Raw genomic sequence first — 55,878 nt, 5'->3', positions numbered from 1 at the left:
TTCAACGACGGCCTTGACCGCTATGTCGCGGTGCCCGTCGCGAAGGGCTATCAGAAGGTGACGCCGCAGCCGCTGCGCACGGCCGTGAGCAACTTCTTCTCGAATCTCGGCGACCTCACGAACGCCGCGAACGAACTGCTGCAGCTGAAGATCACCGACGCGACGCAGGACATCGTCCGCTTCGCGTTCAATTCGACGTTCGGTCTGGGCGGCCTGCTCGATTGGGCGACGCCGGCGGGCTTGCCCAAGCATCATCAGGATTTCGGCCTGACGCTCGGACGCTGGGGCATTCCGTCCGGACCGTATCTCGTGCTGCCGCTTTTCGGTCCCAGCACCGTGCGCGACAGCATGGGTCTCGTGGTGGACGTGAAGTTCAATCCGCTGAACTACATGGAACCCGCGGTGCGCAATCCGCTGTACGTGCTGCAGTTCGTGAGCGTGCGCTCGGATCTGCTGGGCGCGACGGATCTGCTGCAACAGGCGGCGTTGGACAAGTACTCGTTCGTGCGCGATGCGTACACGCAGCAACGGCGCGCGCGTCTGCGCGGCACGAGCGACAACGCGGCGCCGCTTCCGGAATACGACGATCAGGGCGACTCGGGCGCCGCCACTGTGCCGGCCAAGGGCGCCGCCGCAGGTGCGCCGGCCGCGCTGCCGAACTACGCGGATCCGGGCGATACGGCTGCTTCGCCGGATGGCGCGTCGGGGGCGGCTACGGGGGCGCCGGCGAGTGGGCTGCCCAATTACACCGATCCCGGCGATACGCCGGCGAGCGGTGCGGCTGGCTCGGTCGGAGCCGCGCCGGGTGGCTCCAATGAAGGGGCGAATGAGGGGTCCAATGAGGGGGCGACTGTCAGGCCGGCTGGGCCGGCCGCGCCGGCTGCGGCCTCGACGGCAGGCGCAGCGCCCACGGCTCCGCGCTCTGCGTCTCCTGATACGGAAAAGCCGGCTTCCGCGCCGGCTGCTCAGTAAGGTTTATTGGGGAAGAGCACGCCTCAGTGCGTGCGCCGATGACTGACATGGCCGTTCGAACAGCGAAGCGACGGGCCGGCGGCAAATAGGCCCGCAGCAAATACGCGGCCCACAAACGGGCGGGCCACAACCGAGCGGACTTCAAACGAGCGCCCGGCAAACCAACGACGCGCCAGCGCGTCAGGCGGCGCGCATCTCCAGCGCCCGCGCCGCGCCGAGCGCCTCGCGCGCCCGCACCAGGGAAAGACGCGCCGCGCGGGCATCGACGGCCACCTGAATCAGCGCGCCGATCTGCGACGGCTCGCGCAGCAGTTCCCGCAGGATCGGTGCGAGCGCGGTACTGCCGTCGTCGCGCAAACCGGCTGTCGCCGCGGACGGCAGCGTGCGCCACGCCGGGTCGACGACCGCGCGGCACACGGCGAACGGCACACCGCGCGCGGCGGCCATGGCGCCGGCCAGATGCGACTCCATGTCCACCGCCAATGCGCCCGTCGAGCGATGCAGCGCGCGTTTGTCGTCGGCGGATATGAGCGGCGCGGCGACCGCCGCCATGGGACCGCGGTTCAGGCGCGACGCGAGCGGGCCCGTGGCCAGCGCGGCGGCGAGCCGGTCGGCCCACGCGGAATCGGTCGGAACCCGGCCGAACGGGCCCACCACCGCGTCGGCCACGACCAGCGCGCCCGGCTTCAGGTCCGGCGCGAGGCCGCCCGCCGTGCCGAAGCTGACAATGCCCGAGCAACCGCGCGCCACCGCCGCGCTCAGCGCGCGCTCGAGCAGGTCGGCGCGCGCCGCATACACCACCTCGACGCCCTCGCCGCGCGCAATACGCGCCTCGAAGGCCATGCCCGTCACGACAATCACCGGCAGACCGGCGGAAGCGGAACCCGAGCCGGCATCCGCGGATGCCGCTGTCGAACGCAACATCCGTTACATCCCGACGGCGACGCGCGTGAGCCCATTGCGCTTCAGGTGACGGTAACGCGCCAGCGCCCACAGCGGGAAGAACTTGCGATAGCCGTGGTAGCGCAGATAGAACACGCGCGGGAAACCGGTCGCCGTGAAGCGCGTCTCGTCCCACAGACCGTGCTCGCGCTGTTCGCGCCGCAAATAGCCGATGCCGCGCGCGACCGCCTCGTGATCGACCTCGCCCGCCGCCATCAGGCCCATCAGCGCCCACGCCGTTTGCGACGCCGTGCTCGGGGCGCGCTCGTAGCCGCGATAGTCCAGCTTGTAGCTCTCGCCGCCCTCGCCCCAGCCGCCGTCTTCGTTCTGGATCGACAGCAGCCATTGGGCAGCGCGTTTGATGCGCGGGTCGTCGTGCGGCATGCCGGCCGCGTTCAGCGAACAGAGCGCCGTCCACGTGCCGTAGATGTAGTTCAGCCCCCAGCGGCCGTACCAGCTGCCGTCGGCTTCCTGCTCCTTCAGCATGTAGTCGAGCGCGCGTTGCGCCGGTTCGCTGTTCTGCGGCAGTTCGCCGAGCTGCGCGAGCATCGACAGGCAACGGCCGGACACGTCCGCGGTAGGCGGATCGAGTAGCGCGCCGTGGTCCGAGAACGGAATGTTGTTCAGGTAATACTGCGTGTTCTCGGGCTCGAACGCGCCCCAGCCGCCGTCGCTGCTCTGCATGCCGACCACCCACTCGCGCGCGCGGGCAATCGCCTCGCGGTCCACGTCCGTCTGCGTCAGCGCCGCCGAGCGATGCATGGCCATCGCGACCACCGCCGTATCGTCGACATCCGGGTAATAGGCGTTGTTGTACTGGAACGCCCAGCCGCCCGGCCGCACGTTCGGCCGGCGCGAGATCCAGTCGCCGTGCACGTCGAGAATCTGCAGCGGACGCAGCCAGGCGAGGCCGCGTTCGGCCGCCTGCTCGGCGCGCGCCTCGCCGGTTTCCAGCAGCGCGTGCGCCGCGAGCGACGTGTCCCACACCGGCGACAGGCAGGGCTGGCAATACGCTTCGTCGTCCTTGATGACGAGCAGCTTTTCGATGGACTGACGCGCAATCGCCCGATTCGGATGATCGGCCGGATAGCCGAGCACGTCGTACATCATGACCGAGTTGGCCATGGCCGGGAAAATCGCGCCGAGGCCGTCTTCACCGTTCAGCCGCTGATCGACGAAGGCCACCGCCTCGCGCACCGCGCGCTCGCGCGTGGCTTTCGGAAAGAGGCCGTCCACTGCGCGCAGCACCGTGTCCACGACACGGAAAAAGCGGAACCAGCCCACGTGCTGATGCGGTGCGCGTTCCGGCATGCCGGTGTTCACGGGCGCCCCGCGGAACAATTCGTCGATGCGCACGCGGCGCGGATTGCGCGCCACCGGCCGCCTGGCGTTGAGCACGAGAAGCGGCACGATCACCGTGCGCGCCCAGTACGACACCTTTGACAGATGGAACGGGAACCACGTCGGCAGCAACGTGATTTCGACGGGCATCATCGGCACCGCGCGCCACGACACCACGCCGAAGAGCGCGAGCAGAATGCGCGTGAACACGTTCACGGCTTCCGCGCCGCCGTGCGCGAGAATCGCCTCACGCGCCCGGACCATGTGTTCGGCGTCCGCGGCGTCGCCGATCATCTTGAGCGCGAAGTACGCCTTCACGCTGGCGCTGATGTCGAGCGCGCCGTCCGTGAAGAGCGGCCAGCCGCCGTTGGGCAACTGGATGCGCCGAAGGTAGCGCGCAATTTTCTGCTCCAGCTCGATGTTCGGCGTCTCGCCGAGGTAATGGACGAGCAGTACGTACTCCGCGGGAATCGTTGCGTCGGCCTCGAGTTCGTAGACCCAGTGGCCGTCCGGATTCTGCGCGGCGAGAATCGCGTCGGTCGCGCGCGTGATGGCGGCGTCGAGCGCCGGGTCAAACGCCTGCGCCGCAGCGGGCGCGCTGCGCGCGTCGCCGGCGGGTTCGGACAGGGCGGCGCCCAGCAGGTGGGCTTGAGATAAGTCGTTCATCAGCGTTCCATCGGTTGATTCAGCAGCGTATCCGCGGCCTTCTGGCCGGAGCGGATCGCGCCTTCAATCGTCGCGGGCAGGCCGGTAGCCGTCCAGTCGCCCGCGAGCATCAGATTGTTCCAGCGAGTGCGCGTGCCGGGACGCAGCGTTTCCTGATCCGGCAGCGCGGCAAACGTCGCATGTCTATCGACCACCACCTGCCAGGCCGGCCGGGGCGCGGCGGGCAGATTGGCCGCCTGGGCGACCTCGGCCCACACGCGTGCTGCCAGCTCTTCGGCCGGCGTGTCGATCACGTGTTCCGCGCCATAGACCGTCGCCGACAGGCGTCCGTCGAACGCGAAGAGCCACTGCGCGGTGCCGTTGACGAGGCCGGTGACGGGCGGCAAGCCGAACGGCGGCTCGGCCGCGAAATACACGCTGACGGTCGCCGTGAAGCGGGTCGGCGCGCGCAGCCCCGGCACCAGCGTCTGCGCCACTTCCGGCGGCACGGCGAGCAGCACCGCGTGGTTCGCGTCGAGCGCGACAGTTCGTTCGGCGAAATGCAGCGCCTGCACGCGGGCCGCGCTTACGCCGGGTTTCACGGTGGCCTTGGCGCCGGCTATGGCGTCCGCGGCGAACACCAGTTTGTCGAGCCGCGAGCCGAGTTCGATCGTCGCGCCGCCATGCTGCAGCAGCCGCAACGCCGGGTCGACGAAAGCACGGCTCAAGCCATTGCGCGCAACCAGCGGCCGACAGGCCAGGCCGCCCGCGATCAGCGTCTCGCGCACCATCGCCGCAGCCAGTTCCGCCGACGCGTCCCGCGGCTCGACGTTGAGCATCGCGCGAAACAATGGCGCGAGCAGGCGGTCCCACAGCGGGCCGTTACTGCCCATGGTCTGCGCGACGCTGCGGCCGGGCTTCGCAAAAAAGAGCGGCAGCATGCTCAGATAATCACCCGGGCCGGTGTTCGGCACGCGTGCATGCGGGTCGAAGATCCACCATGGCAGCCGCCCGGCCGACAGGCGCACCGTCCAGCGCGCGCGCGTGGCCAGGTCGACAAACGGGAATTCCGGCAGCGCCGGCCCCGTCAGTTCATCCGCCGAGCCGATTGCCCGCAGGTAATTGAGCGTGGCGCTGTTGCCCGACATCATCAGGTGATTGCCGCTGTCGATCGTCGCGCCGAGCGTGGCGTCGTAATACGAACGGCAACGGCCGCCGGCCTGCGCGGCCGCCTCGTGCAACACGACCCGCGCGCCGCGCCGCTGCAACTGCACGGCGGCGGCGAGGCCGGCGAGGCCCGCGCCGACCACATGTACGAGCCTCGGCATCAGCTCAGAAAAGCGCGTAACGCGCGACGATCCACAGCAAGTGCAGCTTCGGCTTGCTGACTTTCGTGCGCGGAATGTCGAAGCCGCGCTCCAGCGTGCGCTCGAGCAGCACGCGGTACACGCCGGACATGATGCGCGGCGCGCGCACGTGGCCGCGCGGCTCGCGGTCCATGATTGCGTCGGAGGCGGCGAAGTGCTCCTGCGCGCGCGCGGCGAGCGTCGCGCACACGCGCGGCAGCGACGGGTCGTCGGCGATCTGCTGCGGGCTCTTGATCGCGATGCCTTCGCGCGCGAGCAACTCGCGCGGCAGATAGCAACGGTTGATGCCGGCGTCTTCGTCGATGTCGCGAAGAATGTTCGTGAGCTGCAGCGCACGGCCCAGATGGTGCGCGAGCAAACGGCCCGGCTCCTCCTGCATCCCGAATATTCTCACCGACAGACGGCCCGCCGCACTCGCGACGCGGTCGCAATACAGGTCGAGCGTGGCTTCGTCGGGCGCGCAGATGTCGGCGGCGGCGTCCATTGCCATGCCGTCGATCATCGCGTGGAAATCCTCGCGCTGCAGATGAAACGTGTGAATGTGCCGCGTGAGCGCGCGCAACGAGGCGCGCGGCGCGCCGGCATAGCACGCGTCGATGTCGGCGCGCCAGCGCTCGAGCGCGGCGGCACGCTCGGCGCGCGGCATGTCGCTGTCGGCGATGTCGTCGACAGCGCGGCAGAAGGCGTAGACCTGATACATCGCGTCGCGCTGCGCGGCCGGCAGGATGCGCATGGCGAGATAGAACGAGCTGCCGGACGTGGCGGCAGCGGCGTCGATTTCAGTATCGTCCACGACGAGATTGGAAACAGCCAAGACGATCTCCGCAGGAGGGCGCCCGCTGAAAGGCGTACAGGAATTGTGATGCCTCGCCGCAGGGGCGGGCGCCCGCGCGCGCGGACACGCGCGAAACAGACGGCTGGGAGGCCGGAAACGGCGAAAAGTATATCAACGTTTGTGAGACGGCGCAGTTTCGCCTGCGGAATATGGGGCGCGAGCGTTAGTGAGAGCCGCGGCAGGCGTTCACGTCAGCGCGACCGAGCGGTTGCGTCCCTGGCGCTTCGCGCTGTAGAGCGCCGCGTCGGCCTCGTTGATCAGCACCTCGTAGGCGGGCAAACCGGGGCGCGCCGCCGCGCCGCCGACGCTTGCCGTCACCGGCACGCTCGTGCCCTGCACCTCGACCGGCGTGTCCGCAATCGTGCAGCGGATTTTTTCGGCAACGCGCATTGCATCCTCGAGCGGCGTGCACGGCAGCAGCAAGGCGAACTCCTCGCCGCCGAAACGCCCAAACGTGTCCTGCGCTCGCACCACGCCGGCGACGCGCTGCGCCATCACGCGCAGCACGGTATCGCCGACGCCGTGGCCGAACTGGTCGTTGATCTTCTTGAAGTGGTCGAGATCGAACAGCAGCACCGACATGTCGCCGCCGTAGCGCTGCCAGCGTGTGTATTCGTCCTGCAGACGCGCCTCGAAGTAGCGGCGGTTGGCAATGCCCGTGAGCCCGTCGCGGTCCGCGTATTCCTGGAGCTTGGCGACGGCCTCCTCGCGCTCGCGCTGCACGATGCTCACGTGCGTCACATCGGAGATCGTCACGCACACGGCCACCACTTCGCGCTCGCGCGTGAGCGGCATGAAGGTGCAGTCCTGTTGCATGTAGTCGACGCCGCCGGTGATCGGCCGGTCGTGATCGAACTTGAACAGATAGGGCCGCTGCTCCCACGAACTGAACGCAAAGCTGCCCAACTGAAAGACGCTTTCGATCTTGCGCGACAACCAGACGCGCGGCAGTTCCGGAAAATGCGTGAACAACGACTTGCCGACCACCTGCTTCGCCGACAAGCCGCTGTGGTCCTGCATGAACCGGTTCCACATCAGCACGTTCATGTCGCGATCGAGCACGAAGATGCCGAAGCCGACCCGCTCGACCACCAGATCGCTCAACGACGGCGCGGGCGAATTCATAGGCTGGAGAGGAGCGCGTCGAGCGCGTCGTTCATGTGGCGAATGGACTCTTCCGCCATCAGCATCACGAGATGCGCGCGGAAGCTCTGGTCTTCGAGCGTGAAATTGACCTCGACGAGCAGCGCGACTTCCCATTGCAGCACGCCGGGCTGGAACACTTCGTCGAGCGTCAGTGCGTCGCCGAGCAGGCCGGGCGCGGAGAACACCGGCGTGCGGCCGAGCTGGTCCAGAATGCACGACACGCACGCGCCGGTGAGCACATTGGCGACGTCGAACATCAGTTCTTTCTGGCTCACCGATTCGTAGGCCGAGCGCGAGTAAGGGTCGCTCACGAGCGCGCACAGATCCTCGACGCTGTCGCTGCGACAGATCACGAGCGCTTCGCCCTTGATGTCCGAGCGAAAGCCCTGACGCACGGCGCTCACCGGATCCTGGATCCCGGTCATTTCCCTCAGCGCCTGCGCCGCCTCGCTGACCGCCACCACCCTCACGCGCGGCACCGACAGCTCGATGAACGAATCGAGCAGCCGTGCGAGGCGCGTCGCGGCTTGACCCATCGCCAGATTGGCGACCTCTTGCAGCGCGTCGCGCTGATCTTCGGTGAGGACTGGCTCAGACATACAACCCGTACTCCTTGAGGATGGGCAGTACCGCCTCCGGCGTCACGGGCTTGGCGACGAACGCCGCGGCGCCGAGCGCGCGCACGCGCGACTGGGCCATCGGCTGGATATCGGCTGAGACGACGATGACGAAGGTGTTCAGATCCTCATGCTGCAATGCTTCGAGCACCTGATAGCCGTTCATGTCCGGCATGGTCAGGTCGAGGAACATCACCGAGGCTTTCCCTTGGCGATACAAAGCGAGCGCTTCCCGTCCGTTCGAGGCGTAGGACACCTCGACGTCCCAATCCGCCGGCAATGCCTTGGTGAGCACCTTGCGGGCAAGCAGCGAATCATCGGCGATCACGATAGGCAAAGACATGGCGGGCAAAAGACGGAATAAGCTCGTTCGGGTTAACGGCGGGTGGTGGGAACTCTTTAGGGCGGAGTCTGACGGCGAGCGGCGACAGGCGCCTGCTGGAAGGCGCCTGTCGGCCAGGCGGGGATAAGGCGCGGCAGGGCGCGTTGGGCGAAAGCCGTGCGCGCGCAGAACTGCGCGCGCGTGCGGCGGACGACGGCTATGACCGGCATGTGCTGAGCCTACCCCGTAGATGAATCGGCGCGGCTCGCTCAATCTGGCTTAAGTCTTGCCGCGCGCGTGGTTCCGCGAACGCCCGGTGCTCACGCGCGTACGCATGATCCGGTGCCCTCGCGGCGTATGCGTTCGAACATGGCGGACGCACTTTTTGTCGTGGCGTCGATTCTCGAAGTAAACCAGCCGAAACGCAATACGCGCTATTCTCGCCTGGCTAACAATATCTTCCTGCATTATCCATTTTTCGAAAAGATACGCGCCGCATAATAATCGTTTCTATACCGTTTATACTTTTGTGTACGTTTGCGCTTCGTAATTCGTCACTGTTTTAAAAGTCCGATGAATTGCGCGTCCTACAGGCAAGCGCAGTCCATGACGGTAACTTCTACCGCCGTTCTGCGACTATGCTTCTCGTATCATCCTGTCTCTTTTCGCCTGGAAATGCCGAGCATCTGACAATGACACAAGACCGGTTCGATCCGCGCCGAGCGAGCCGCCGTTCCGCTGAAAGGCAGGGCGACGCCGTATTTCCCGCCGTGCCCGAACAGAATTTTCACGTGCGGCGCATTACGCTGATCGCGCTGCTCGTCGCCGCAGTCGTGCTTCCGTGTCTTTACGTCGCGGCAATGGCGTTTAACGACCTGCGCAGCCGCGAGGCCGACGCCACGGATATGACGCTGCGCACCGTGCGCGTCGCCGAGGAACATGCGCTGAAAGTGTTCGACATGAACGAAACGCTCGACACGCGCATCGTCGATTTGACGGAAGGTCTCGGCGACGACGGCATTCGCGCGCGCGAGGCGGCCATTCATCAGAAACTGCGCACCATGGGCGGCGGCTATCCGCAAGTCGCCGCCGTGTCGATTTTCGGCCGCGACGGCGCCTTGCTCGTGACGAGCCGGTTTTATCCGGCGCCGCCGGTTTCGATCGGGGACCGCGACGATTTCGTCGGCTTGCGCGAGGGCCGCGACCTCGAGCACGTCTCGAAGGTGATGTCGGGGCACGTCGCCGGCGAGCAGGTGTTCAACACCGGCGTGGAACGTCGCGCGCCCGACGGCACATTCGCCGGCGTGGTGTCGGTCGCGCTGCGGCCGAGCTATTTCGACGCGTTTTACCGCGAGTTGCTCGGCGGCACCGACGGCCTGCCGATGACCATGACCCTTGTGCGCACCGACGGCGCCGTGCTCGCGCATTATCCGCGCCGCCCGGGCGAGCCGAACGCGGTCGCGGCGGACTCGCCGTTCGCCGAGGCGATGAAGGAAGGGCGACGCGCGGGCGTGACGCGCATGCGCTCGAACATCGACGGCGACAACATGATCGTTGCATTCCGGCACGTCGGCTCGTATCCGGTCTACGTCATGTGCGGCTACCGTGCGTCGGCCATGTGGGCCGCGTGGTACCGGCATCTTGCGGTGCTGTTCCTCTCCATATTCACGCCGTCCGTCGCGCTCTGGTGCGTGATCTGGCTGTCGCTGCGGCGGCTCGGCGCCGAGGAAGAGGCGTGGGAGCGCTGGCAGGCGGAAGCCTCCATGCGTCGCTCGATCGAATCGGCGTACCGGCAGTCGCGCAAGATGGAGGCGCTCGGCACGCTGGTCGGCAGCGTCGCGCACGACTTCAACAATCTGCTGATGATCCTGTCGGCGAACGTGCAGATCGCGCGGCGCCGCGGCGCCAACGGGCTCGACCGCGAACTCTCGGCCATGGAGCGCGCGCTGAAGAGCGGCCAGTCGCTCACGCGGCAGCTGCTGGGCGTGGCGCGCAAGCAGCCGCTGCGCAATGAAACCGTCGCGCTCGACCGCTGGCTGCCGGCCTCTCGCGACCTGCTGCGCGCGTCGCTCGGCGCCAAGGTTTCGCTGGTGATGGATGTCGGCGTCGGCATCTGGCCGATGCGCGTGGACGTCGCGGAACTGGAACTCGCGCTCATCAACATCGCCGTGAACGCGCGCGATGCCATGCCCAACGGCGGGCGCTTTACCGTGCGTGCGACCAACATCACGTTCCGTCACGAAGACGGCTTTCCGCTGACCGGCGATTTCGTTCAGGTGTCGCTGGAGGACACCGGCGTCGGCATGGCGCCCGAGGTGCTCGCGCGCGCCTTCGAGCCGCTCTTCACGACCAAGGCGAAGGGCATGGGCACCGGGCTCGGCTTGCCGCAGGTGTTCGCCTTCTGCGAGCGCTCGGGCGGGCTTGCCGCGATCGACAGCGCTGTCGGCGCAGGCACGTCCGTGCGGCTCTATTTGCCGCGCGCGACGGAAGCGCCGGCAGTCGACGTGCCGGTCGAAACGGGTACCGAGGACGGTAGCGCACCGCATGGACTGCGCATTCTGCTTGTCGAAGACAACGAAGAAGTCGCGGCGGGCACCGAAGCGCTGCTGCAGATGATGGGCCACCACGTCACCTGCGTCCTGAACGCCGACATGGCTTTGCGCCTGCTGGACGACGGGCACCGGCAGCATAGCCGCACCGGCGAGCCGCTGCCGTTCGACGTCGTGCTGTCGGACATCCATATGCCGGGCAGTCTGAACGGCATAGACCTCGCCGAGGCAATCCGGGCCTTCGACGCCACGCTGCCCGTCATTCTCGTGACGGGCTACGCGGAGGAGCTCGATCGCGCGCGCCAGGTCAATGTGCGCGTGCTGTCCAAGCCTTTCGACATCGCGCTGCTGGAAAGCCTGCTGCAGGGAATCCAGCGGGAGCTCGCGCAGAGCGGACTGGATCCGGCGGCGCATCAGGTGCAATAGCGCACCGGCGGTTCCGGCGGGGGGCGGCTTGCCTCGTGCGCTCCGTTACCGCGGATTGTAAAAACGCACAGGCCGCGGCCAGCCGCGGGATTTCGTCGAGGGCCTTCGCGCCGGCCCACGGCTGCGGGCCGGCGGCGCGCGAGCCGCATTCCCGGCATGAAGGTTGCGGCATCCGGCAGGTAATGGGGACGGCGCGCCACGCGCTGTCCGTCCTACCCAAACGGGAGACAGCCATGCGACATACCGTGATTGGTTTATTCAACACCTATGCTGACGCCGAAGCCGCTCGCGACACCTTAGTGCAGACCGGTTTCGCTCGCGACACCATTGAATTGCAGGCGAACGCCGAGCCGTCGGTCGGCTCCGCCACCGAGGAAGTCGCCGGGTCGGGCGTGCTCGCCAACATCGAACGTTTTCTGTCGAGCCTCTTTGCCAGCGGCCCGCGCGCGCCCGAGACGGCACGCTACACAGAAGCGGTGCGTCGGGGCGCGGTGCTGGTCGTGATCGACGCCGCCAGCGAATCGCACGCGGAACTCGCCCGCAACACGCTGACGCGGCTCGGCGCGACCGATATCGGCGAGCGCTCGCCGGACTGGGGCACGCAAACGGCCTCCGAAAGCGCGCGCGAGCATTCGTTGCTGGACGAGTTGGGGATTGGCACGGGAACGGCGGGTAGTGCCGCGCCGGGTGCGGTGCGCGGGGCCCAAGGCGGCATGACGGGCGCCACCGGCCGGGAGACGAGCGCGACGACGTCGGCCGCAAGCGGAACCCTGCCGGCGGGCGGTGCGGGCGGTGCGGGCGGTGCGGGCGGTGCGGGCGCGCCGGGCGCGACCGGTTTCAGCGCCACGACGCCGTCTGCGGCGACGACTGATCCGCTGAGGACCGATCCTCTAACGGCCGATCCGCTGAGGTCTGATCCGCTGAGGTCTGATCCGCTGAGGTCTGATCCGCTGAGGTCTGATCCGCTGAGGTCTGATCCGCTGAGGTCTGATCCGCTGAGGTCTGATCCGCTCGCGCCCGATCCGCTCTATTCGACGTCCCCGCGCAGCACCGACGCCGAACCGTTTGTGCCGCCGCCGCTCAGCGAGCGTCCGGCAACCGATCCGCTCAGCGAGCCCCTACGCGACCCGCTAACCGGGGACGCCGGACGCAGCGCCATCGCCGCCGGCTCGGCGCCGGGCTCGGGCGCGGTCATGCAGCCGTCGGAAGTGGTCTCCGGCGCAGGGCATCCGACGGCGGGTTTGAGCGGCCAGATTCCAAACGAATATCTGGAGTACGAAGAAGACTTCCGCATCCATTACGACGAGCAGTATGCAGCCGACGACTCGCGCTACGAGGACTATGTGCCGGCTTATCGCTACGGCGCCGAGATCGGCAGGGACGTGCGTTTTCGCGACAGAGCGTGGGACGAGGTGGAACCTGAGGCGCGACGTCATTGGGAATCGACGTCGGCGGACAACAGCACGTGGGAGCGCTTCAAGCTCGCCGTGCGCCACGGCTGGGAACGCGTGACGGGACATCACCACGTATAGGAAGCAGAAACGGGGAAGCGGTAGCGGCGGCGCGCTTGGTGAAGCCTGAGCGCCGCCGCCGCATTTAACACGCAATTGGCACGCGATTAACACGCCACGGGCCTCACGGGCGCGCGTGGCCGTGCACCGCGGCTCAAGCGGCCGCGTGCCGCTTGACCCATGCGACGTAGCGGTCGACGAAACTCTGCAAGAACTTGCGCGTGCCTTCGTTGAGGATTTCGCCTTTCTCGTTGATGACCGCGGGGTCGTGCTTGATGAACACCTCCGGCTGCCCGAGCGTAGCCACGTCGAGGTAGGCGAGCACATTGCGCAGATGCTGCTGCGCGAGCGCAGTGCCGGTCGCGCCGACCGAAGTGCCGATCACCGCGCCCGGCTTATTGCCCCAGGAATTCGCGCCCCACGGGCGCGAGCCCCAGTCGAGCGCGTTTTTCAGCACGCCGGGAATGGAACGGTTGTATTCGGGTGTCACGAACAGCAGGCCATCGGCGGCCTCCACACGTTGTTTGAGCTGCCTCGCGACTTCCGGGAAATCGGCGTCGTACTCCTGGCTGTAAAGAGGCAATGAGCCGATATCGATGAACTCGAACGTGAGCTCGGGCGGTGCGAGCGAGATGACGGCTTGCGCCAACTGGCGGTTGAACGACTCGCGGCGCAGGCTGCCGACGACGACTGCGATATGTAGGGCCATGATTCGTTTCCTTGAATGAGGCGCTCGGGGCGCGAAGGGTACGAACTGTCCATCATAGGCAAAAAGCGCAGATCGGTGCTGGTTGAAGGCCGCGCGTGGCGCAATTGACGCAATAGCGTGACGGCTTTGCGCTAGCCCGGTGGATAAGCCCGCGGGCGGAAAAGTTATCCACAGATTTGCTGAATAACCTTGTGGATAACTGATACTTTTGCCTTGTCAATCAAGCCTGCCTCCGGCCTATATCTTTTGGAGGCAGCACGCCTTTTTCGGGATCGGCGGGGAGCTTGGTGGCGCGTATAGTTTTGCGCGGCGTTGTCGGGTCCTTCGGGAGCTGTTGTTCTCGACTCGACCACGTTCCTAACCGCTCATCGCTCACCTTGCCTTTTGATGTAACAAGGGCGCCGCTTGGGCGCCCTTTGCCTGCGTGGGCTCTTGTCCGCCCCGGCACAACGATGCGCGTCGGGACTACAGCCGCCAATGGCTTAGTTGCCAAAAAACACGTTGCAGTAAGACGCGGGGCCGTTGCATTGCGACGGAGCGACGGCTTGCGCGACGCCCGACGCGGCAGCGAACAGGGCAATGGAAGTGATCAGGGCGGACAGAATGCGTTTCATGGTGCTACTCCTCGTGGGGTTGGCTTGCGATCCCGGTTGATCGATGGGTGAAGAATAGCGACTCAGCGCCTGCGTAAAAACGCGCAAGTCGGGAAGACATCTTTTCGGATTTTGAAATAGTGGACGCGGCGCGCTGACGCTGAAAGGGGGCGCTGGGCTTCTACTTCGGCTTTGCACGTATCGGGAATGTGGCCACGAGGCGATCCTGTCGCCTTTTCAATTTTCACAATAATGCGTTTCCGTTTGTCATACGGGCTCGCGAGATCCGACAAGGTCATTGAGTAACCCACCGCGAGAAGCCGCACATGTTCAATACCGATTCGCTTGCGCTGCAACCTACGGCAGAATGGCGCACGTGTTCGAACCCCGTGCGAGATCATCGCCCCGCTCATGAGCGACAACCATTCAAACGAAAACATTTGTCTTCCGCGAAGCGCGGAGCGGAGCATCTCGTGGCTCGCGTGAGCGAATCGGGATTCGACGATCCCGTCTATCTGACGCAACTGCGCCGGGACCTGGTGCGTTTCGCCCGTCTCCAACTGCGCGATGCTGCCGCAGCGGAAGACGCGGTTCAGGAAGCGCTCGCCGCTGCCTGGACACAGGCGGACCGGTTTGCCGGACAGTCCGAGCATAAGACGTGGGTTTTCGGAATTCTCAGGCACAAGCTCGTGGACACGCTGCGCGCCCGGCAACGTACCGTGAATCTCTCTGCGTTGGAGTCGGAACTCGAGGACGAGGCGCTGCTCGACCGCGAATTGTTCAAGGACAACGGCCACTGGTCGCAACAGACCAAGCCCCGACCTTGGCCGACGCCTGAAACGGCGTTGCGCCAGCAACAATTCTGGATATTGTTCGAGATGTGCCTGGAACATCTGCCTGAGCACATCGGCCGCGTTTTTATGATGCGCGAATTCCTCGACCTGGACATTGAAGCAATCTGTTCCGAGCTGCGGATGACGGCCAACCATTGCAGCGTGCTGATTTATCGGGCGCGGCTGCGCTTGCGCACCTGCCTGAGCGAGAAGGGCCTATCCAGCGAGGATGCCAATGGGGAAGTGTAAGAACATCACGCGCCTGCTGTCCGACGCGCTCGACCGCTCTTTGTCGACGGGCGAGTGGGTCGCCATCCGGCTGCATTTACCGACATGCAGCGGCTGCCGCAACTATCGCAAACAGATTCGGTTGCTGCGTGAAGCGGCTCATACGATGAGCGGCATTTCCATGTCGGACACGGCAGGCAGCGACGATTGAGCTCGCGCTAGCTTGCAATAGCGCCAATGTCGTGACGGGCGCTTTACCGTTCGCCAGGCGGGGTGTCGCGATAGCGCTCGAAGAAGCTGGCGTGCGACGCTTCATCGATTGCGATCGGGCTTCGCTCACTGCGGGCCGGGTGTTTTGCCAACTGCGCGCGAGTGCGTATCGGCCGACGCTCGAAATTGCCGCCGCAGTTCGGACACACGTTGCGCAAGGCGGTGAGTGCGCAAACTTCACAGAAGGTGCACTCATAGGTGCAGATCATCGCGTCGGGTGCATTCGGCGGCAGTGACTTGCCACACCCTTCGCAAGACGGTCGTAGTTCCAGCATTCAGACTCCGCATTTCTGTTCGACTTTGTGCTTTCATGCACGGCACTCTTACGACGGCGAACGATTTGCCGTCGAGCACTGCGCCAGTTTAAGTGGCGGGCGCCGGAGGCAAGTGACACTCAGGCGTCAATTGCTGCCAGCGGTGCGGCGAGGCTCCTCGTCCTGCTTTTGCGTTTGCCGCCGATTGAAGTTTGCCGTGGCGGCGTCACGCGAATAAGGTCGCTACGTTTTCGGGTGGTCGCCCGATTACCGCGCGCCCGTTCCGCACGACAATCGGTCGCTGCAGAAGGATCGGGTGGGCGGCCAATGCTTCGTATAACTGAGCGTCGGAAAGCGTCGCGTCGGAAAGGCCCAGTTCTTTGTACTCCGGCTCAGAGTCGCGAATCATGTCCCGGACGGGGCAGCCTAGTTGCCCGTTTAGCTCCTGCAACTGCTCGACCGTGAGCGGCTGCTTCAGATATTCAATAACCTCGGTCGGTTCCTGGTCGCGGTTGTACGTGGCGGTGATCAACTCGCAAGTCGATCGGGACTTCGAGCAGCGGGGGTTGTGGTAGATGGTGATCATTGCAGCTTGCTTGGTGATTTGGTTGGATCGCGGGGTGAGCGGCGGTGACCGGGTCGGGTGACGGATGGTTGGATTTTAGCCGGTCGTGGATGGTGGCTGGGGCGACGGTTCCATTGGGTGGCCGGCTTGCTGTGCGTCCTCGCGGTGCGCCGTCGGGATTCGGGAGTTTATGCGCATAAACCGCCCGCGGAAGAAGATGGACATCCGTCGGCTTCTCTGCCGCGATGCGGAGGTAAGAGAACCGTGGGGTTCGAGCAACGTTGGGCTGTGTCGCTGAGTCACGGGAACCCGCGCGTGGGTGGCGGCTTGATCCTTGTCGGCTTCGTGCACGCCTAGTCGCGACACGGAAGAGTCGCGGCGCGCCCCAGGCTGTCGCTGTCGCTGTCGCTGTCGCTGTCGCTGTCGCTGTCGCTGTCGCTGTCGCTGTCGCTGTCGCTGTCGCTGTCGCTGTCGCTGTCGCTGTCGCTGTCGCTGAGGCTGTCGCTGAGGCTGTCGCTGAGGCTGTCGCTGAGGCTGAGGCTGAGGCTGAGGCTGAGGCTGAGGCTGAGGCTGAGGCTGAGGCTGAGGCTGAGGCTGAGGCTGAGGCTGAGGCTGAGGCTGAGGGCCCAGTTTATGCGCATAAACCGCCAGGACTAGCCGCCCCCTTTCGCCCGGGCGCGCGCCGTGTGCGCCTGGGGTCCCGCGTATGCGCCGCCCAGATCCTCAGCACCGTCCTGAGAGCGCCGGCATCACATGCCGGTGCCCGCGCGCTCCTCTAACTGGCGGACTTCGGCGTCGGACTGAACCTCAGCTTGAGCCCTCACCATACGAGACGACAGGGCAAGGAAGACACTTCGCTCAGCGCCGTTTCTCTGCCCCCAATCTTTATGCGCATAAACCTGGCCGTTCGGCTATTTCCATCTCCTTTTTAAAAGAAACGATTGAAATGAGAAATCAACCAGGTAAAATCCATCTGCGTCTAAAAAAGGAGGTGAACATTGGCAGCGGAAATCATCGCGGTAACTCAGCAGAAAGGTGGGGTCGGGAAGAGCACAATCGCGATGCACCTCGGGGCGGCCTTTCATGAGAGGGGCAAAAGAGTCCTGGTTGTCGACGCCGATGGTCAGAACACACTCATCCACTGGGCCAGCGCCTCATCCGACGGCGACACCGGCATACCGTTCCCCGTTGTAAATCTTTCCGAGGCCGGCAGTCAGATTCATCGTGAGATCAAGAAATTCGTAGCGGACTACGACATCATCGTCGTCGATTGCCCGCCTTCCATCACAGAGAAGGTGTCGGGCGTGGTGCTATTGGCGGCGAGCGTTGCCGTGATACCGACATCATCCTCACCCGCTGATTACTGGTCGAGCGTCGGCCTCGTCAAGCTCGTCCAGCAAGCACAGGTCATGAACGAAGATCTGCGCGCGGTGTTCCTGCTGAACAAGACCGAAGAAAAGCGGATGCTGACGCGCGAACTCAAGCGCGCGTTAGAGGAACTCGGGTTCCCCCTCCTCAAGACCCAGATCCCAACGCGGGAAGCCTACAAGCAGGCCATGGCGTTGGGCCAGACAGTACTCCAGATGAGCGACCGCGGCGCCAAGCTCGCGGCCATCGAAGTGAGGGCGTGCGCGAACGAGATCGCCGCTTTGCTCCCCTGAGTTTATGCGCATAAAGGACCCTGAATGAAACCCTCCCAATTCGCCAAAGGCTTTCAAGCACGTCCTGATACGACCAGCAGCGAGAAACGAACTGCCCTGGATCGTCTGAACGCCATCGATGGTTTGGTCAAGAACAATGCTCCGAAGCCGCCGGATGGAACCGCTCGGACTTTGTCGTCCGTCGTCTCGCCGATGTCCGCCGACCTCGACTCCGTCGATACGGAAAACGAGTCCGCCGCCTATCGTGCGTGGAGATTGCAGCACGGCTACCGCCCCGGCCAGGTCATCGAACTCGCGCTGAAGACCATCAAGCCGAGCCCGTTCAATCCGCGGCATTTCTATCTGAAGTCGTCCATTGCCGAGCTGGCCGTCAACCTGGCGAAGCAAGGGCAGCAGCAGGCAATCCATGTCATTCCCGACTACGACAACCCCGGCACGTACTTCGTCAGCGACGGCGGCCGACGCGTGCGCGCGCTGAAGGAAGCGAACAAGGAAACCGTAAAGGCGATCGTGATCGATCTGCCGATCGGATTGGAAAGCTACAAGCTCGGCTACGATCTGAACGTCCAGCGCGACTCGCAGACGGTGTTCGACAACGCCGTCGTCTGGAAACGCTTTCTTGACGATCGTCATTTCCAGAGCCAGAAAGAACTCGCAGAGCATCTCGGCCTGGACGAGTCGACGGTCGCGGTGGCACTGTCAATCGCCAAATTGCCGGAGACCGTCATGCAAGAGATGGTGGCGCGCCCGGATCGCTTCGGTTCGAACATGGCTTATCAGGTGGGCCGCTACCACGCCGCCCGCGGTGCGGACGCCACGCTGCGGCTCATCAACAAAATTCTCTCCGACGACCTGAGCACGCGGCAGGTCGCCGATATCGTCAAGGGCAGGGCCACCACGCAGGAAAGCGCCAAGCCGGCGGGCAGGCAACGCTACGCGCAACGGCTGGAGATCAAGCTGGACGGTGTGGCAGTGGGCGACCTGAAGTCGTACGGAGATGACCGGCTCGAGCTACGGCTCAAAGGTCTCACGCGCGAGAAGCGCGACGACATCCTTCGCCAGATTGAAAAGATGTTGAAGTAGCAAATGCAGAAGCAGCAGAAGTAGCAGCACTCAGCGGCGGCACAACGGCTACTGCCGATGGCCGCCGCCACAAACGCCGCGCGGCCGCCAGACGATCAGGCGGGCATGCACCTCACGCCGCGCGCGACTGGCTCAACGTGAAGGCGAGCAGATCGCCGTCCGTCGGTTCGCCCCAGGTCTTGCGCGCGAGCCAGTCGAAGAAAGCGGTTTCGACAATCTTCGAGTCCAGCCCGCGGCGGCGCCAGTCGTCGCGCATATGAGCGCCGAGGCCCGGCAACGCCTCTTCCTCGAAAGACTGCCGCGCAATTTCCCTCTCAGACTCGCCCTGTTCGTCATACAGTTCGCGCGCTTCCTTGCGGCGATAGGCGGAGTATTCGCCCAACAGACGCGCCTTCAGGTCGTCGGCAGGGGCCGCCACCGCAGCCTTGGCCCCGCCCGTGGACGGAACGGCTTCGACCGGCGGTGCGTAGCCCTTCTTGAGCGCGTCCTTGAAGAGCGCCGGCGCGCTGCGGACCGGCGGCAATGACGTGCTGCGCATGCGTTGCTCCGTCATCTGCAAAGCCGCGCGGATCCGGTTTTCCTCGCTGTCCGCGTAGAGCGTTTGCGCCTCTTTCAGCGGAATGCCGATCTTGACCATTCGGTCCACCAACGTGCTGTCGAACACGTTCGGGTGCTCGTCGAGCGCGAGCATCGGCTGCTTGCGCTCGGTCACGCGAAACTGGATCTCAGCCACGCGCCGGCCTTCGCGATGTTCGATCAGCTCGACGAAGATATTCGTGACGGCGTTGACCTCGGCGATTGCCGGCCGCAAATAGTCGCGCTTGAAGTACTTGTACTCGCGCTTTGCCTCGTCGCCGGCTTCCGTGTCGGGCGTACCTGACAGAATGGGACGCCACCATTCCCACGATTCGCGCATCGTCAAATGGCTGGGATTGGTCAGATAGCGCACGCAGATTTCGTACAGCGCAAGGCCCGCGCTGCTGCGCAACTGACTCTGGAATTGCAGGCTCAAGCGCGCGTACTGGACCGGGTCGAGCAGCTTTTTCTTGATCTTGGGCGCAAACGAAAACTCCACCCAGACCCGGCGCGTGGTCGGATCTTCGAGAATTTCCGCGTCGGCGATCAGCGTCGAGATGCCCCATTTGCGGCCTGGCTTCTGGCTGGAGGTGCCCGTGCTCCACTCGACCTGGACCGAAACCATGCGCCGCAGGTGCTCCTTGACGAGCGCGGTGTCGTTGGAGTCAAACGCGGAATTGGCCACAATGTCGGACAGCAACGCGCGATAAGTGTCGCCCGATTCGTCCGCCTGCTGGGCAACGGCCAGCAGCACATTGAAGAGCTTGCGGGTCAGCAACGTGATCTTGCCGCTCTTGGGCTGAATCGCGATCGCCTCGACGGCCTTGCGCAACTCCGCCGAGCTGGGGCTGACTACATCGGTTTTCTTGGCGCGCTTCGTGGCCATGCGTCTGGTCAAGGAGGATTTGGCGAGAGCATACCGACTGTGGTGATACGCGTCTATAGCGCGGCGCTCACCGTTGCGGGTGATGGCAGCTTACGCGACGCGACTCACCTGGGGCGACTCCCGAAAACCCTCACCTCATGATTGCACGCAGGATTCCGGCGATCCTTTAGCGTCGCGGGTTGGGAAAAATCGGGAGATTTCTCCCATGCGCCGAAAGGGGAACGTCTCATCCCGAATCTTCTCACCACAAAAATTTTTTGCGCTTTCGACCATTGTGCCTTGGCGCCGCAGCCCTGGCGCTCGTCCCCACGCATCGACAGTTTTATTGACACGTGCCCACTTCCAGTGCGATGCACGTCGTCGTTCGCCCACGCTCGCGACGGTTCTTGACTGACCCCTCGGACGCCCATGTCGAGGCTGGGCCTCAATAAGCTCGTCCATCTCCTGTAAAGGCTCACCGTTGAGGAGCTGGAGCGCTCCGCATGGCGCGGGTGTCGCAAGCACAATGCGTTAGACGCGGATATAAACCGTCCCGGAAACGCTCACCTTAGGACCGTAACCCCGTCGCGAGATCCGCGAAAACGCACGTTCCCGAAAACCCTCACCTTTCGTTGAATTCTCCAGTTTCCTTTTAATTTTCAATTATTTAGCCCACTCACACAGCGGACACACGGCGTGCTCATGCCATGACGTTCTCCCGTAAAGCCTCACCTTAAGGGCAGACCGCTGTTGTCCTCGGCCCTTTACCCCGCTAGAAACGGTCCCGAAAAACCTCACCTTTACGATTCACGTAGCCGCCGCAGCCACAAAAAGAAGCCCCATCCAGAGCACATTTCCGGCATGCAGATGGTGCCAGGCTCCCGGATCACCTCACCTTTGTCGTTAGATGCCACCGAAAACAACTCCCGAAAAGCCTCACCTCTGGCGACCAGCGACTCCAATTTCCCATGAGGCGGCCGACACTGAGCACGACTCCCGTATTTGCTCACCTTTCGGCCGGATGTCGAACTTTCCTCCATCGCCGCCATGCGGACGCAGCAGCGCGTGTCCCGGGAAGCTCCCGAAAAAGCTCACCTTGGCCCTTGCATTGCACAAAATTGAGGCAAAAGCGGCTCGCAAGCCCCGTAAAACCTCACCTTCGCCTGGCGTTTTCTCCTGTCCCGGCTCACCTCGAGGTTTTTTGAGGCCCGGACACCGATAAAAACAGGCCGTTTGAACGGTCCCGAAAACGCTCACCTTGCCGCTGACGGTGCCTGGACTCGTCCGCGCGCACAGCCGGGGACTTGCCGCCGGTTTGCTCCCGGAAAACCTCACCGTCGCCTGTTTTGCCACAAAAGGGCGCTTCCTGAACCCGCTCACGATCTGTCCCGCAGCTGCTCACCGGTGTCCCCGAACCCCATCACTTCAGATTCCCGCAAGACCTCACCAAGCCTCCCGGAAAGCTTCACCTTCACGGCCGGTAAAGCCCGCCAGGTAAGGCTTTGCCATGGCGTTAACGGTTTTAACATGGGTTCAAAGGTGTTTATATTTATTACTCTCAAGCCCGAGACCCGCGAGTCCTTCGGATAGACCCCTAACCCAACGTCGGCCCTTGCTTGCGTATCGTGAAACAGTGCGCGATGTGTCTACGAACTCATAATTCCCTTTATGAACAATCGCTTATTAGATGTTCTTAGTTTTGTTTCACGGAAAAGGCGACCTCGTGCGGTACAGCAAAGGGAAATAAACCGCGCGTCGGCCCTTTTGCCTCTCACGGCAACACAAGAGCGAAAAACTGTAGCGTTCGATACGTAAATTGTTATGATTCGTGCAATCACGTAGACGAGGCCCGTATGAATCTGGACGATGAACGCCGAGCGATCCGCGAAGAGCTCGACACCCTGCGGTCTGCCGGGGCGCGACGGCAGGAGCTGTCGCTGCACGCCTGCAAGCGATTGTTCTTTGATCTCGGCATACGTCCGTCAATCGCAGCCGTGCGCGATCTCACGCAGACGGGCAGTGCGAGCGACATCCCGAAGGACATCGATCACTTCTGGGAGCGCATTCGCGACGTGTCGCGCATGAAGGTCGGCGCCGGCGCCATCCCGAAAGCGTTGGAGGAGCGCGCCGGAGAACTGCTGGGCGCGCTTTTCGAAGAAGCCGTCGCGCAGGCACGCAGCGCCTTGGATGCCGAGCGCGAGGAAGTCCGCGCCCAGATCGCCGCGGCCGAGCAACGTGCGCGCGATGCGGAAATCCGCCGCGACGCCGCCGACGACGCCATCAAGCGCAGCGAGCAACGGGCAGAATCGGCGTGGGAACGCGTTCGAGCACTGGAGGCCGAGCTTTCGAGCGTCGCGACACATGGCACAGCTCACCAGGAAGGCCTGCAGGCTGCGGTTCGTCGGCTGGAACAGGAAAACCAGACGCTTCGCCAACGCGTCGACCGCGAACAGGCGACGAACGCGACGCTGCGCGATCGCATCGACGCATTGCACGTCGAGCTGCGCCAGAGCACCGAGCATTATGCGCAACAGATCAAAGACGCCGTCGCGGAGGCCGAGCGCCGCGTCAAGCCGATGCTCGTCGAACTGGACTCGCTGCGCAGCATGGCCGCGACGTATCAGTCCGGCGTGCGCGACGCGAGTCGCAAGGAATTCGAGTTCATTCAGCAACTGGCGGCCGCCAAAGCACGCGGCGACCGGCTCGACGCCCAGTTGCGCGAACAATCGGACGAGCTGGATGCGCTGACGAAGGAACTGGCGACGCTGCGCAGCCAGCAAGGTATCGATCCCGCCATTGGCAGTCTGCTCTATTCGCTCGTGCAGGCGGGTCGTCTCACGAGCGACGAATTGCACACCATCGGCACGGCGGCAGATGGCCATGTGAGCTTGCCGCTGCGTTGTCCCAAGTGCGAGGAAGGTGAGCCGGAACTGTCCCAGGTGGATCACCGGTTCGAATTGCAATGTCCGGAATGCGAGCATTCGTCGGGGCCCGGCGATTCACGGCTGGAAGCGGTGAGCCGGTTTTTGTCGCGCGGCGCACTGTCGACGACCGCCTGAAGCGAGCGTGCGACAGTCGCGAAAGGTGAGGAAATTCGGGACGCGAGCCGTGAGAGGTTTCAGGATTCCGCTGGTCCCGCCGTCCGCGTCAAACGCCCGTCCGTCCGAGGTTCCGGCAGCAGCGGCGCGGCGGGATCCGGTTCGTCGGTTGCTCGTGAATTTTGCTGTTCCATCCACGTTTGCCAGGCGCGATACAGACGATTCGCCGAGACCGCCTGGACAAATCCGAGCCATTGCCCGACGAGTTCCGCCTCCACTCCGCTTTCGAACAGATCGGCTGCAAAAGTGTTACGCAAGGTTTGCGGGCTGGCGCGCGAAGTACGCGACGCGGCAATGCCGGCCGCGTCCACGAGCGCATCCACGGCGCGAAGCATGGTGGCTTTGTGCATCGGCCGGCCGGATGGCGATGCCGCAAACACGAGATTGCCGGCCAGTTCCACCAGCCGGCGTTCAGCGAGCCAGGCGTCGAGAATCGCGCAGGCGAAGGGCGCCAGCCGTGTCCGCCGCACCAGCGTCGGATTCGCCGAGTCAATGGTGACCCATGGCGAGCCCGGCGTCGTGCAACTAACCGTGAGCGCGGCGGCCTCGCCCGTCTTCAGTCCACCGCCGAGAAACACGGCGACCAGCGCGCGGTCGCGCCGCTCCTTCCAGCGCTGCGCTCTGGACAAACCCTGCATCGGTGAAAAGAGATGCGCGATCAGCGCGGTCCGCTCCGCATGATCGAGAAATCCGGTCGGCTCATTGTCGCGCGCGTTGCGCCATGCAGCTTCGCCGTCCTGAGCAATGAAGCGTGCGGGATTCGTCGACGATGCCTCGACTTCGCGCACATGATCCAGCACCCGCTCGATTAACCGCAGATAGCGCACGCGCTGCGGTTTGCGAACGTCGAGGCCGGCGACGAAATCGGCGATGGCATGGGTATCCACAGTAGCGAGGCTTTTTCCGCGCGCGGCGAGCCACTCGAGAAAGAGGCCCCACTGCGCCTGATAAACCTGTGCTGACGATCGCCGGAAATGCTGCTTCGCGAGCCACGCGTCGAAGGCAATGTGCGGATCGCGGCGCCAGTCTTCGCGTTGCTGATCGAAGAGATCGGTGGACGGCTCCGGGCGCGGGACGAGATCGGACAGGTGTGGAGGCGACATGCGCTAATTATCGGTTAGTTGCGCATAGTGTAGACGAGCAAAGCAAAGCGCCGGCTCAGTCGCCCCAAGCCTGGACCCGCTTCGGCGCGGGATCTTGCGACGCGCGCTGCGCGGCACCGCGAGCCGCTTCTTCGTAGGCCGACACAGCAAACGCGAAAACGGCGGGCAGCGCGGTGGACATGCCGAAATCCACGGTCTCGTCCGTTTCGGGATAAGGCAGGTCCGACGGACGTTGAAAGAGCCCGAGCATGAGCGCGTCATGCCGGCTCGCAAATCCCAGGTCCGCGAGCGCCTCCGCTTCGATGGCATGAAGCAGCCGCCAGGTCAGCGGAACCTGTTGCACGATGTAGCGCGCGGCGATGTTGCGGACGATATGTTCGAGATCGCGCGCGGCGGTTTGGTAGCGCAGCGCGGCCAGAGCGCGGTCGGTCGGGGCGGTCTTGAGGTCGTTCATTATCGGCTCCAGTCGATAGCCTGTACTGTACAAACATACAGTGTTCGACGCAACCTCGCGCAAGTCCGGATTCCGGTAGCCTGCCGCCCCGCGATCCGGCGCGACGCGCCACGGTGAGCCCGCCGCTCAGCCGTGAATCACCACCAGCAAGGCTTTCGCCTCGCTTTTGCCGGCATTGCGGATGGCATGCGGCTCATCCGCGACATAGCGTGCGGTGTCCGCCGCCTTGAGCCGCTTCGTCGCGCCCGCCGCCTCGATTTCCATGGAGCCCTGCAGCACCGTCAGATGTTCGCGCGTGCCGGGTTCGTGCGCATTCGACACGAGCGCTCCGCCCGGCTGCAGCGTCAACTCGTACCACTCGAATTTGCCGGCCAACTCGATCGGCCCCCACACGCGCAACTGGTATTTCGCATCGTGGCCACTCAGCGTGGGGATGTCGTGCGGACCCGCCACGGCGATCGCCTCAGGCGTCTTCTGCGGCGCAAACAGCGAATCGAGGCTCACGCCCAGCGCATTGGTCAGCCGCCAGGCAACCGCAATTGTCGGATTCGCCTTGTCGCGCTCGATTTCCGAAAGCATCGATTTCGACACGCCCGCCGCCCGCGAGAGATCGTCGAGCGTCATGCGCCTTTCGGCGCGCAGCCGCTGAATCTGCTCGCCGACGCGCGGCGGTGCGGCGATTGCCGGCGCCGCCATTGCACCGGCAGTGGGTGCCGCGCCGGCCGCCGCACGGCGAATACCCGAACTTGCCATTTCCTGACCCATCGTTTAGAGTTGTTCGACATACCGGATTTTAGTTCGGAAAAACGAAAATATCCGATAAAACTGACAGCCGACTATAACAGGCCATTCCCTGTTCGCCCACGGCAGTCTCACCCATTCAGGAGCCCGCTTCATGCGTGACCCATTTCTCGCCCATCTGCGCGGCACGCTCGAGCAGATCCGCGCCGACGGTTTTTACAAGAGCGAGCGCGTGATCGCGAGCCCGCAATCGGCCGATATCCGGCTCGCCAACGGCCAGGACGTGCTGAATTTCTGCGCGAACAATTACCTCGGCCTTGCCGACGACGCCCGCTTGATCGAGGCCGCAAAACAGGGGCTCGACGCCGACGGCTTCGGCATGGCTTCGGTGCGGTTCATCTGCGGCACGCAGACGGTGCATAAACAGCTCGAGCAGGCGCTCGCCGAATTTCTGCAGACCGACGACTGCATTCTCTATTCGAGCTGCTTCGATGCAAACGGCGGCTTGTTCGAAACGCTGCTCGATGAGAACGACGCCATCATCAGCGACGAGCTGAACCACGCGAGCATCATCGACGGCGTGCGGCTCTCCAAGGCCAAGCGCTTTCGCTACAAGAACAACGACCTCGCGGACCTCGAGTCGAAGCTGAAAGAGGCCGACGCTGCGGGCGCGCGCTTCAAGCTGATCGCGACAGACGGCGTGTTTTCCATGGACGGCATCATCGCCGACCTCGCCGGCATCTGCGATCTGGCGGACCGCTACGGCGCACTCGTCATGGTCGACGACTCGCATGCGGTCGGTTTTGTCGGCGAGCACGGGCGCGGCACGCCGGAACATTGCGGCGTGCTCTCGCGCGTCGACATCATCACCGGCACGCTCGGCAAGGCACTCGGCGGCGCTTCGGGCGGCTATGTCGCCGCGCGCAAGGAAATCGTCGAATTGCTGCGCCAACGCTCGCGGCCCTATCTGTTCTCGAACACGCTCACGCCGAGCATCGCGGCGGCGTCGCTGAAAGTGCTCGAATTGCTGGCCAGCGACGAAGGCGCGCAACTGCGCGCACGCGTGCGCGAAAACGGCGGGCATTTTCGCAGCAGAATGAGTGCGCTCGGCTTCACGCTCGTGCCCGGCGAACATCCGATCATTCCGGTCATGCTCGGCGACGCGCAGCTTGCTTCGAAAATGGCCGATGCGCTCTTGAACGAAGGCGTCTACGTGATCGGCTTTTCGTTCCCCGTGGTGCCGAGGGGCCGCGCCCGCATCCGCACGCAAATGAGTGCTGCGCATACGACCGAACAGATCGACCGCGCCGTGGATGCGTTTGCGCGCGTCGGCCGCGAGCTTGGCGTGATACCGGCGGAGGGCGCATGAAAGCACTCGCCAAACTCGAACGCGCGCCGGGCCTCACGCTCACCGACGTCAAGGTGCCCGAAGTCGGCCATAACGACGTGATGATCCGCATCACGCGCACGGCGATTTGCGGCACGGACATTCACATCTGGAAGTGGGACGACTGGGCGCAAAAAACAATTCCGGTGCCCATGCATGTCGGCCACGAGTATGTCGGCGAGATCGTCGACATGGGTCAGGAAGTGCGCGGCTTTTCGATCGGCGACCGCGTGTCGGGCGAAGGGCACATTACCTGCGGCTTCTGCCGCAATTGCCGCGCGGGCCGCCGGCATTTGTGCCGCAATACGGTGGGCGTCGGCGTGAATCGCGAGGGCGCGTTCGCGGAATATCTCGTGATTCCGGCGTTCAACGCGTTCAAGATTCCGCCGGAAATATCCGACGACCTCGCGGCGATTTTCGATCCGTTCGGCAACGCCACGCACACGGCGCTGTCGTTCAATCTGGTCGGTGAGGACGTGCTGATTACCGGCGCGGGTCCGATCGGCATCATGGCGGTGGCGATTGCCAAGCATGTGGGCGCGCGCAACGTCGTCATTACCGACATCAACGATTACCGGCTTGAACTCGCGCGCAAGATGGGCGCGACGCGGGCCGTGAATGTGTCGCGTGAATCGTTGCGCGACGTGATGGCGGATCTGCACATGGCCGAAGGTTTCGACGTGGGCCTTGAGATGTCCGGCGTGCCGAGCGCTTTTACCAGCATGCTCGAAGCGATGAACCACGGCGGCAAGATTGCGCTGCTCGGCATTCCGCCGGCGCAGACCGCCATCGACTGGACGCAGGTGATTTTCAAAGGCCTCGAAATCAAGGGCATTTACGGCCGCGAGATGTTCGAGACCTGGTACAAGATGGTGGCGATGCTGCAAAGCGGCCTTGACCTGTCGCCGATCCTCACGCATCACTTCAAGGTCGACGATTATCAGCAGGCGTTCGCCACCATGCTCTCCGGCGAAAGCGGCAAGGTCATTCTCGACTGGACCACCGCATAGCCCAGTCAACGAATCGACATTCGCGGCAACTGCATCACGAACGCCCGCAGTGCGCTTACGCGCCTGCGGGCGTTCTGCCGAATTCGGCCTCGATATGCACGTGAATGTCGTCGCCGACTGCGGGATACCACGTCGCCAGACCGAACTTCGCGCGGCTGAAACGCCCCTCGGCGGAAAAACCGAGCGTGTCCTTTTTCGTCAGCGGATCGCGCGCAAAACCGTTGAAGGTCACATCGAGCGTGACCGGCTGCGTCACGCCGTGAATGGTCAGATCGCCCGTCAACGTGCCGCGCGCGTCGCCGGTGCGTTCGAATTTCGTGCTCACGAAACGGATTTCCGGATACTGCTCCACGTCCAGCAGGCTCGCGCTTTTCACCATCTTGTCGAGCAATGGCACGTTCGTGTCGATGCTCGCGGCGTCGATCGACACCGACACGCTACTCTGCGCGAGACCGCCTTGGTTCCACTGCAATTGCCCTTTCTTGCGATCGAGGCGCATCGCGAAGCGCGAGTACTTGAAGTGCTCGACGTCGAAGATGATGCTGCAATGGTCGGCGTCGAGATCGTAACGCCCCGCCGGCACGCGCGCCTCGTCCTGGCTGACCGAGTGCGTGAGCACTTGCAGCGGCGTGCAGGCCACGGCAGTGAGCAGCGCCGCGCCGAGTAAAGCGCGCACGACGACGGCGCGCGCGGTGAATGCCTTCATCAGGTGGGTTCCGGTTGTTTGCTCGCCAGCAAAGATAACAGTTGCCGCACAGCTCGCGCAAAAACCGGCTAGGACTTGACGAGGGAGAATGATCGTTCTACTCTTCGCCCATGGCCACTGACGCTCACATTGAAAACGCACCCGCGCCGAGCGCGCGTGAGCGCCTGCTCGACGCGGCGGAAGCGCTGATCTATGCGGGCGGCATTCATGCAACCGGCGTCGATGCGATCGTCCGGCAGTCCGGCACCGCGCGCAAAAGCTTCTACACGCATTTCGAATCCAAAGACGCGCTCGTTGCTGCCGCGCTCGAACGGCGCGACGAACGCTGGATGAACTGGTTTATCGCAGGCACGCAGCAGCACGGCACGGGCGCGCGCAAGCGTCTCCTGGGCATGTTCGACGTGTTGCGCGAATGGTTCGCGTCGGCGGACTTTCACGGTTGCGCGTTCCTCAACGCGGCCGGCGAGATTGCTTCGGCCGAAGATCCGATTCGCGTGGTCGCGCGCGAGCACAAGGAACGCCTGCTGGCTTTCGTGCGGACGCAGTTCGACGACTTCGTCGCTGAAACGAAACTGGACGCGAGGCGCGCCGCGGCTTTATCGCGGCAGTGGCTCGTATTGCTCGACGGCGCGATCGCCGTTGCGCTCGTGAGCGGCGAGCCTGACGCCGCGCTCGACGCGCAGGCGGTCGCCCGAACCCTGCTCGACGCGCAATTGCCCCGCAAGCCGAACGCGGCCGCCCGCGACGCCGGCTCACGCCGATCATCAACCAAGCCCCCGCCGACGAGGCGGACTCCAACCTGACCCACAAGCGAGGTGCCTCATGGCCGACACGATCGAAACCCGCCCGCCCCTGCCGCCCTTCACGCGCGAAACCGCCATCCAGAAAGTCCGCGCCGCTGAAGACGGCTGGAACACGCGCGACCCCGAACGCGTATCGCTCGCGTATACCGTGGACAGCGTGTGGCGCAATCGCGCCGAGTTCACGCGTGGCCGCGCCGGGATAGTCGAGTTCCTGCGCCGCAAATGGGCGAAGGAGCTCGACTATCGGCTGATCAAGGAACTATGGGCCTTCACCGATAACCGCATTGCCGTGCGCTTCGCCTATGAATGGCACGACGATTCGAACAACTGGTTCCGCTCGTACGGCAACGAGAACTGGGAGTTCGACGAGCACGGATTGATGGCGCGCCGTCACGCGAGCATCAACGATCTGCCGATCCGCGAAGCCGACCGCCTGTACCACTGGCCGCTCGGCCGCCGTCCTGACGATCACCCGAGCCTCTCGGACCTCGGTCTGTAAGCGCCCCGCATGCAACGTGAAGGCGCGCCGCGTCTTCACCGCTTTGCCATCGCTCCTCCGTTATGGTTGTGCTGCCGACTGCCGGCACGTCTTGTGCCCGCTAGCCCGAGTGCGTGTTCAACATCGCACGAGTGGCTTGCGGTACAGTGCGCGACGGGCGGCACGCGCCAAAAACAGAACAGCATTACGCCGGCGCTCGAGCGGCGATGGAGAGGACATGCATCTTCGGCAGAACATCAGGAATAGCAGGAAGTACATCGGCCGCGCATTGCTGGCGCTGGCTGCGGGCCTCGCCGGCAGCACGGCCGCGCAGGCGGGCAACTGGTGCGAGGGCGGCGTATGGGTCGACGCGATGCTCGGCTCCTATCACATCAACCCCGACCCGGATAAGCACTTCGAGCAATTCAACCCGGGGCTCGGCGTGGAATGCTGGCTCAATAACCAATGGGCGCTCACCGCAGGCGGTTTTCGCAATTCGCTACGCCGGCCTTCGTACTACGGCGGCGGCGTGTGGTCGCCCGATTTCCTGCATTGGGGCATCGTGCGGGTCGCGGCCATGGGCGGCATCATCTCCGGCTACAACTACGGCAACTGGGGACTCGGTCGCGATCATACGATCGGCCCGGTGATCGCGCCGCTTATCATGGTCGAATACAAGCGTGTCGGCGCGAACTTCATCGTGATTCCGCCCATTCCTTCCGACGACCTGCCGTTCACCATCGGCTTTCAGGTGAAGGTGAAGTTCTAAGCTCATCCACCGCGGCGGACTTCCGGCACCGGTCGGTCGAGCACCGCACTTCGCGAGAGCCTGTCACGGCTCTCCAGTATCATTGCATCCTTGCCCTTCCACACCGCTTTGGAGGCTCTTGTGCCCGCGCGTCTGTTCCGCTCCGCGAAAGCCGATCGAAACCGTTTCATTGCGCTTTATGTGAGCATGGCCGTGGGCTTGCTCGTCGCAGCGGGTCTCTTCGTGTATGAGGCGAAGATCATCGTCGCCGACGGTCTGCGCGACGAGGAGGCATTCAGCGTGCTCGGCGCGGCCAATCGCGTGCTGCACGATCTCGAGAACGCGGAAACCGGCCAGCGCGGCTATCTGCTGACCGGGGATGAAAGCTACCTCGTGCCTTATCGGCAAGGCGTTCACGATCTGGACGACACCATACTGCGCCTGCAGCAGGCCGCGGGCAGCGACGAAAAATCTCTTGAACTCGTGCGCCGTGTCGAGCATGCGAAGACCAACAAGGTGACGGAACTCGCACGCACCATCGAGCTGGCCCGCAGCGGCAATCGCGCAGGCGCCATCGCGCTCGTGCAGACAAACGAAGGCAAGCTGTACATGGATGGACTGCGCGAGGACCTGAACCTCCTGCTGAACAATTGGCGCGACCGACGAAAGGCCGCCACGCAGGATGCGCACCGGCGCCTCGTGTTCGGAAGCGCCGCGCTGGTCGCCATTGCCGTGCTCGTGTGCTGTCTGATGGTGTACACGGTCTATATACAGCGCCGCGCCTTCGCGAGGGTGCATGCCTATTCGAATGCACTCGATCAACAGGCCGCTCATGACACGCTGACAGGACTTCCGAACCGCCGCCGGCTGCTGTCGGCCATCGACGAGCTGTCGGGCCACGCAGCCGGGTCGCGGAGAACCGCGCTGTTGTATCTCGACATAGACGGATTCAAGAACGTCAACGACGCGATGGGCCACAGCGCGGGCGACGTGCTGTTGCGCCGGCTCGCCGAATCGCTGCGCGCAGTCACGCGCCACGACGACATGCTGGCCCGTGTCGGCGGCGACGAGTTCGTGTTGCTCGCCGACGATTGCGGCGACGACTCGCAATTGAGGGAATTGGCCGAGCGTCTTGTGTCGAGCGTGCGTGCGGTGGGCGAAAGAGAGTATGGCGGCCGTTTCGCCATTGGCGTGAGCATCGGCATCGCGACGTTTCCGGACAGAGTCCCGAGTATCGCGGGACTGCTCGACGTTGCGGATGCCGCCATGTACGCGGCCAAACGCAGCGGCCGTTCGACTTATAGCTTCGGCGCCTCGACGGCAGCGGGAGTGTCGAACGTCATCAGGATGACGCGATAACCGTTCGCGCGAACGCACACGCTGCGCCCGGATTTTGCCAAAGGTGAGACGTTCCAGGATGGTGAGGAATTCCAGGAGATGCCGTCACCTTCACATGTCAAGCTCAGAGGTGAGACGTTCCAGGAGGCGGTGCGCGCAGGCAATGGTGAGTTATCCCAGGATTCATGCCGCACCGTTGGTCCTGTTTGTGCCGCGGCGCATGCAAAGGTGAGGAGTTCCAGGAGATTGCGCCAAAGGTGAGGACTTCCAGGAGTTGGTGCATGGCCTGCTGCCGCAAGCATAGGTGAGAATATTCGGGAGCCGGCGAGGTGAGAATAGGCGTACCTGTCGGCGCACCTTGAAGTTTGCGGTGAGGAAATTCGGGAGCCGAGCAAGAGGAGTGTCGGCTGCCGACAGCGCAAAATGACTGGCCGTCGTTTAACGGCGTCACCGCGAAAAACTTGAGAAGTTTATTTGCGGCTCTGAATGCGGATGAAGACGCATGGTCATCGCTTGGTAACACGCCTCGGCAATACTCGTCAGTGCTACAAGCGCGATTCAATGCGCACAAAAAACGCGCGGCTCCAACGAGAGCCGACGCGAAGGCCAGAATCCGGGGTTCACATGACCATTCGTCATCGCATCACACTGTTGGTGGTATTGATGTTCGTCGCTTTGTCGGCGATCGGCGGTTACGCCGTGTATCAAACGCGTGGCAGTGCCGCCGAAGTGCGCAAGGTTACCGAGGGTGTGGTGCCGAGCGCACTCGCATCCGCCGATCTCGTCTCGCAAGTCAAGGATGTTCAGCTTGCCACCATGACGCTCGTCTACGCGCCCGACGGCGACGTGCTCGCGCAGGCTCAGGACGAATTGAAAAAGAAAAGAATCGCGCTGGAGCAGGCGCTCACGCTTCAGGCGAAAGACGCCGCGAGCCACGCACAGAAAGGCCTTGTTTTGCAGGCCCGCGACAGTCTCGACAATTACTTCTCCGCGATAGCCGAGACGGCAAAAATGAAAGCCGACGGCAAGAACGAACTCGCGCAGGCGTATCTGTTCGCCAACGTTGCGCAGTATCGCGATGAACTGGAAGGGATTGTCGACACGCTGCGCGTCGAGAAGAACCGCGAGAAAGACGAAGCGATCACCGCGCTCAATGCGACGCTCGCTACCACGACGACGGCAATCGCCGTCGTGACCGGCATCGCGATCATTTTGCTGACATCGATCGGCGCATTGCTTTATCGGCAGATCACACGGCCGCTCAGCCGCATGCAGGCGATGATGAGCGAGATCGCATCGAGCCAGGATTTCACGCGCCGCGTGCCGGTCGGGCGGCTCGACGAAATCGGCCATTCGATTGTCGCCTTCAACGGCATGATCGAAAAGATTCAGGAAAGCTCGGCACAACTCAAACAAAAAACCGCTGACATTCAGGCGATGTTGCAGAACATGCAGCAGGGCATTCTCACGGTGATCGACGGCGCCGTGATTCACGCGGAGTACTCGGCGTATCTGGAAGATATCTTCGAGGCTCGCGACATTGCCGGGCGCGGGCTGATGGACCTCGTGTTCGCAGACACCGACCTTGGGGCGGACGCCCTGTCACAAGTCGATGCCGCCGCGCACGCGTGCCTCGGCGAAGACTGCATCAACTTCGCGTTCAATCAGCATTTGCTGGTGGGCGAAATTTCGAAGCGCATGCCCGATGGCCGCATGAAGATTCTCGACCTGAGCTGGTCTGCGATTACCGACGAAAACGACATCATTGTTCGCCTCATGCTGTGCGTGCGCGACGTGACGGAGTTGCGCAAGCTCGCTGCCGAAGCCAGCGAACAGCGCCGGCGCCTTGACATGATCGGCGAAATTCTCGCCGTCAGCGAAGAGAAATTCCACCACTTCATTGAAAGCTCGGCGGGCTTTATCAGCGAGAACGAGCGCATTATTCGCAAGCACTCCGAAGCAGATCACGCGGCGATTGCCGAATTGTTCCGCAACATGCACACCATCAAGGGCAATGCGCGCACCTGTAACCTGCAGCATCTGACGGATGTCGTGCACGAAACCGAGCAGAGCTATCACGAACTGCGCCAGCCCGACGCCGACCGCTCGTGGGATCAGGAGCATCTGATGCGCGAGCTCGCGCGTGTGCGCGAAGCTATCGAGGCCTACGCGAGCATCAACGAACAGAGCCTCGGCCGCAAAGGCAAGACGCAGCGCCAAGACGCGGGACATGCGGGCCGTTATGTCATGGTGGAGAAGGAGGAGATTCAGCGCACGCTCAATCTGCTCGACGCGACGGATGCCAACGCGCTCCACGCGTTGCAGTCCATGCGTGACACGCTGCGCCGGAACCTGCGCGCGCTCGGCAGCGAAAGCATCCGCGATGCGCTCGCCGGCGTCCTCGGCTCGCTGCCTTCGCTCGCGGGCGAGTTGGGCAAGCCGGCGCCGAGCGTGCACATCGACGACAACGGCTACCGTCTGCGCGGCCACGCCGGCGGACTGCTCAACAATGTGTTCATGCACCTGCTGCGCAACTCGATGGATCACGGCATTGAAGCCGCCGAGGCGCGCAGCGCGGAAGGCAAGGCGCCGGCCGGCGCAATATCGATCGAAGTCGGCGTGGACAGCGACGCATTGCAGATCACGCTCAGCGACGACGGCCGCGGGCTCGCGCTCGAGCGCATCCGCGGAATCGCGATGGAACGCGGCTGGATAAACCCGGGCGAAGTCTTGAGCGACGAGGCCATCGCCGCGTTTATTTTCCGTCCCGGCTTTTCGACGGCGGACAGCGTAACGGCGGTGTCGGGCCGTGGCGTCGGCATGGACGCCGTGCGCGACTTCCTGAAGCGCGAGAACGGCAGCATCGAACTGCGTTTTACCGACGATCGCAAAGGCGCGCCGTTCCGTCAGTTTCAAACGATCGTGAGTCTGCCGGATAGCGTGGCCGTCGACACGCTCGGCGCTGAAGCGCGCGATGAAGACGGCGAACTTCGCACAGATGCATTGACGCAATGAAGCGTTGAGCACGGTTTGCGCCGCAAGATCGCGGCGCTCTTCGAGGAATGGTTGTGATCCAACAGTATCTATTGGCGGCGCTCGCGGGCAGCGCGGCGACCGCGTTGTTCGGCCTGGCCGCGCATCGGCTGCATATTGCACGGTTCGCGGCGCGCCTGCGTGCGGATGCACAGGCGCAAATCGAGTCGCTGAAGCTGGAGCAGAACAACCTCGACGTATTGGCCGAGGAACGCAAGCAGGCCGAACATCGGCTGCAAACAGAGACCGCGCAATTGCGCGCGGAGCTCATGGAGCAATCGGCGAGCGTGGACGCCTTGCGCACTGCGCTGAAAGCCGCCACCGACGATAAAGCGCAGTGGGCACAGCAGGCGCGGCAACTCGCGAGCGAAGCGGCGCGACTGAAAAGTCTCGGGGCTGCCTTTGAGCGCTGGCACGAGCAGATGATCTCGCTGATGACGCAGAATCACGACATGCACGCGAAGAACCAGGAGCTGTCGTCGATCGTGCGGCATGTGGTGATCGTGTCGCTGAACGCGTCAATTGAAGCGGCGCGCGCGGGGGCGGCGGGCCGCGGCTTTGCTGTCGTGGCGAGTGAAGTGCGCACGCTCGCCGCGCGTTCCGAAGAGTTGTCGAAAAGCTATCGCGACAGTCTGCATCGCAACGATCTGACTACGACCTCGACGTTTCAGGACATCCAGGCGGGCGGCAAGATGATCGCGGCCTCGCTGGCCAGTGTCGAGTCGATGGCCAGTCAGTTTCACGCGAAGCTGGACGAGGTGCCGGCGTGATTACGGCGCATGCAAAAGACAGCTTCGAGCGCATTTTTCGCAAGGCCGCACAGGCGCGCTTGCCATCCAGTCCGGACGACGAGTGCGCGATCATGCCCCTCGCGCAGACCGGCGAGAGCGCGGCGCAGGGTACTCAGGTGGCCGTGCTGACCATTTCGTCGATCGTGTTCAGGCTGCTGCTCATCCTTCATTTCGACGAAAACGACAGCACGCGCGGCTATTACCTCAAAGAAGCCGACGAGCGGCCATTCCAGGAGGCGTTCCTCGAAATCTGCAACCTGTGTTGCGGGGCGATGAACCAGGAACTGCTGCGCTATTTTCCGGACCTCGGCATGTCGACGCCTTACGTACTGAGCGCGCGTTGCTTGCCGCATTTGCATGAGTTGCAGCCCGCGCTGCTATCGTCGTATTCGGTGACGCTGGGCGGCACTGCGCGGCTCGGCGCGACCGTTTGCGTTTGCGCGTATGCGCCAGTCGACTTTATCGCCGACACGAGCGCCGTTGAGGAAACCAGCGGCGAGCTGGAGCTGTTTTGATCGTCTGATGGAGTGGAGAGAGGTAAAAGGACATGTCCAAGATTCTGGTGGTGGATGACTCGAGCACGGTGCGCGACGAAGTGGCCGGCTTTCTGAAGAAGAACGGCCTCGACGTGGACACCGCGGTGGACGGCAAGGACGGTCTCGCGAAACTGAAAACGAGTCCGGGCATCAAGCTCGTGATTAGCGACGTGAATATGCCCAACATGGACGGCTTGACGATGGTCGAAAAGATCCGCGGCGAACTCGCGAACAGGACCGTCAACGTCATCATGCTCACGACGGAAAGCAGCCCGGCGATGAAAGAGCGCGGCAAGGCGGCGGGCGTCAAAGGTTGGATCGTGAAGCCGTTCAAGGGCGACGCGGTTCTCGAGACGTTTCGCAAGCTCGCGAGCTGAAGCGCGCACGACCCGGGTTAAAGGTGAGGCTTTTCGGGAGCGGCTCGCGGCGCGATTGAAGCGCCCGGCGTGGCCGCCTGGTTGTCGCTGCACTGCGCGAAATCTGCTGGACGTCCGCCACATGCACGAGCGAAAGCAAGTGTTGCTGTCGGCCTTACCGCGAGAAAGGTGAGGAGATTCGGGAGCCCGTCGCGCGACGTGACGATCCGTGCGCGACGGGAAGCGACGTGTCTCACCGGTCACATTCATCGTTCATGCCAAATCCCCACGCGATACCTCTTACCTGGGTATGCAGATCATTCGCGCGTTTTGAAAGGTGAGAGTTTTCGGGAGTTCCTGGTCAAGGCGTCGTCGGTGCCCGCCCACCATGGCTTTGCGGCCAGTATCAGCCGGCTAAAGGTGAGCTTTTTCAGGAGCGATGAAACCGTCGGCTGGCGCAGGACGTCGGTCGCTGCGCGCCTAAGGTGAGGATTTTCGGGAGCGTCAGAGAGATACGAGCGGCCCGGGCAATCAGCGGCGGCCATGCGGCAAAGCCGCTACAAACAACGCGCGATTCGCGTGATGTTCGCCCCGAAACCACGCGAATCGCGACCGTGTGCGCTCAAAGGTGAGATTTTTCAGGAGCCGTGAAAATCACACCGGCTTCGCAATTTCACGAATGTCGGCCACAGGCGTTGTACCAAATGCATCGCTGAATGCGTAGTCGAGCAGTTGAGCGGCGGATTGCTCGGGCGTCGCAAGCTGGCCGTTGCGCTTCAGGTCTTCGAACTTCTCGCGCATCGGAAACTGCTCCACGCCAGTGCCGCGAATCTCCGCCTGCATGTTTGTATCGATAACGCCCGGCGCGAGACTGCAAATGCGCAGCGCGCGAGTGGCATCGAGTGCGACGGCGCGCGCGTGATGATCGAGCGCGGCCTTCGTCGCGCAGTAGATGCTCCAGCCGGCGTACGCATTGCGCGCCGCGCCGCTCGAAATATGCATGATGCGCCGGTCGCTCACGTCCGGGCTGGCTGCGGCGAGCGCGCTTGCGAGCATCAGCGGCGTGGCGACGTTCAGGCTCACCGCGGTCGCGATGGCCGTGGCATCCTGGGCTTCGATAGGGCCGATCGGCTGCACCATGCCGGCGTTGTTGATCAACAGGACAGTGCGCGCGCCGCTCACGAATACACGCAGCGCGTCCGTCGCGACCCATTGCGCAACGCGCGCGGTGTCCGCGAGTTCGAGTTCGATTTCTTCGAGCAGCGCAGGAAAGCGCTGTTTCAGCGATGCGTGACGCGAGCGCGACAGACCGAGCACCGCGACGCCGCGCGCAAGCAGTTGTTCGGCGAGCGCCGCGCCGAGCCCACGCGTGTGGCCCGTGACGATGGCGCGAATCGGGGAGGATGAGTTCATGTCGTTCCTTGAGCGTTGGCTGAGGCAGGCCGCTATCTTCTCACGCATGTCCGGGACGCGCAGCGGCGCGGTTCACATGCGCTTTCAGCTCGCGCGAAAGCGCTCGCGGTACTGCATCGGCGTCACGCCAATCCGCTTGACGAAGACAATCCGCATGCGGTCCGCGGTGCCGAAACCGCAATCGTAGGCAATGGCTTTCAGCGCTGCGCTGCTGCTTTCGAGCAGCTTGCGCGCCGCGTCCACGCGCGCGCGCTCGACAAATTCGTGCGGCGTCACGCCGGTTTCCTGCACGAACACGCGTGCGAAATGGCGCGCGCTCATGCCGGCGACGTCGGCAAGCTGCTTCACGGTGAAGCTTTCGTGGATGCGCTCCATGACATGCGCCTGCACTTTCGCGACCGGTGACGTTTCGTCGGCGGGCGCGGTGAGATACGGACTGAACTGCGACTGGCCGCCCTGGCGCTGCGCAAATACGACGAGCCGCTTCGCCACCGCCAGCGCAATGTGCGCCCCGTGATCTTCCGCGACGAGCGCAAGCGACAGGTCGATGCCCGCAGTCACGCCCGCCGAAGTCACCAGCTGGCCGTCGCGCAGATAGATGCGGTCATAGTCGACGCGTGCCTTCGGAAACTGCGCGGCGAGCTGCGCTGCGTGCTGCCAGTGCGTCGTGACGTGGCGCCCATCGAGCAAACCGGCGTGGCCGAGCGCGAAGGCGCCCGTGCAGATGGAACCGTAGCGGCCGCAGCGCGGCGCGACGTTTATCAGCCAGTCGAGCAGCGGCGCCGCGGGCGGTTCGCCTTCGGGCAGCGCGGGACCGCCCGCCACCAGCGCGAGGTCGAAGGGTTCGCGAGCGCGCGAGAAGAGGCCGTCGGCGACGAGCGTGATGCCGTTGGACGCGCGCAGCGGCGCGTCGTCCGCACTCAGCAGCGTGACTTCGTAACGCGCGTCCGGCGAGACAAAGCGGTTAGCTTCGGAGAAGACGTCGACGGGTCCCGCGACGTCGAGCGCCTGCACGCCAGGAAAGATCGCTATCGCGACGGTGGGCATTGATTGATTCCTTCTGCATGAGCGAGCCACGGCAGTCAACGCGGTGCGATTGGCAGTGTTCGACGGCTTCGCACGATTGTCGCGGCCACGGTGCTGGCCAATACTGGACTTCATCGGATGCGCCGCATTCACTGCATGAGCCGCACGAAAAACGCGCTGGTTCAGCATACCAAACGCGCTTTTCCGCTGCACGCGGGCGCGTTCCTTTTATCCACGCCATTCAAGGAGTTACGCACATGACCACGATTGCAGGCATCCACATTCCCGACAGCATCATGGCGCGCGAAGCGACCGACCTCGTGCGCGACACCGAAACGGAGCTGCTGTATCACCACTCGCGGCGCGTGTTTCTGTTCGGCGCGCTGGCCGGCGAACGCAAGCAGCTCAAGTACGATCCGGAGCTGCTCTATATTGGCGCCATGTTTCATGACATGGGTCTCGTCGCGCCGTATAGCAGCGAGCACGAACGCTTCGAGGTGGACGGCGCGAATGCGGCGCGCGACTTTCTGCGGCGCCACGGCATCGGCGAGGATGACATCGAGCAGGTGTGGACGTCGATTGCATTGCACACTACGCCAGGCATTCCTCAGCATATGAAACCGGTCGTTGCGCTGGTGACGGCGGGCGTCGAGATGGACGTGCTGGGTCTCGCCTACGACGAGTTCACCGAAGAGGAACGCCACGCGGTCACGCACGCGCATCCGCGCGGCGCGCACTTCAAGGAAAATATTATCGACGCCTTCACGCAGGGCATCATCCACAAGCCGCACACGACGTTCGGCAACGTGAAGGCCGACGTGCTTGAGCTTAAGGACCCGCATTACCATCGCGAGAATTTTTGCACGATGATTCTCGGCTCGTCGTGGAAGGAATGATGCAACGTGCGCGGCGGCATATGGGATGATGAGCGATTGACCGAACTTCCGGCGCCGCGCCATGGTGATCAAAAACCTTCTCCGCAAGCTCGACCTCACCACGCTCCAACTGTTTCTCGCCGTCTACGAGGAAGGCACGCTCACGCGTGCCGCGGAGCGCGAGGCCATTGCCGTATCGGCTGCCAGCAAGCGCCTGCTCGAACTGGAACAGGCGGTGAGCGCAACGCTGTTTCAGCGCAACGCGCGCGGCATGACGCTCACGCCGGCCGGCGAAACGCTGCTGCATCATGCACGACGCGTGATGCGCGATATCGAGAACATCGGCATTGAACTGGCCGGCCACGCGAGCGGCGTGCGCGGCTATGTGCGGATGATGGCGAACCTGTCTGCCATCGTCGAGTTCTTGCCTGAGGATTTGCGTGCGTTCCAGCTGCTGCACGAGCGCGTGAAGCTCGACCTCGAAGAGCGGCCGAGCGGCGGCGTAGTCGAAGCGGTGGACGACAGCCTCGCCGATCTCGGCATCTGTTCCGCCGACGCCGACACGCGCGAGCTGCATGTCGAGCATTATCGGCGCGACTCGCTGGTGCTTGTCATGCGCGACGATCATCCGCTCGCCGCGCGCAGCAGCGTGGCATTTGCCGAAACGCTCGACGGCGACCACGTCGGCCTGCACGCTGCGAGCTCGATCAATGCGCGCACGCATATCGCCGCGCGCCAGGCGGGCAAGCCGTTGCGGCTGCGTATCCACGTGCCGGGATTCGACGCCGTGTGCCGGATGGTGCAGGCCGGCATGGGCGTCGGCGTATTGCCGCAAAAAGTCTATCAACTGATGGGGCGTCCGCTCGGACTCGTCGGGGCGCCGCTCGAAGACGACTGGTCGCAACGCAGCCTCGTGCTGGTGGTGCGCGACGTGGATGCACTGTCGCCAGTGAGCCGCCTGCTGTTCGATCATCTGCGCTCCATAGAAGCGTCCGAAGGCGCGCAAACCCCCGCGGCGTAAAGCCCGCGCGACCGTTCGCCGTTCGCGAACGGTCGTTGGCGAATTGCGGTTGGACGCCGCCGCGTCATGCCCTCAAGCTGTCTCCCAACATAAAACTGCATGGAGACAGCACATGAGTGGACCCCTTCAAGGTATCCGCGTCGTCGAGATCGGGACGCTCATCGCCGCGCCGTTTGCCGCGCGTCTGATGGCGGAATTCGGCGCGGATGTCGTCAAGATCGAAGCGCCGCAAACCGGCGACCCCTTACGCAAATGGCGCAAGCTGCACGAGGGCACCTCGCTCTGGTGGTATCTGCAGTCGCGCAACAAGAAGTCGGTTTGCGTGAACCTGAAGTCGCCGGAGGGCGTCGAGATCGTGAAGCGGCTGGCCGCCGAAGCCGACGTCGTGATCGAAAACCTGCGGCCAGGCGCGCTCGAAAAGCTCGGCATCGGCTGGGACGCGCTGCATGCGATCAACCCCAAACTGACGATGGTCCGCATTTCCGGCTATGGCCAGTCAGGCCCGTACCGCGACCGGCCAGGCTTCGGTGCGATCGGCGAAGCCATGGGCGGCATCCGCTATACGACGGGCGAAGTGGATGGAGCGCCTGCGCGCGTCGGCGTGAGTCTCGGCGATTCGCTCGCTTCGCTGCACGGCGTGATCGGCGCGCTGATGTCTTTGCTGCGGGTAAAAACGGGCCAAGGCGAGGGTCAGGTCGTGGACGTGTCGCTCGTGGAAAGCGTCTTCAATCTGATGGAAAGCCTCGTGCCGGAATACGACCTGCTCGGCCACGTGCGCGAGCGTAGCGGCGGCGCATTGCCGGGCATCGCGCCCTCGAACACTTATCCGACTGAAGACGACGGCTATGTCGTGATCGCGGGCAACAGCGATCCGATTTTCCGGCGCCTCATGCAGGTGATAGGCCGCCCCGATCTCGCGGACGACCCCGCGCTCGCGCACAACGACGGCCGCGTGCGCCACTGCGCGACGCTCGACGACGCCATCGCCGCATGGACATCCCACCATTCGACGCAAGACGTGCTGGCCGCGCTGCAGGGCGCCGACGTGCCCGCGGGGCGCATCTATTCTGTCGCGGACATCGTCGCCGATCCGCACTACCAGGCGCGCGACATGTTGTTGCAGGCGCAACTACCGGGCGGCGCCTCCGTGAAGATGCCGGGCATCGTGCCGAAGCTGTCGGACACGCCGGGCGAAGTGCGCTGGTCAGGCCCGGCGCTTGGCGAACATACGGGCAGCGTGCTGAGCGAACTCGGCTTTGCGAATGAAGAGATTGAGCGGCTGCGCCGCGAAGGAGCCGTGCAATGAGTGCTGCCAACAAGCTTGCATCGCCCATGGTGTCTGCCGACAAACTGATCGTGCAGGAAGTCGCACCGCGCGACGGCTTGCAGATCGAACCCACCTGGGTCGAGACGGCGGACAAGATCGAGTTGATCAACGGTCTTTCCACGGCGGGCTTCACGCGCATCGAGGCCGGGTCGTTCGTGTCGCCAAAAGCGATTCCCGCGTTGCGTGACGGCGAGGCTGTGTTCCAGCAGATCGAGCGGCGCGCGGGCGTGATCTACGTGGCCTTGGTGCCGAACCTCAAGGGCGCCGAGCGCGCGCTTGCGGCGAAGGCGGACGAGCTGAACCTCGTGATGTCGGCGAGTCAGACGCACAACCGCGCGAATATGCGCATGAGCTGCGAGTCGTCGCTCGCGGCGTTCGGCGACATTGTGCGCCACATGAAGGGTTCGGGCGTGCTGTTGAATGCATCGGTGGCGACGGCGTTCGGCTGCCCGTTCGAAGGCGCAATTGACGAGGACCGCGTGATCGGTATCGTCGACGTGTATCGCGAGATGGGCATCGAGGGCATCACGCTCGCCGACACGACCGGCATGGCCAATCCGCGCCAGGTCACGCGGCTTGTCGGGCGCGTGCTGCAACGCGTGCCGTCTGCGGCGCTCACGCTGCACTTTCACAATACGCGCGGACTCGGGCTCGCCAACGTGCTCGCCGCGTATGAAGCCGGCGCGCGGCGCTTCGATGCGGCGCTCGGCGGTCTCGGCGGTTGTCCGTTCGCGCCGGGTGCGTCGGGCAACATCTGCACCGAAGACCTCGTCAATCTGTGCGACGAGATGGGCATTCCCACGGACATCGATCTCGAGAAGCTGCTCTCGCTGTCGCGCGCGTTGCCCGCCTTGCTCGGCCACGATGTGCCCGGGCAGGTCGCGAAGGCCGGGCGCAATCGCGACCTGCATCCCGTGCCGGACTACGTGCGGCAAATCTGACTTTCCCTCATCCACTAAACGACCGGACGGCACGGCCGAATCCGGCATTGGAGACGAACATGAGTGACCTTGGCGCAATTGCAACCGATGGGCGTGAAAAGAGCGCGGATCGTGCGGCGGCCATCATCCGCAAAGTGGCATGGCGGCTGATGCCGCTCATCATGATCTGCTATCTGTTCGCGTTTTTTGACCGCATCAACATCAGCTTCGCGAAGTTCCAGCTGCAAAGCGATCTCGGCTTGTCCGATACCGCCTATGGTCTCGGCGCAAGTCTGTTCGTGATCGGCTACGTTTTGTTCGAAGTGCCAAGCAATCTATTCCTCTATAAGGTCGGGGCGCGGCGCTGGATCGCGCGCATCATGATTTCGTGGGGGATCGCGACGGCGGCGATGGTGTTCGTCAACAACGAATGGCAGTTCTACGGCTTGCGCTTTGTGATCGGCGCGATGGAGGCGGGCTTTGCCCCCGGCGTGCTGTACTACCTGACGCTGTGGTTTCCGCCGAGCTATCGCGGACGCATCACGTCGATGCTGTTTCTCGCGTCGGCTTTTTCAGGGCTGGTCGGGGCGCCGCTTGCGGGGCTCGTCATTGGCCATATGAACGGCGTGCTCGGCATGCCGGGATGGCACTGGCTGTTCCTGCTCGGCGGCCTGCCGTGCGTGCTGCTCGGTTATCTCGTGCTGAAGCTGCTGAAAGACCGCATCGACGACGCTCACTGGCTCTCATCCGCCGAGAAGTCCTTTCTGGCCGGGCAGATCGCAGAGCAGAGCCGCCATCCGCAGACCGGGCATTCATTCCTCGGGGCGATCAGGACGCCGGGCTTTCTCACGCTCGGGCTCGTCTACTTTCTGATTCAGGTGGCGTCGTATGGATTGAATTTCTGGGCGCCGCATCTGATCCGCGTGGCGGGCACGCATAATCCGACGCTCATCGGCTTGCTGACGGCCGTGCCTTACGTGTGCGGCGCGATCTGCATGGTGGTGGTCGGGCGCTTGTCGGATGCAAGCGGCGAGCGGCGCAAGTTCGTATTCGGTTTGCTCCTGATGTCGGCGATCGGATTTTTTGCAGCAGGTTTCTTCGACAAGCAGACGGGGTTTCTGATCGTCGCATTGGCGGTAATGGGCGCGGGCGTGGTGGCGTCGATTCCGGCGTTCTGGGCATTGCCGCCGAAGCTGGTGACGGGCGCGGGGGCGGCGGGCGGCATCGCGCTGATCAATACGCTGGGGCAGCTCGGCGGGATTGTGAGTCCGATCATGGTCGGGCGAGTCAGGGATCTGACTGGAAGCACCACGCCTGCGTTGTATGTGATCGGCGCGATGAGTTTGATCTGCGCGGTGATTGTGTTGCGGGGGTTGCCGGAGTCGCTTAGAGCGAAGGATGGCGTGCGGTAGGGTTCGAGGCGCGGCGCGGGTTGGTGTGCGCGGGCAGAAGTGGTCAGGCGGCAAAGTGTCATGGAGTACGAGGCGGATTTGGTCGCCTGTACACTGACGGCTAAGCCTCGCGGCGAGCGAAATCACGCGCTGTGCGAGGAAAGCGCCTTTGATCGATACCAGCAATGCAGGGGGATATTAATGGTTAACCACCCACCGTACACCGTCGTGCTGACCTATACCGACGAACCGCGGCAATTGACGATGCAAGCCGTGGACTCCGTTCTGGTGGCGCCGCTCATCGAGGGAAAGATGGCAGTGCCGTTTTTCCTTGATGATGAGGAATTCCGGTTTGACGATGAACTGGCACGGCGGTTGGGCGTTGCAATGCTGAATGTTATTGCGGCAGGCCGGCCGGAAGTTAGACAGCACCTGAATTTGACGCAGCATCCGATAGAAGGGCGGTCCTAGGGGACCGGTGTAAATGCAAGCGTTGCATTCATCCGCACCGCGAGGACATTACGCCGACGCGTCAAACACTTGGCGCATATGTGCGCACGTTGTCCACAGCCCTTTCAACAAATTGTGTGGACAACTGCACGTTGCTGAGCAGCGCGAGTGTGACCGCGACCGCAAACCATGTCCGCGCGCGGGACGAACTATCGCTATCGCTTGCACTGCCCATACATCGACCGCACGCCGATTCCGCCATCGCGTCAATCACTTGGCCGGCCTATGCGAACGTTGTCCACAGCCTTGCAAACATTTTGCGTGGACAACTTCGCGGGTTTTCGCGCCCACGCATGAGCCGAAGCGACGCATAAGGCACGAGGCACCTAACCATCAAGCCTTCAACCCCGAGCCCGCCGCCGCATCTTCGCGCGACTGCACTTGCAACACCGCATCGCGCTTATCGAGCAGATGCTGACGAAGAATCGCGCTCAGCTTCTTGCCGTCGCGCGCCTCGAGCGCCTTCAGCATTTCGTCATGGTCGTGAATCGCGCGATCCCACTTGGGAATCTGAAAGTTCGAGCGGAAACGCAGCGCCTGTAAACGCCGGTTGACGGAGACATAAGTCTGCCGCAGCGCCGAATTCCGCGCGGCTTCGTTGATCTTGTCGTGAATGGCCTGATTGCGGCTGTAGTATCCGGCCAGATCGTTTTGCGCGCGGCACGCGAGCATGGCGTAGTGCAACGCCTTGATCTCGGCGAGTTCGGCCGCCGTCATTCGTTCGGCCGCGAGTTCGCCGGAGAAAGCCTCGAGGCCGCTCATCAGTTCGAATGTCTCGCGCAATTCGGCTTCCGACATTTTCGACACCGACGCGCCGCGATTCGGCCAAATGTCGATCAGCCCTTCCGCGGCGAGTACCTTGAGCGCCTCGCGCAACGGCGTGCGTGAAATGCCGAGCGTTTCGCACAACTCCCGCTCATTCAGTTTCTTGCCAGGCTCAAGCACGCCTTCGACGATAAACCGGCGAATATGCTCGACCACCGTGTCATGCAAGCGCTGCCGCTCCACCTTAGGCAACTGCGACGCGCCGAGCGAGCTGCCCTCAAATTCCGAATTTTGCATACAAACTTCCTCAATGCCCGTTTCGGTCGATTTTATCGGATCGCCGCAATGAAGGGTAGGACGCGGGTAAACACGGGTGCGCAAAGGCAATTTTCAACTTTCGTCGGCGCAACTTCGTCTGATATAGTTTTTTGCATGCAAAATTCAATCGGAGGAGCGCAATGCTGAAGTTAGATTTTCATCCCGCCGGCCGTCACTTCCTGCAGATTCCGGGGCCGAGCCCCGTGCCCGATCGCATCCTCCGCGCGATGAGCTATCCGACCATCGACCATCGCGGACCGGAATTCGGCGAACTCGGTCTGAAGGTGCTGGACGGGATCAAGAAAATCTTCAAAACGCAGCATCCGGTTGTGATTTATCCGGCGTCCGGCACCGGCGCATGGGAGGCGGCGCTCGCCAACACACTGAGCCCCGGCGACCACGTATTGATGTACGAGACGGGTCACTTCGCGACGCTCTGGAAAAAGATGGCGGAAAGCCTCGGCCTCACGCCGGAGTTCCTTGGCTTGCCGGGTATCGAAGGCTGGCGGCGCGGCGTGCAACCGCACATGATCGAAGAGCGCCTGCGCGCCGACACGCAGCAGTCGATCAAGGCCGTCTGCGTCGTGCACAACGAGACCTCGACGGGCGTCACGTCCGACATCGCGGCCGTGCGCCGCGCGATCGACGCCGCGGGCCATCCCGCGCTGTTGCTCGTCGATACGATTTCGGGCCTCGCGTGCGCCGATTATCGCCACGACGAATGGGGCGTCGACGTCACCGTGTCAGGCTCGCAGAAAGGCTTGATGCTGCCGCCGGGCATCAGCTTCAACGCGATCTCGCCGAAGGCCCTCGCTGCGAGCAAGCACGCAAAACTGCCGCGCAGCTTCTGGGACTGGAGAGAAATCGTCGAGATGAACACGACCGGCTACTGGCCGTACACGCCCAACACGAATCTGCTGTACGGCCTTCACGAGGCGATCGACATGATTCTGGGAGAAGGGCTCGACAACGTGTTTGCGCGCCACGAGCGTCTTGCCGAGGCGACCCGCCGCGCGGTGCGCGCCTGGGGACTCGAGATCCAGTGCGCGGATCCGGCTGTGTACAGCCCGGTGCTGACCGGCGTGATGATGCCCGAGGGCGTGGATGCCGACGCGGTGCGCAAGCTCATTTACGAACGGTTCGACATGTCGCTCGGCACCGGGCTCGGCAAGATGAAAGGCCGCATGTTCCGCATCGGTCATCTCGGCGACTGCAACGACCTGATGCTGCTCGCCACGCTCGCCGGCTGCGAAATGGGCCTGCGTCTCGCGGGCGTTCCCCTCAAGGAAAGCGGCTTGCCTGCCGCTATGAACTGGTTGAGCCAGCCGGCGCACGCCGCGGGTTTGAAGGCGGCCGCCTGACGAGGCTGCGGCGGCAAGCTCGAACCGCCGCAATCGAAAGAAGACAGGAACAACGCAAACAGGCATCGACGAAGTCAGTTCCATCATGAAGCCGCGCACAGAACGCGGCCCTGAACAATGCGATGGCGAGGCGGCGCATGCCGCCTTGCGACGACGAAGCGCGCCCTATCAGGCACGCCGTCGACACATGCAAATGGAGAGAGACGATGAAGCGGTTTCGTGTGACCAGTGCGACCAGTATTGTTCTAGTGATGCTATGCATCATGTACTTCATCACCTACCTGGACCGCGTCAACGTCAGTACGGCGGCAGCGGGCTTCGGCAAGGAATTCCATCTTTCGCACACGGAAGTCGGCCTCGTGTTCTCGGCGTTTGCGTATCCGTACCTGCTTTTCCAGATCATCGGCGGCTGGGTCAGCGACCGTTTCGGCGCGAGGCGCACGTTGCTCGCGTGCGGCGCGATCTGGGGCATCGCCACTTTGCTGACCGGTTTTGCGGGCGGTCTGATGTCGCTGCTGGCGGCGCGCGTGCTGCTCGGTTTCGGTGAAGGCGCCACTTTCCCGGCGGCGACGTCCGCCATGGCGCGTTGGGTCGCGAAGGAAAAGCGCGGCTTCGCGCAAGGCATCACGCATGCGGCTTCGCGCGTTGGCAATGCGGTCGCGCCCGGCATTGTCGTGCTCGTGATGACAAGCTGGGGATGGCGCGAATCGTTCTATATCTGCGGCGCGTTCAGCCTTCTGTGGGTTGTCGTGTGGGCGTTCACCTTCACCGAGCATCCGAAAGACCACCCGCGCATCACGAAGGAAGAACTCGACGTTCTGCCCGCTCCCAAAGCGAAAGGCGCCGGCGTGCCGTGGGGCAAGCTGTTTCGCCGCATGGCGCCCGTCACGATTGTCTACTTCTGCTATGGCTGGACCCTGTGGCTCTTTCTCAGCTGGATTCCGCAGTACTTCCTGCACAGCTATCACCTGGAATTGAAGAAGTCGGCGATCTTCGCGTCGGTCGTGTTTCTCGCCGGCGTGGTGGGCGATACGCTTGGCGGCATCGTCACCGACTTCATCTACACGCGCACCGGCAGCCTCAAGCGCGCGCGCAGCTGGATGGTATCGGTATGCATGCTGTTCTGCCTGCTGTCGCTGATTCCGCTGATGTTCACGCACCACCTGTATGTGTCGATGGCGTGTCTCGCGTCGGGCTTCTTCTTCGCCGAAATGACGATCGGCCCGATGTGGGCGATCCCGATGGACATCGCGCCGGAAGCCTCCGGCACGGCGAGCGGCATGATGAACACGGGCTCCGCGCTCGCGGCGATCATCTCGCCGGTGGCGGGCGGCTTCCTGATCGACTATTTCGGCAACTGGGAGTTGCCGTTCGTCGGCAGCATGCTGTTGATGGCGCTCGGTGTCGTGCTCGCGTTCCGCATGCAACCGGACAGCCGGTTCGCGGGCGGCGGCGCCGACAAGGGGCAGCTGCCCACCAGCATGGGCGTGTAAGCGATGCTCAGGTCCTTTCGCGCCGACGCCCTCAAGCTGAGCACTTCGCCGCTCAGCCGCCTGCTTGCCGATGCACGCCGCAATCACGCGACGCTCGGCAAGCTCCAGCCCAGCCGCGCGCCCGCCGACGCGGACGCGGCCTATGCCATCCAGCACGAAATTCTCAGCATCGCCGGCGCGCGCGTCGGCGGCTGGAAGATCGGCTCCAAGTCGGCAAGCGGCCCGATTCAAGGCGCGCCGCTGCCGGACATCGATTTGCATCCCGATGGCGTGATGCTGCCGCGCACGGCCTTTACGCCGCTTGCGCTTGAACTCGAAATCGCGTTTCGTTTCGGCCGCAGCTTCGAGCCGTCCGCCGCGCCTTATCGCGAAGCCGACGTGCACGCGGCCATCGGCTCGTTCGGTGCGGCAATCGAAATTGTCGCCAGCCGCTTCGCGGAGTGGCCCGACGTGGACCGGCTCGCGCAACTGGCGGACTTGCAGAACCACGGCGCGCTGATCGTCGGCGAATTCATGCCGTATCACGAGGATTTTCCGTTTGTTGCGCCGGCGCTGCGCTTCGACTTCAACGGGCGCGATGTCGTCGAATTGACGCCCGCGAACCCGGCGGGCGATCCGCGCCGATTGCTCACGTGGCTCGTCAATCACGCGACGTCGCGCGGCATCACGGTGACACCGGACATGATCGTCACGACGGGTTCGTATACCGGCATGTTTTTCCCCCGAAGCGCGGGCATGGCGCACGGGCGCATTGAAGGCCTGCCGCCGGTGAGCGTCACGCTGTACTGAATAATCGGGCGCTCACGGCGCATGCGCCTGAGCGCGTTTCGCGCGAAGTGCATGGCGTGCACGAAGTGTGTGTACTGCCACAACCCTCGACGTTATGACGAATCCCACTTCCGCTTTGCTGGTCAAGCCGATTCATCTGGTGCCGTCGGCGGCGCGGCTGACGACGCCGCTCGCGCAGCATCTGCGCAAGGCGCTGCGCGGCGATGTGCTGTTCGATGCAGCAAGCCGCGGCCGTTATTCGACCGATGCATCCATCTATCAGATCATGCCGGTCGGCGTGGTCGTGCCGCGCGATCAGGACGATCTGCGCGCGGCGCTCGAGATTGCGCGCAGCGAGAAGGTGCCGCTGCTCGCGCGCGGCGCGGGCACGAGTCAATGTGGACAGACCGTCGGCGAAGCGCTCGTGATCGACACGAGCAAGTGGCTGAACAACATTGTCGATTTCAATGCCGACGCGCGCACCGTCACCGTCGAGCCGGGTGTCGTGCTCGATCACCTGAACGCGTGGCTCAAGCCGCACGGTCTGTGGTTTCCCGTGGATGTGTCGACGGCTGCGCAGTGCACGATCGGCGGCATGGCGGGCAACAATTCCTGCGGCTCGCGCTCGATCGAATACGGCAACATGGTGCACAACGTCGTGGCCATCGACGCGATCCTGGCCGACGGCAGCGAAGCGCATTTTGCGTCGCTGCGAAACCCGCCACAAGGTGCGCGATTGCAGCAGATCGTCGAAGGCGTGCGGCAGATTGCACAACGCGAGCGCGACGAGATCGTGGCGCGCGTGCCGAAAGTGTTGCGCCGCGTGGGCGGCTACAACATCGACGTGTTCGATTGCCAGAACCCGCGCGCTTATACCGACGACGGCGTCGCCAATCTCGCGCATCTGCTGGTCGGCTCGGAGGGCACGCTCGCGTTCAGCCGTCAGTTGACGCTGAAGCTCGCGCCGCTGCCCGCGCACAAGACCCTCGGCGTGGTCAACTTCCCGACCTTCTGGCAGGCGATGGATCTCACGCAGCACATCGTCAAGCTGAAGCCGGTCGCGGTGGAACTCGTCGATCGCACCATGATCGATCTGGCGATGAGCAACCCGGCGTTCCGTCCGGTCGTCGCCAAGGCGCTGGTGGGCGAGCCGCAAGCGGTGCTGCTCGTGGAGTTCGCGGGCGAATCGCGCCACGCGCAACTGCAGTCCCTTAGACAACTGACCGAATTGATGGCCGATCTCGGCTTGCCCGGCTCCGTCGTCGAAATGCCGGACATGAATGCGCAGAAGGCGCTATGGGAAGTGCGCAAGGCCGGGCTCAACATCATGATGAGCATGAAGGGCGACGGCAAGCCGGTGTCCTTCATTGAAGACTGCGCGGTGCCGCTCGAGCATCTCGCCGACTATACGAGCCGGCTCACCGAGGTTTTTCAGCGGCATGGCACGGAAGGCACGTGGTATGCACACGCGAGCGTCGGCACGCTGCACGTGCGGCCGATTCTCGACATGCGTCGCGACGGTGCGATAAAAATGCGCGCGATCGCCGAAGAAGCGGCGGCGCTCGTGCGCGAATACAAAGGCGCCTATTCCGGCGAGCACGGCGATGGCTTGTGCCGCGGCGAATGGGTCGCGTGGCAATACGGTCCGAAGCTGAACCAGGCCTTCGGCGAGATCAAGGCGCTGTTCGATCCGGATAACCGTTTCAATCCCGACAAGATGGTGCGTCCGCCGAAAATGGACGACGCGCGCTACTTCCGTTTCCCGCCAGGCTATCGCGAACAGCGCATGGAAACGGCGCTCGACTGGTCGGCGTGGAATGTGCAACGCGATCCGCTGACGGGCCGCGAAAGCGCGCCGGGCAGCGGCAACGATCTGTCGGGCGGTCTCGCCAAAGCCGTGGAGATGTGCAACAACAACGGCCACTGCCGCAAGTTCGACGCCGGCACCATGTGCCCGAGCTATCGCGTGACAAAAGACGAGCAGCACGTCACGCGCGGGCGCGCGAACACCTTGCGTCTGGCGATTTCGGGGCAGCTCGGCGAAGCGGGCCTCGCTAGCGACGACGTGAAGGAGACGCTCGACCTGTGCGTGTCGTGCAAGGGCTGCAAGCGCGACTGCCCGACGGGTGTCGATATGGCGAAGTTCAAGATCGAGGCGCGCGCCGCACGCGTCAAACGTCATGGACTGACGCTGCGCGACAAGCTCGTCGCCTTCATGCCACGCTATGCGGCCACGGCGAGCCGTGTGCCGGGTTTGATCGCGCTGGCCGACAAGGTGCCGCTCCTGTCGACATGGCTCAAGCGCTCGGTGGGCATCGCTCAGCAACGCAGCTTGCCGCGCTTCGCGAGGGCGTTCCTGTCGACTGTGAAGCCGACGGTGAACACGCGCGGCGCGGCGCTAAAAGAAGTGCTGCTGTTCGTCGACACCTTCAATAATCACATGGAGCCCGACAACGCGCGGGCAGCACAAAAGGTACTGGAGGCAGCCGGCTACACGGTGCACTTCAACACGCGGCAAGGCGAGCGGCCGGTGTGCTGCGGACGCACGTTTCTCGCGGCCGGTTTGGTCGATGAAGCGAAGCACGAAGCGCGGCGCATGCTCGATCTTTTCGAGCCCTTCGTCGCGCGCGGCGTGCCGGTTGTGGGTCTCGAACCATCGTGTCTGCTGTCGTTGCGCGACGAGTTTCTGCACTACGGATTCGGAGACGAAGCCGCGCAGCTCGCGAAGCACGCCTTTTTATTCGAAGAGTTTCTCGTGCGCGAGCAGCAAGCCGGACGCCTGCAGCTATCGCTGAAACCGCTGGCCACGCAACAGGCGCTCGTGCATGGTCATTGTCATCAGAAGGCGTTCGACGCCTTCACGCCCGTGCAAACGGTGCTGAGGTGGATTCCTGAGCTGACGGTGTCGACGGTGGAGTCGTCGTGCTGTGGAATGGCCGGCAGCTTCGGCTACGAAGCGGAGCATTACGCGACCTCGCAGGCCATGGCCGAGCTGTCGCTATTGCCGGCCGTGCGCAAGATGGACGACGGCGCGATCATGGTCGCCGACGGCACGAGCTGCCGTCATCAGATTCACGACGGCGCCGGTGTGAAGGCGCTGCACGTGGCGCGCGTGCTGGCAATGGCGCTGCAATGACGCGCGCCACGTCTCGCTATCGACGGCTGTCGGGCGCCTATCGGACCGCCACTGCCTGCCGGTAAGCGCCCGGCGACACGCCCACGCCTTCGCGGAAACGGTGACTGAAGTGGCTGGCGTTCGCGTAGCCGCATAGTTCGGCGATGTGCGCGAGCGGCAGCGCGGTGGTGCGCAGCAGCGTCCGCGCGCGCTCGAGCCGCCGCTGCGCAATCCACGCGGCGGGCGGCAATCCGAACGACGTGCGGAACATGCGCGCGAGATGAAATTCCGACAGCGCAGCCACGTTCGCCAGTTCGCCGAGCGTGAGCGGTTGCGCGAGATGACTCTCGATGTAGTCGTGCAGCCGCCGCCGCGTGGCCACCGACAAGCCACCCTTGAGCGCCGCGCCGGTGCGTCGGACGCCTTGGGCGCGCAGCAGCAGGCTCAGCACTTCGTGCGCGGTTTCGTTGGTGCGCAGCAGGCCGTCGGCGTCGTCCCAATGCTCGTTCGCAAGGGTCTGACACAAACCGGCGATGCGCGCGTCCTCGAAATACGTGCGATCGGCGAGCGTCAGCTCGCGCGGCTCGCGGTCGAGCTCCTGCACCGCGCGCTGCGTGAAGTGCTCCGGCAGAAAATACAGATGCATGAAATGCATGTGGCCGCGCACCCACCAGCGCGATTCGTGATCGCCGGGCAACGCGCACAGGCGCGACGGCGCGCCGTAGCGGCCGGGCATTTTCTGGCGCTCCGTGCGATAGCCGCGGTCCAGATAACACGACAGCGTGTGGTGGCCGGGCCGCTCGTAGATGGTTTCGGCGACCTCGGTATCGCGCGTCCAGACGGCGATCGCGAGACCGTCCCCGAGCCACGCGAAGCGGTCCAGATGCGCATTCGATCGGCTCAGCGTGTGACACACCGACTGAATGCCGAACGGCGTTTCAGTGGCGCGGGTCACAGGGGCGGGCGGGCTCGAGTTCACGGAACGGGCGGATGTCGTTGTTATGGCGGATAGCGGTGAGTATACGGCTCGCTGCGCGCCGCCGCATGCGCTGCGGCTGCGCACGCGCAGAAATGCGCAATCCTGGACAAGTCCGGCGAGCCGCGCTGCCGCATAGTGGAGCTCCCATATACGCCGTGTGCAGGCATCGACCATGAATCTGTTGCTGTATGCCGTGACCGTTCTCATCTGGGGCACCACGTGGATCGCGATCAAATGGCAACTGGGCGCGGTGCCGCCCCCGGTTTCCATCGCGTGGCGCTTCTGGATCGCCGCGCTGGTGCTGTTTGCGCTATTGCGCATCATGCGCCGGCCGATGTGGCCGCCGCGCGCCGCATGGCGCTTTCTGTTCGCTCAAGGCCTCGCGCTCTTCTGCGTCAACTTTCTGTGCTTCTACTACGCCGAGCAGGTGGTGCCGAGCGGGCTCGTCGCCGTGGTGTTTTCCACTGCGCCGCTTCTCAATTCGATCAACGGACGGCTGTTCATGGGTCGCCCCTTGCAGCCGTCGGCGATTGCGGGCGCGATGCTCGGGCTCGTCGGCATTGTGTGTCTGTTCGTTCAGCAGATGAGCGGGCACCTCGGCGATCACGCCGCATGGCTCGGGCTCGGCGTCGCGTTTCTCGGCACGCTGTGTTTTTCGGCGGGCAATCTCCTGTCGAGCCGGATGCAATCCATGGGCTTGCATCCGTTCGCGACAAATAGCTGGGCCATGCTGATCGGCGCGAGCGTGCTCACCGTGGGCAGTCTGCTCGCAGGCTTGCCGTTTGGCGTCGAGTCCTCCGCGCGCTACCTCGGCGCACTCGCGTACCTCGCGGTATTCGGCTCGGTGGTCGGCTTTACCGCGTATCTGATGCTGGTGGGACGCATGGGCCCGGAGCGGGCGGCTTATTCCACGGTGCTCTTTCCGATCGTGGCGCTGGCGGTGTCGACGGTGTTCGAGGGCTACCAATGGTCAGCATTAGCGGTGATCGGCCTGCTGCTGGTGGTGGCCGGCAATCTCGTCGCGTTCGATATGACGCGGCGCATCTTCGGGCGACGCAGCCAGTGCGCGAATATGAAGGCATGAGAAGCCGCATCAAAGACGGAAAGGTGAGCTTTTACGGGAGCGCGGATCACGCATAGACGGCACCGCGCGATCGGTATATAACAATGCGAAAGGATCGCTCATTCACCAGGCTTTCACGGGGAGAGGCATCATCATGACGCAAGACGTAACGCCCAAGCCGCCCACGGGCGACCGGCCTGACCTGGAAAATCTCGACGCGGCGCTCAGTCACGTGGATCAGCAGGTGTCATCCGGCAGCATCGCGTCGGGTGCTGCAAAGGGCATTCTGTATAGCCTCATCGAAACGCTCGGCACGTTCGTCGGCGATCCCGATCTGCCCGAGCACGCGCGCTCCGGCTACGAAGGGCTGCTCGAAGCAGCCCGCGAACTGCGCGCGAAGCTCGACCACTGAGCAACGCTCGCGGCGTTCGCATGACCATTGCCGATTGCGCTTCGTCATTGCGGCGAGGCGCCGCGTGCCGGCATCTATGATAAAAAGGGCGCACTGTTTCCCACCTTCCGCCTTTTCCATGTTCTCTGCGTCCGCTGTCGCGCTGTTGGCCGTCGGCATTGTCGTCGTGCTGATCACGCCGGGGCCCACCAATACGTTGCTGGCGTCAGCCGGGCTGCGCCAGGGGTTG

General features: G+C 63.8%; 51 protein-coding genes and 2 pseudogenes (2 of these 53 cut by a window edge). 31 read left to right on the top strand and 22 right to left on the bottom strand.

All coding sequences use genetic code 11. The features are described 5' to 3' along the window. Positions 1-972, top strand: the 3' portion of a protein-coding gene (locus tag ACEN8U_RS02240) for a VacJ family lipoprotein (protein ID WP_310109972.1). 120 nt of this gene lie to the left of the window's left edge; 972 of the gene's 1,092 nt are visible here — the last part of the coding sequence; its start codon lies beyond the left edge, outside the window; its stop codon occupies positions 970-972. Between the two features lie 180 nt (positions 973-1,152). Here the strand turns inward: ACEN8U_RS02240 and ACEN8U_RS02235 are convergent, their stop codons facing one another. The 7 genes from ACEN8U_RS02235 to ACEN8U_RS02205 form a co-directional block, all read right to left on the bottom strand. Beyond that, positions 1,153-1,896: a phosphorylase gene (locus tag ACEN8U_RS02235; protein WP_310109973.1), complete on the bottom strand. Its 744-nt coding sequence runs from the start codon at positions 1,894-1,896 to the stop codon at positions 1,153-1,155. Positions 1,897-1,899: 3 nt separating this feature from the next. Further along, complete coding sequence (gene shc / locus ACEN8U_RS02230; RefSeq protein WP_310109975.1) at positions 1,900-3,921, bottom strand: squalene--hopene cyclase; 2,022 nt, start codon at positions 3,919-3,921, stop codon at positions 1,900-1,902. Then, positions 3,921-5,228, bottom strand: coding sequence for a hydroxysqualene dehydroxylase HpnE (hpnE, locus tag ACEN8U_RS02225; RefSeq protein WP_310109976.1), 1,308 nt, complete (start codon positions 5,226-5,228; stop codon positions 3,921-3,923). Before hpnE ends, shc begins: the two co-directional genes overlap by 1 nt. A gap of 4 nt (positions 5,229-5,232) precedes the next feature. After that, a complete protein-coding gene (hpnD, locus tag ACEN8U_RS02220) occupies positions 5,233-6,081 on the bottom strand; it encodes a presqualene diphosphate synthase HpnD (protein ID WP_310109977.1) in 849 nt (282 codons plus the stop codon). Positions 6,082-6,288: 207 nt separating this feature from the next. Beyond that, the gene (locus ACEN8U_RS02215) at positions 6,289-7,227 is read right to left on the bottom strand and encodes a diguanylate cyclase (RefSeq protein WP_310109978.1); all 939 of its coding nucleotides are present in this window, start codon (positions 7,225-7,227) and stop codon (positions 6,289-6,291) included. Further along, on the bottom strand, positions 7,224-7,847 hold the full coding sequence (locus ACEN8U_RS02210) for a chemotaxis protein CheC (RefSeq protein ID WP_014972644.1): 624 nt from the start codon (positions 7,845-7,847) through the stop codon (positions 7,224-7,226). Before ACEN8U_RS02210 ends, ACEN8U_RS02215 begins: the two co-directional genes overlap by 4 nt. After that, a complete protein-coding gene (locus tag ACEN8U_RS02205; RefSeq protein WP_013591254.1) occupies positions 7,840-8,208 on the bottom strand; it encodes a response regulator in 369 nt (122 codons plus the stop codon). Before ACEN8U_RS02205 ends, ACEN8U_RS02210 begins: the two co-directional genes overlap by 8 nt. 671 nt (positions 8,209-8,879) lie before the next feature. Between ACEN8U_RS02205 and ACEN8U_RS02200 the strand changes: the two genes are divergently transcribed. Continuing rightward, positions 8,880-11,162, top strand: a complete 2,283-nt coding sequence (locus ACEN8U_RS02200) for a hybrid sensor histidine kinase/response regulator (RefSeq protein ID WP_310109979.1) — start codon at positions 8,880-8,882, stop codon at positions 11,160-11,162. A gap of 463 nt (positions 11,163-11,625) precedes the next feature. Here ACEN8U_RS02200 and ACEN8U_RS02195 read toward each other — a convergent pair. Then, positions 11,626-12,123: pseudogene (locus tag ACEN8U_RS02195) on the bottom strand (pentapeptide repeat-containing protein); the annotation flags it as partial. A gap of 58 nt (positions 12,124-12,181) precedes the next feature. On the opposite strand from ACEN8U_RS02195, the pseudogene ACEN8U_RS02190 reads away from it, so the two are divergent. Continuing rightward, positions 12,182-12,694, top strand: a pseudogene (locus ACEN8U_RS02190) (hypothetical protein); the annotation flags it as partial. Between the two features lie 133 nt (positions 12,695-12,827). On the opposite strand, the gene ACEN8U_RS02185 reads toward ACEN8U_RS02190, so the two are convergent. Together ACEN8U_RS02185 and ACEN8U_RS02180 are read right to left on the bottom strand one after the other, a co-directional pair. Continuing rightward, entirely contained in the window at positions 12,828-13,382 is a 555-nt protein-coding gene (locus tag ACEN8U_RS02185; RefSeq protein ID WP_028361305.1) for an NADPH-dependent FMN reductase, read from the bottom strand. Positions 13,383-13,864: 482 nt separating this feature from the next. Then, positions 13,865-13,996 (bottom strand): hypothetical protein, encoded by a 132-nt coding sequence (locus ACEN8U_RS02180; RefSeq protein ID WP_310109981.1) that lies wholly within the window; start codon positions 13,994-13,996, stop codon positions 13,865-13,867. 305 nt (positions 13,997-14,301) lie between these two features. On the opposite strand from ACEN8U_RS02180, the gene ACEN8U_RS02175 reads away from it, so the two are divergent. Further along, positions 14,302-15,057 (top strand): RNA polymerase factor sigma-70, encoded by a 756-nt coding sequence (locus ACEN8U_RS02175; RefSeq protein WP_310109983.1) that lies wholly within the window; start codon positions 14,302-14,304, stop codon positions 15,055-15,057. Continuing rightward, positions 15,038-15,247, top strand: a complete 210-nt coding sequence (locus ACEN8U_RS02170) for a zf-HC2 domain-containing protein (RefSeq protein WP_310109985.1) — start codon at positions 15,038-15,040, stop codon at positions 15,245-15,247. The genes ACEN8U_RS02175 and ACEN8U_RS02170 overlap by 20 nt, the downstream gene beginning before the upstream one ends. A 43-nt stretch (positions 15,248-15,290) precedes the next feature. Here ACEN8U_RS02170 and ACEN8U_RS02165 read toward each other — a convergent pair whose 3' ends face one another. The 3 genes from ACEN8U_RS02165 to ACEN8U_RS02155 all read right to left on the bottom strand — a co-directional run bounded on the left by ACEN8U_RS02165 (position 15,291) and on the right by ACEN8U_RS02155 (position 16,766). After that, on the bottom strand, positions 15,291-15,581 hold the full coding sequence (locus ACEN8U_RS02165; protein ID WP_310109987.1) for a DUF1272 domain-containing protein: 291 nt from the start codon (positions 15,579-15,581) through the stop codon (positions 15,291-15,293). A gap of 205 nt (positions 15,582-15,786) precedes the next feature. Further along, positions 15,787-16,146, bottom strand: coding sequence for an arsenate reductase (glutaredoxin) (gene arsC / locus ACEN8U_RS02160; protein WP_310109989.1), 360 nt, complete (start codon positions 16,144-16,146; stop codon positions 15,787-15,789). Positions 16,147-16,478: 332 nt separating this feature from the next. Next, positions 16,479-16,766 carry a hypothetical protein gene (locus ACEN8U_RS02155; protein ID WP_413657224.1) on the bottom strand — a complete coding sequence of 96 codons (288 nt, stop codon included), beginning with the start codon at positions 16,764-16,766 and terminating at the stop codon, positions 16,479-16,481. Positions 16,767-17,123: 357 nt separating this feature from the next. Between ACEN8U_RS02155 and parA the strand changes: the two genes are divergently transcribed. Continuing rightward, positions 17,124-17,786, top strand: coding sequence for a ParA family partition ATPase (parA, locus tag ACEN8U_RS02150; RefSeq protein ID WP_025599248.1), 663 nt, complete (start codon positions 17,124-17,126; stop codon positions 17,784-17,786). 24 nt (positions 17,787-17,810) lie between these two features. Then, complete coding sequence (locus tag ACEN8U_RS02145; protein WP_310111174.1) at positions 17,811-18,869, top strand: ParB/RepB/Spo0J family partition protein; 1,059 nt, start codon at positions 17,811-17,813, stop codon at positions 18,867-18,869. A gap of 112 nt (positions 18,870-18,981) precedes the next feature. Here ACEN8U_RS02145 and ACEN8U_RS02140 read toward each other — a convergent pair whose 3' ends face one another. Next, the gene (locus ACEN8U_RS02140; protein WP_310111177.1) at positions 18,982-20,331 is read right to left on the bottom strand and encodes a replication initiation protein; all 1,350 of its coding nucleotides are present in this window, start codon (positions 20,329-20,331) and stop codon (positions 18,982-18,984) included. A gap of 1,832 nt (positions 20,332-22,163) precedes the next feature. Here ACEN8U_RS02140 and ACEN8U_RS02135 point away from each other — a divergent pair. Then, positions 22,164-23,369: a DNA-binding protein gene (locus tag ACEN8U_RS02135; protein ID WP_310111179.1), complete on the top strand. Its 1,206-nt coding sequence runs from the start codon at positions 22,164-22,166 to the stop codon at positions 23,367-23,369. A 59-nt stretch (positions 23,370-23,428) separates the two neighbouring features. Here the strand turns inward: ACEN8U_RS02135 and ACEN8U_RS02130 are convergent, their stop codons facing one another. From ACEN8U_RS02130 to ACEN8U_RS02120, 3 genes are all read right to left on the bottom strand, one after another. Then, positions 23,429-24,511 (bottom strand): tyrosine-type recombinase/integrase, encoded by a 1,083-nt coding sequence (locus tag ACEN8U_RS02130; protein WP_310111181.1) that lies wholly within the window; start codon positions 24,509-24,511, stop codon positions 23,429-23,431. Between the two features lie 55 nt (positions 24,512-24,566). Continuing rightward, positions 24,567-24,965 (bottom strand): DUF2471 family protein, encoded by a 399-nt coding sequence (locus tag ACEN8U_RS02125; RefSeq protein ID WP_310111185.1) that lies wholly within the window; start codon positions 24,963-24,965, stop codon positions 24,567-24,569. 126 nt (positions 24,966-25,091) lie between these two features. Beyond that, entirely contained in the window at positions 25,092-25,730 is a 639-nt protein-coding gene (locus tag ACEN8U_RS02120) for an XRE family transcriptional regulator (protein ID WP_310111187.1), read from the bottom strand. A gap of 130 nt (positions 25,731-25,860) precedes the next feature. On the opposite strand from ACEN8U_RS02120, the gene ACEN8U_RS02115 reads away from it, so the two are divergent. Together ACEN8U_RS02115 and tdh are read left to right on the top strand one after the other, a co-directional pair. Next, positions 25,861-27,075 (top strand): glycine C-acetyltransferase, encoded by a 1,215-nt coding sequence (locus ACEN8U_RS02115; protein WP_310111189.1) that lies wholly within the window; start codon positions 25,861-25,863, stop codon positions 27,073-27,075. After that, positions 27,072-28,103, top strand: a complete 1,032-nt coding sequence (tdh, locus tag ACEN8U_RS02110; protein ID WP_310111191.1) for an L-threonine 3-dehydrogenase — start codon at positions 27,072-27,074, stop codon at positions 28,101-28,103. The genes ACEN8U_RS02115 and tdh overlap by 4 nt, the downstream gene beginning before the upstream one ends. A 55-nt stretch (positions 28,104-28,158) precedes the next feature. Here the strand turns inward: tdh and ACEN8U_RS02105 are convergent, their stop codons facing one another. Beyond that, on the bottom strand, positions 28,159-28,809 hold the full coding sequence (locus ACEN8U_RS02105; protein ID WP_310111193.1) for a YceI family protein: 651 nt from the start codon (positions 28,807-28,809) through the stop codon (positions 28,159-28,161). Positions 28,810-28,919: 110 nt separating this feature from the next. Between ACEN8U_RS02105 and ACEN8U_RS02100 the strand changes: the two genes are divergently transcribed. The 8 genes from ACEN8U_RS02100 (at position 28,920) to ACEN8U_RS02065 (ending at position 36,913) form a co-directional block, all read left to right on the top strand. After that, on the top strand, positions 28,920-29,612 hold the full coding sequence (locus tag ACEN8U_RS02100) for a TetR/AcrR family transcriptional regulator (protein ID WP_310111195.1): 693 nt from the start codon (positions 28,920-28,922) through the stop codon (positions 29,610-29,612). Between the two features lie 19 nt (positions 29,613-29,631). Continuing rightward, a complete protein-coding gene (locus tag ACEN8U_RS02095; protein ID WP_013591274.1) occupies positions 29,632-30,111 on the top strand; it encodes a DUF1348 family protein in 480 nt (159 codons plus the stop codon). 217 nt (positions 30,112-30,328) lie between these two features. Beyond that, positions 30,329-30,859 (top strand): hypothetical protein, encoded by a 531-nt coding sequence (locus ACEN8U_RS02090; protein WP_310111197.1) that lies wholly within the window; start codon positions 30,329-30,331, stop codon positions 30,857-30,859. A 120-nt stretch (positions 30,860-30,979) separates the two neighbouring features. Continuing rightward, positions 30,980-32,197 (top strand): diguanylate cyclase domain-containing protein, encoded by a 1,218-nt coding sequence (locus ACEN8U_RS02085; protein ID WP_310111199.1) that lies wholly within the window; start codon positions 30,980-30,982, stop codon positions 32,195-32,197. 603 nt (positions 32,198-32,800) lie between these two features. After that, the gene (locus ACEN8U_RS02080; protein WP_310111202.1) at positions 32,801-35,191 is read left to right on the top strand and encodes a HAMP domain-containing protein; all 2,391 of its coding nucleotides are present in this window, start codon (positions 32,801-32,803) and stop codon (positions 35,189-35,191) included. Positions 35,192-35,244: 53 nt separating this feature from the next. Further along, a complete protein-coding gene (locus ACEN8U_RS02075; RefSeq protein WP_310111205.1) occupies positions 35,245-35,979 on the top strand; it encodes a methyl-accepting chemotaxis protein in 735 nt (244 codons plus the stop codon). Further along, positions 35,976-36,515, top strand: coding sequence for a hypothetical protein (locus ACEN8U_RS02070; RefSeq protein ID WP_310111207.1), 540 nt, complete (start codon positions 35,976-35,978; stop codon positions 36,513-36,515). The genes ACEN8U_RS02075 and ACEN8U_RS02070 overlap by 4 nt, the downstream gene beginning before the upstream one ends. Before the next feature lie 32 nt (positions 36,516-36,547). Continuing rightward, on the top strand, positions 36,548-36,913 hold the full coding sequence (locus ACEN8U_RS02065; RefSeq protein WP_310111210.1) for a response regulator: 366 nt from the start codon (positions 36,548-36,550) through the stop codon (positions 36,911-36,913). Positions 36,914-37,546: 633 nt separating this feature from the next. Here ACEN8U_RS02065 and ACEN8U_RS02060 read toward each other — a convergent pair. After that, positions 37,547-38,305, bottom strand: coding sequence for an SDR family oxidoreductase (locus tag ACEN8U_RS02060; RefSeq protein ID WP_310111212.1), 759 nt, complete (start codon positions 38,303-38,305; stop codon positions 37,547-37,549). Between the two features lie 84 nt (positions 38,306-38,389). Next, a complete protein-coding gene (locus ACEN8U_RS02055; protein WP_310111213.1) occupies positions 38,390-39,352 on the bottom strand; it encodes a GlxA family transcriptional regulator in 963 nt (320 codons plus the stop codon). Between the two features lie 236 nt (positions 39,353-39,588). On the opposite strand from ACEN8U_RS02055, the gene ACEN8U_RS02050 reads away from it, so the two are divergent. The 6 genes from ACEN8U_RS02050 (at position 39,589) to ACEN8U_RS02025 (ending at position 45,336) form a co-directional block, all read left to right on the top strand. Beyond that, a complete protein-coding gene (locus ACEN8U_RS02050) occupies positions 39,589-40,227 on the top strand; it encodes an HD domain-containing protein (RefSeq protein ID WP_310111216.1) in 639 nt (212 codons plus the stop codon). Positions 40,228-40,288: 61 nt separating this feature from the next. Continuing rightward, on the top strand, positions 40,289-41,227 hold the full coding sequence (locus ACEN8U_RS02045) for a LysR family transcriptional regulator (protein WP_013591283.1): 939 nt from the start codon (positions 40,289-40,291) through the stop codon (positions 41,225-41,227). 112 nt (positions 41,228-41,339) lie between these two features. Continuing rightward, entirely contained in the window at positions 41,340-42,533 is a 1,194-nt protein-coding gene (locus ACEN8U_RS02040) for a CaiB/BaiF CoA-transferase family protein (protein WP_310111219.1), read from the top strand. Beyond that, on the top strand, positions 42,530-43,495 hold the full coding sequence (locus ACEN8U_RS02035; protein ID WP_310111220.1) for a hydroxymethylglutaryl-CoA lyase: 966 nt from the start codon (positions 42,530-42,532) through the stop codon (positions 43,493-43,495). Before ACEN8U_RS02040 ends, ACEN8U_RS02035 begins: the two co-directional genes overlap by 4 nt. Positions 43,496-43,554: 59 nt before the next feature. Continuing rightward, complete coding sequence (locus ACEN8U_RS02030) at positions 43,555-44,886, top strand: MFS transporter (protein WP_310111223.1); 1,332 nt, start codon at positions 43,555-43,557, stop codon at positions 44,884-44,886. A 60-nt stretch (positions 44,887-44,946) separates the two neighbouring features. Then, on the top strand, positions 44,947-45,336 hold the full coding sequence (locus ACEN8U_RS02025; RefSeq protein ID WP_310111225.1) for a hypothetical protein: 390 nt from the start codon (positions 44,947-44,949) through the stop codon (positions 45,334-45,336). A 372-nt stretch (positions 45,337-45,708) separates the two neighbouring features. Here the strand turns inward: ACEN8U_RS02025 and ACEN8U_RS02020 are convergent, their stop codons facing one another. Beyond that, positions 45,709-46,437 carry a GntR family transcriptional regulator gene (locus ACEN8U_RS02020; protein WP_041746820.1) on the bottom strand — a complete coding sequence of 243 codons (729 nt, stop codon included), beginning with the start codon at positions 46,435-46,437 and terminating at the stop codon, positions 45,709-45,711. A 161-nt stretch (positions 46,438-46,598) separates the two neighbouring features. On the opposite strand from ACEN8U_RS02020, the gene ACEN8U_RS02015 reads away from it, so the two are divergent. The 4 genes from ACEN8U_RS02015 to ACEN8U_RS02000 all read left to right on the top strand — a co-directional run bounded on the left by ACEN8U_RS02015 (position 46,599) and on the right by ACEN8U_RS02000 (position 53,216). Next, positions 46,599-47,819 carry a pyridoxal-phosphate-dependent aminotransferase family protein gene (locus tag ACEN8U_RS02015; RefSeq protein ID WP_310111226.1) on the top strand — a complete coding sequence of 407 codons (1,221 nt, stop codon included), beginning with the start codon at positions 46,599-46,601 and terminating at the stop codon, positions 47,817-47,819. Between the two features lie 206 nt (positions 47,820-48,025). Further along, positions 48,026-49,312: an MFS transporter gene (locus tag ACEN8U_RS02010; RefSeq protein ID WP_310111227.1), complete on the top strand. Its 1,287-nt coding sequence runs from the start codon at positions 48,026-48,028 to the stop codon at positions 49,310-49,312. 3 nt (positions 49,313-49,315) lie between these two features. Next, positions 49,316-50,101 carry a 2-keto-4-pentenoate hydratase gene (locus ACEN8U_RS02005; RefSeq protein WP_310111231.1) on the top strand — a complete coding sequence of 262 codons (786 nt, stop codon included), beginning with the start codon at positions 49,316-49,318 and terminating at the stop codon, positions 50,099-50,101. A 94-nt stretch (positions 50,102-50,195) separates the two neighbouring features. Further along, a complete protein-coding gene (locus ACEN8U_RS02000; protein WP_310111233.1) occupies positions 50,196-53,216 on the top strand; it encodes an FAD-binding and (Fe-S)-binding domain-containing protein in 3,021 nt (1,006 codons plus the stop codon). Between the two features lie 37 nt (positions 53,217-53,253). Here ACEN8U_RS02000 and ACEN8U_RS01995 read toward each other — a convergent pair whose 3' ends face one another. Then, positions 53,254-54,174: an AraC family transcriptional regulator gene (locus ACEN8U_RS01995; RefSeq protein WP_310111235.1), complete on the bottom strand. Its 921-nt coding sequence runs from the start codon at positions 54,172-54,174 to the stop codon at positions 53,254-53,256. Positions 54,175-54,346: 172 nt separating this feature from the next. Here ACEN8U_RS01995 and ACEN8U_RS01990 point away from each other — a divergent pair, with 172 nt between their 5' ends. The 3 genes from ACEN8U_RS01990 to ACEN8U_RS01980 form a co-directional block, all read left to right on the top strand. After that, positions 54,347-55,258: a DMT family transporter gene (locus ACEN8U_RS01990; protein WP_310111236.1), complete on the top strand. Its 912-nt coding sequence runs from the start codon at positions 54,347-54,349 to the stop codon at positions 55,256-55,258. A 133-nt stretch (positions 55,259-55,391) separates the two neighbouring features. After that, complete coding sequence (locus ACEN8U_RS01985; RefSeq protein WP_012428738.1) at positions 55,392-55,649, top strand: hypothetical protein; 258 nt, start codon at positions 55,392-55,394, stop codon at positions 55,647-55,649. A gap of 118 nt (positions 55,650-55,767) precedes the next feature. Further along, on the top strand, positions 55,768-55,878 hold the 5' portion of the coding sequence (locus ACEN8U_RS01980) for a LysE family translocator (protein WP_310111239.1). Its footprint extends 489 nt past the window's final position; 111 of the gene's 600 nt are visible here — the first part of the coding sequence; its start codon is at positions 55,768-55,770; the stop codon falls past the right edge of the window.

Source organism: Paraburkholderia phenoliruptrix, assembly GCF_047325075.1.
In the GTDB taxonomy this organism is placed as follows: domain Bacteria; phylum Pseudomonadota; class Gammaproteobacteria; order Burkholderiales; family Burkholderiaceae; genus Paraburkholderia; species Paraburkholderia phenoliruptrix.
Note: the sequence above shows the minus strand (reverse complement) of the source record. Positions and strands in the feature narration are given on the sequence as shown.

What these genes read in the sequence shown, in the direction of transcription:
- ACEN8U_RS02235 (WP_310109973.1), bottom strand. Translation starts at nt 1,896, where the DNA reads ATGTTGCGTTCGACAGCGGCATCCGCGGATGCCGGCTCGGGTTCCGCT.
- shc (WP_310109975.1), bottom strand. Translation starts at nt 3,921, where the DNA reads ATGAACGACTTATCTCAAGCCCACCTGCTGGGCGCCGCCCTGTCCGAA.
- hpnE (WP_310109976.1), bottom strand. Translation starts at nt 5,228, where the DNA reads ATGCCGAGGCTCGTACATGTGGTCGGCGCGGGCCTCGCCGGCCTCGCC.
- ACEN8U_RS02215 (WP_310109978.1), bottom strand. Translation starts at nt 7,227, where the DNA reads ATGAATTCGCCCGCGCCGTCGTTGAGCGATCTGGTGGTCGAGCGGGTC.
- ACEN8U_RS02210 (WP_014972644.1), bottom strand. Translation starts at nt 7,847, where the DNA reads ATGTCTGAGCCAGTCCTCACCGAAGATCAGCGCGACGCGCTGCAAGAG.
- ACEN8U_RS02205 (WP_013591254.1), bottom strand. Translation starts at nt 8,208, where the DNA reads ATGTCTTTGCCTATCGTGATCGCCGATGATTCGCTGCTTGCCCGCAAG.
- ACEN8U_RS02200 (WP_310109979.1), top strand. Translation starts at nt 8,880, where the DNA reads ATGACACAAGACCGGTTCGATCCGCGCCGAGCGAGCCGCCGTTCCGCT.
- ACEN8U_RS02185 (WP_028361305.1), bottom strand. Translation starts at nt 13,382, where the DNA reads ATGGCCCTACATATCGCAGTCGTCGTCGGCAGCCTGCGCCGCGAGTCG.
- ACEN8U_RS02180 (WP_310109981.1), bottom strand. Translation starts at nt 13,996, where the DNA reads ATGAAACGCATTCTGTCCGCCCTGATCACTTCCATTGCCCTGTTCGCT.
- ACEN8U_RS02175 (WP_310109983.1), top strand. Translation starts at nt 14,302, where the DNA reads ATGTTCAATACCGATTCGCTTGCGCTGCAACCTACGGCAGAATGGCGC.
- ACEN8U_RS02170 (WP_310109985.1), top strand. Translation starts at nt 15,038, where the DNA reads ATGCCAATGGGGAAGTGTAAGAACATCACGCGCCTGCTGTCCGACGCG.
- ACEN8U_RS02165 (WP_310109987.1), bottom strand. Translation starts at nt 15,581, where the DNA reads ATGCTGGAACTACGACCGTCTTGCGAAGGGTGTGGCAAGTCACTGCCG.
- arsC (WP_310109989.1), bottom strand. Translation starts at nt 16,146, where the DNA reads ATGATCACCATCTACCACAACCCCCGCTGCTCGAAGTCCCGATCGACT.
- ACEN8U_RS02155 (WP_413657224.1), bottom strand. Translation starts at nt 16,766, where the DNA reads ATGCGCATAAACTGGGCCCTCAGCCTCAGCCTCAGCCTCAGCCTCAGC.
- ACEN8U_RS02145 (WP_310111174.1), top strand. Translation starts at nt 17,811, where the DNA reads ATGAAACCCTCCCAATTCGCCAAAGGCTTTCAAGCACGTCCTGATACG.
- ACEN8U_RS02140 (WP_310111177.1), bottom strand. Translation starts at nt 20,331, where the DNA reads ATGGCCACGAAGCGCGCCAAGAAAACCGATGTAGTCAGCCCCAGCTCG.
- ACEN8U_RS02135 (WP_310111179.1), top strand. Translation starts at nt 22,164, where the DNA reads ATGAATCTGGACGATGAACGCCGAGCGATCCGCGAAGAGCTCGACACC.
- ACEN8U_RS02130 (WP_310111181.1), bottom strand. Translation starts at nt 24,511, where the DNA reads ATGTCGCCTCCACACCTGTCCGATCTCGTCCCGCGCCCGGAGCCGTCC.
- ACEN8U_RS02125 (WP_310111185.1), bottom strand. Translation starts at nt 24,965, where the DNA reads ATGAACGACCTCAAGACCGCCCCGACCGACCGCGCTCTGGCCGCGCTG.
- ACEN8U_RS02120 (WP_310111187.1), bottom strand. Translation starts at nt 25,730, where the DNA reads ATGGGTCAGGAAATGGCAAGTTCGGGTATTCGCCGTGCGGCGGCCGGC.
- ACEN8U_RS02115 (WP_310111189.1), top strand. Translation starts at nt 25,861, where the DNA reads ATGCGTGACCCATTTCTCGCCCATCTGCGCGGCACGCTCGAGCAGATC.
- tdh (WP_310111191.1), top strand. Translation starts at nt 27,072, where the DNA reads ATGAAAGCACTCGCCAAACTCGAACGCGCGCCGGGCCTCACGCTCACC.
- ACEN8U_RS02105 (WP_310111193.1), bottom strand. Translation starts at nt 28,809, where the DNA reads ATGAAGGCATTCACCGCGCGCGCCGTCGTCGTGCGCGCTTTACTCGGC.
- ACEN8U_RS02100 (WP_310111195.1), top strand. Translation starts at nt 28,920, where the DNA reads ATGGCCACTGACGCTCACATTGAAAACGCACCCGCGCCGAGCGCGCGT.
- ACEN8U_RS02095 (WP_013591274.1), top strand. Translation starts at nt 29,632, where the DNA reads ATGGCCGACACGATCGAAACCCGCCCGCCCCTGCCGCCCTTCACGCGC.
- ACEN8U_RS02090 (WP_310111197.1), top strand. Translation starts at nt 30,329, where the DNA reads ATGCATCTTCGGCAGAACATCAGGAATAGCAGGAAGTACATCGGCCGC.
- ACEN8U_RS02080 (WP_310111202.1), top strand. Translation starts at nt 32,801, where the DNA reads ATGACCATTCGTCATCGCATCACACTGTTGGTGGTATTGATGTTCGTC.
- ACEN8U_RS02065 (WP_310111210.1), top strand. Translation starts at nt 36,548, where the DNA reads ATGTCCAAGATTCTGGTGGTGGATGACTCGAGCACGGTGCGCGACGAA.
- ACEN8U_RS02060 (WP_310111212.1), bottom strand. Translation starts at nt 38,305, where the DNA reads ATGAACTCATCCTCCCCGATTCGCGCCATCGTCACGGGCCACACGCGT.
- ACEN8U_RS02055 (WP_310111213.1), bottom strand. Translation starts at nt 39,352, where the DNA reads ATGCCCACCGTCGCGATAGCGATCTTTCCTGGCGTGCAGGCGCTCGAC.
- ACEN8U_RS02050 (WP_310111216.1), top strand. Translation starts at nt 39,589, where the DNA reads ATGACCACGATTGCAGGCATCCACATTCCCGACAGCATCATGGCGCGC.
- ACEN8U_RS02045 (WP_013591283.1), top strand. Translation starts at nt 40,289, where the DNA reads ATGGTGATCAAAAACCTTCTCCGCAAGCTCGACCTCACCACGCTCCAA.
- ACEN8U_RS02040 (WP_310111219.1), top strand. Translation starts at nt 41,340, where the DNA reads ATGAGTGGACCCCTTCAAGGTATCCGCGTCGTCGAGATCGGGACGCTC.
- ACEN8U_RS02035 (WP_310111220.1), top strand. Translation starts at nt 42,530, where the DNA reads ATGAGTGCTGCCAACAAGCTTGCATCGCCCATGGTGTCTGCCGACAAA.
- ACEN8U_RS02030 (WP_310111223.1), top strand. Translation starts at nt 43,555, where the DNA reads ATGAGTGACCTTGGCGCAATTGCAACCGATGGGCGTGAAAAGAGCGCG.
- ACEN8U_RS02025 (WP_310111225.1), top strand. Translation starts at nt 44,947, where the DNA reads ATGGAGTACGAGGCGGATTTGGTCGCCTGTACACTGACGGCTAAGCCT.
- ACEN8U_RS02020 (WP_041746820.1), bottom strand. Translation starts at nt 46,437, where the DNA reads ATGCAAAATTCGGAATTTGAGGGCAGCTCGCTCGGCGCGTCGCAGTTG.
- ACEN8U_RS02015 (WP_310111226.1), top strand. Translation starts at nt 46,599, where the DNA reads ATGCTGAAGTTAGATTTTCATCCCGCCGGCCGTCACTTCCTGCAGATT.
- ACEN8U_RS02010 (WP_310111227.1), top strand. Translation starts at nt 48,026, where the DNA reads ATGAAGCGGTTTCGTGTGACCAGTGCGACCAGTATTGTTCTAGTGATG.
- ACEN8U_RS02005 (WP_310111231.1), top strand. Translation starts at nt 49,316, where the DNA reads ATGCTCAGGTCCTTTCGCGCCGACGCCCTCAAGCTGAGCACTTCGCCG.
- ACEN8U_RS02000 (WP_310111233.1), top strand. Translation starts at nt 50,196, where the DNA reads ATGACGAATCCCACTTCCGCTTTGCTGGTCAAGCCGATTCATCTGGTG.
- ACEN8U_RS01990 (WP_310111236.1), top strand. Translation starts at nt 54,347, where the DNA reads ATGAATCTGTTGCTGTATGCCGTGACCGTTCTCATCTGGGGCACCACG.
- ACEN8U_RS01985 (WP_012428738.1), top strand. Translation starts at nt 55,392, where the DNA reads ATGACGCAAGACGTAACGCCCAAGCCGCCCACGGGCGACCGGCCTGAC.